The sequence below is a fragment of the Aggregatibacter segnis ATCC 33393 genome, from assembly GCF_000185305.1.
GTDB lineage: Bacteria > Pseudomonadota > Gammaproteobacteria > Enterobacterales > Pasteurellaceae > Aggregatibacter > Aggregatibacter segnis.
On the sequence record NZ_GL622200.1, the window covers coordinates 1,282,427 to 1,340,097 of the forward strand.

Genomic DNA, 57,671 nt, shown 5'->3' on the forward strand with positions numbered 1-57,671 from the left:
CCTTCGGGTAATCTTCCCGCTGAATAGTTTTATAGATAGCCGCTGCTTTTTTCTGTTCTCCTTTTTTTTTCCAAAGAAAACCTAAATTAAACAGAGCCTTAGCAAAAGTTTCCTTATCATCTTGCTGCTGAATGGCTTCATAAGCCGAAATCGCCTTTTCCTGCTCGCCTTTTTCATCCCAAATAACACCTAAATTAAATTGAGCTTTAGCAAAAGCTTCCTTATCATCTTCTCGCTGAATGGCTTTATAAGCAGAAACCACTTTTTTATGGTCGTCTTTTTCTGCCCAAATAAGCGCTAAATTATATTGAGCTTTAGCAAAAGCTTTTGGGTTATCTTCTCGCTGAATGGTTTCATAGATAGCAATCGCCTTTTCTTGCTCGCCTTTTTTTCTCCAAATAAGTGCCAAATTTAATTGGGCCCTCGCAAAAGTTTCTGGTGAATCCTCTCTTTTTATTGATTGAAAAATATCAATCGCTTCATCTAATTTCTCATCTTGATATAACTTTTTAGCCTGTGAAAATAATTGTCTCGCTTCATCCTGTGACATGAGTGATTCCTTTAGTTTAATGAAAGAAAAAATATTTTATTTATGTAATAAGAATACCAAATCTATCCTTATCTCCCCAGCCTCTATATTTAATTCCTTGACACCTATCACACTTCTCCTCTCTCAAAATACCCCATTTCATGCTAAAGTTGACGCACCATTTTTCATAAGGATTCATCATGTCTTTTGTTGCGCCATTCACCGATAAACTCCATTCCCTTGCTGAAGTGCTGATCCAATCTTTTCCGGAACAATTTGATGCGACGTTGTTTGAACAAATCGAACAACAAATAGAAGATCCCGCAACGAATATCGGGCAAATGGCTGTGGCGGTGGCGATGTCGGATTTTGTGGCGGAGGCGTGGCAGAAACAGCCTGCGTTTTTAGCAAAATGTTGGGAAAAACTACCGCACTTTGAGGACTGTGACCAGTACGCCGAGCGGTTGAATGAGGTGTTGCAGGATGTGCAGACGGAAGAACAGCTTTATCGGGAATTACGTCTGTTTCGTGCCCGTGAAATGGTGAAATTGAGTGTTTGTCAAAGTCTTAATTTCGCCACGGTAGAACAGGTTTTTATTCGCTTGTCGCAACTGGCGGAAAGCCTGATTATTGGTGCGCGCGATTGGCTTTATGCACGGGCTTGTGAAGAAATGGGTACGCCAATGGATGCGCAGTGCAACGCGCAGCAGTTATATATTCTCGGCATGGGGAAATTGGGTGGCTTTGAACTGAATTTTTCTTCCGACATTGATTTGATTTTTACTTATCCAAGCCAAGGGGAAACCGTGGGTGCGCGCCGCAGCGTGGATAATGCGAAGTTTTTCACCCGTTTGGGGCAACGCTTGATTAACGCGTTAGATCAATACACAGCCGATGGTTTTGTGTACCGCACGGATATGCGTTTACGTCCCTTTGGCGACAGTGGCGCGCTGGCACTCAGTTTTAACGCCATGGAACAGTATTATCAGGATCAAGGGCGCGATTGGGAACGTTACGCCATGATCAAAGGTCGCATTTTAGGTGCGCAAGCAACGGATCCCAATGTTGCCGTTTTACAGAATTTATTGCGCCCGTTTGTATATCGTCGCTACATTGATTTCAGCGTGATTCAGGCGTTGCGTGAGATGAAACAAAAAATCGAACGGGAAGTACGCCGCCGCAACCTCACCGATAACATCAAATTGGGCGCGGGCGGCATTCGTGAAATTGAGTTTATCGTGCAGGTTTTCCAGTTAATTCGCGGTGGGCGGGAAATTGCCTTGCAGCAGCACGAATTGCTGAATTTATTGCCGGAACTGAGCAGGCTGAATTTGATTTCCATCGAACAGGAATCCGATTTGCGCCACGCCTATTTATTTCTACGTCGCGCGGAAAATGTGCTGCAAGCCATCAAAGATCAACAAACCCAACAACTGCCCGAGAATGAATGGGATCGTCAACGTTTAATCTTCGCCTGCGCGGAATTTACCCAATGGAGTGCGCAACAAGAAAGTGTTTCCGTCACTTACCCGATTCACGATTGGGCGAGTTTTCTCGCCGTGTTACACGAACATCAGCGCAAAGTGCGGTCGGTATTTCAGTCATTAATTGGCGATGAACAAGAAGAAAATACATCGGAAAATGCGTGGGAAGATTTCCTCGAAACGGATTTTGACGAACAAGAATTGCTCGGCATTTTGCAACAAAACGGTGTGCCGGAGGCGGAACAAGATGCGGTGTTGGATCGCCTGTTACAATTTCGCAACGAACTGCCCCGTTATGCTATTGGTGTGCGCGGGCGGGCGGTACTGAATCGCTTAATGCCAAACCTGCTGGAACAAGTTTTACATACGCCCAACAGCCCTGTTTTACTGCCACGCATTTTGACGATTATTGAAAAAATCCTCACGCGTACCACTTATCTCGAGCTATTAGCAGAAAATCCGCAAGCCTTGACACAGCTTATTGAACTGTGTGCCCAATCAAAATTTATTGCGGAACAAGTGGCGCGCCACCCGATTTTGCTCGATGAATTGCTCGATCAAAAATCCCTGCGAAATCCACCGCACTTTACCGAGTACGCCTCCGAATTACAGCAATATTTATTGCGCCTGCCGCAAGATGACGAAGAACAATTTATCGATGGCTTGCGCCAGTTTAAGCACGCTGCCCTGCTCCGCATTGCCGCCGCCGATATTCTCGGTGTGTTGCCGGTAATGAAAGTGAGCGACCATCTCACCTATTTGGCTGAGGCCATTATCGGCGCGGTGGTCAATTTGGCGTGGCAACAAATCGCCGTCCGTTTTGGGGTGCCCGAACATTTGGCAGAAGGAGAGAAAAACTTCCTCGTGGTGGGCTACGGCAAATTGGGCGGCATTGAATTAGGCTATAAATCTGACTTAGATCTCGTCTTCTTATACGATCCCGCTAGCAATAGCCAAACCGTTGGTGGCAAAAAAGTCATCGACAGCAACCAATTCTATTTACGTTTGGCGCAAAAAATCGTCAGTATTTTCAGCATGAATACCAGCGCCGGGATTTTATATGACGTGGATATGCGCCTACGCCCGTCAGGCGATGCGGGATTGCTTGGTTGCTCTTTCGCCGCCTTTGAAAACTATCAACTAAACGAAGCCTGGACCTGGGAAAAACAAGCCTTGGTGCGTAGCCGTGCAGTGTTCGGCGAACAGAAACTCCGAGATGAATTTGAAACCATTCGCCACAAGGTACTTTCTGCCCCGCGGGACTTAGTTCAACTGAAACAGGATGTCTGCGAAATGCGGGAAAAAATGTATGAACATTTGGCAAAACATGATGACGCCCAATTCAACATTAAAACCGACCAAGGCGGCATTACGGACATTGAATTTATCGCCCAATATTTGGTGTTAGCGCATTCGCCGCAGCAGCCCGCACTCACACGTTGGTCAGATAACGTGCGGATTTTCGAAATCATGGCAGAATACGGCATGATTTCTGACACCGATAGCGAACGTTTAAAACAATGTTATGTGGATCTGCGCAACCGTATTCACCATTTGAATTTACTCGGTTTACCCTCTGTGGTGGACGGAGCGGAATTTTGTGCAGAACGGGCGTTTGTACGAGAGATGTGGGCGCGACTATTCCATTAAAGTGTGGTTATTTTTAATAACGTTTTTTCATCACTCAAAAACGTGAATTGATTATGAAAATAAAAAAATTCATGTTTTCTCCTTTTTTGCCCCGAAAATATTTTTTCATTTCCCCTATTTTCTGCTATGTTGACTACCTTTTTTCACTACTCGTACTTTTAATTTTTAAGGATTTTTTATGCACGCATTGCTTAAATTTACCCAATTTGTTAGTAAAACCTTTGCCCTTTGGGTGTTACTTTTCGCTCTCCTTGCGTTTCTCTCACCGGAAACCTTCTTATGGCTCCGCCAATATATTCCTTACTTGCTCGGTATTGTCATGTTCGGCATGGGGATTACGCTTACTTTCAATGATTTCAGTGAAGTCGCCAAACACCCGAAAGCCGTCATTGTGGGCGTAGTCGGGCAATTTGTAATCATGCCATCCATCGCTTTTGTCCTCGCAAAAGCATTGAATTTGCCGGATGATTTGGCCGCTGGTGTGATTCTTGTCGGCTCCTGCCCGGGTGGTACGTCTTCTAACGTGATGACCTATTTAGCCCGTGGTAACACCGCACTTTCTGTAGCCTGTACCACCATTTCCACCTTGTTAGCCCCGTTATTAACGCCGGTGATTTTCTATGTGTTGGCCAGCCAATGGATCGAAATTAACGCCAGTGCGATGTTTATTTCCGTGTTGGAAATGGTGCTTTTCCCAATTTTCTTGGGCCTAGTAATTCGCGCGCTATTCAAAAAACAAATGTCGCAAATCAGCCAAACCATGCCTTTGGTTTCTGTCATCGCGATTGTCTTAATTCTTGCTGCAGTCGTTGCCGGTAGCAAAGACAAAATCATCGACTCCGGTTTATTGATTTTCGGTGTGGTTGTGTTGCACAACTGCTTGGGTTACCTCATCGGCTTTATTGCAGCCAAATTACTCAAATTAAATAACTATGACAGCAAAGCCATCGCCATTGAAGTGGGTATGCAAAACTCCGGTTTAGGCGCAGCACTTGCCACTGCGCATTTGAACCCAATCGCTGCCGTACCAAGCGCCGTGTTCAGTTTCTGGCACAACGTTTCCGGCCCGATTTTAGCAAACTACTTCTCCACCTTGAAAAACGGTAATGAAGAAGAAAACAAGTAAATAAAAACACCTAGAAAAAGACCGCACTTTAATCCCTTAAAGTGCGGTCTTCTTTTTTAATGTTTTTGAACAAATTAATGTTCGCGGGTTTTGAAGAATGTCACATCCGGATAACGCTCTTGCGCAAGATTGAGATTCACCATCGTTGGGGCGATGTAAGTGAGGTTATCGCCACCGTCTAACGCCAAGTTTTGCTCATTTTTACGTTTAAACTCTTCAAATTTTTTCGCGTCGCCACATTCCACCCAACGGGCCGTTGACACGTTGACGGTTTCATAAATGGCTTCGACGTTATATTCGGATTTCAAACGCGAAACGACCACATCAAACTGCAACACACCCACTGCACCAACAATCAAATCGTTATTCAGCAACGGACGGAAAACCTGTACGGCGCCTTCCTCGGAAAGCTGTACCAAGCCTTTTAATAATTGTTTTTGCTTGAGAGGATCTTTCAAACGAATACGGCGGAATAACTCCGGTGCAAAGTTTGGAATGCCCGTGAATTTTAACTCTTCCCCTTGGGTAAAGGTATCACCAATTTGAATCGTACCGTGATTGTGCAAACCGATAATATCGCCGGCATAGGCTTCTTCTGCATGCGAACGGTCGCCCGCCATAAAGGTTAACGCATCAGAAATCACCACCTCTTTGCCGATACGTACATGTTTGAGTTTCATGCCTTTTTCATATTTGCCGGACACGACACGTAAGAATGCAACACGGTCGCGGTGTTTCGGATCCATATTGGCTTGAATCTTGAACACGAAACCACTGAATTTTTCTTCATCGGCAGACACTTTACGCACATCGGTTTGACGGGCTTGTGGCGCAGGCGCCCATTCGGTTAAGCCGTCAAGGAAATGATCCACGCCGAAATTCCCTAACGCCGTACCGAAAAAGACCGGCGTCAATTCACCGTTTAAGAACAAATCTAAATCAAATTCGTTGCTAGCGCCTTTGACCAATTCCAATTCATCACGTAATTGTTGTGCCAAATCGTCACCTACGGCATTATCCAATTCCGGATTATTTAAGCCTTTCACAATGCGCACTTCTTGAATCGTGTGTCCTTGCCCGGTTTGATAGAGATAGGTTTCGTCTTTGTATAAGTGATATACGCCTTTAAACAATTTGCCGCAACCGATAGGCCAAGTAATTGGCGCGCAGTGAATTTTCAATACGTTTTCTACTTCATCCAATAATTCCATCGGATCACGAATATCACGGTCAAGTTTGTTCATAAACGTGATAATCGGCGTGTCGCGCAAACGGGCGACTTCCATCAATTTAATGGTACGATCCTCAACCCCTTTGGCGGAGTCAATGACCATCAAGCAGCTGTCCACCGCCGTTAAAGTGCGGTAGGTATCTTCAGAGAAATCCTCATGCCCCGGAGTATCCAGCAGGTTGACCAAACAATCGTTGTATGGAAATTGCATCACGGAAGTGGTAATAGAAATCCCACGTTGTTTTTCCATTTCCATCCAGTCGGATTTCGCGTGCTGTGCGGAACCTTTGCCTTTCACCGAACCGGCTTTTTGAATGGCGTTACCATAAAGCAAAACCTTTTCGGTAATCGTGGTTTTACCTGCATCGGGGTGAGAAATAATCGCAAAAGTGCGGCGTTTATTAACTTGTTCTTGTGGGTATGTCATCTGTTCTGTCTGTGTTGTTTGATGAAGAAATAAAGAAACCGCCTTAAACGACGGTCCAAAAATAAGTGGCGCAACTATATGCTTTTTAGCCACTTTTTTCAAGTTTGAGAAGCATTAATGCCGACAGGTTGTAACAAAGTGCGGTATGTTTTCTGCCTATTTTTAATTTACGATATGAATATGTTAAGCACTGACAAAACGCTTACTATTTATTCAAGCCTTCACTTGTCAAATAAAAATGTATTTCAAATGGAGTGAAAGACTTTTCCCATCCCATTGTTTTTAAAGGCGAATTCTGTCAATTATTACGTGATCAGCATCACAAAAATAAGATGAAATCCAAAATAAATCACTTATCTATTTATTTTATTAAACACTCATTTTAGTAAATAAAAAAATTAAAATAAAAATCAATAAGTTAAATCAAATCCAGTAGAAAATAGCCGATCAAAAAAATATAAAAATTGTGATCCAGATAACACTTTTCGCCACTAAACAAAAATGGAAGAATCACATAACCCTTTGAAAAATAATGGTTTTAAAAACCACGTAAAATTTCTCGTTTATTGACAGCACTTAAAAGTTTTATTAGCGTTAAACCGAAATCGAGAAAAACACCATTTAATAAAAACAAAATGGAGTGAAATATCCAATTTTATACAATAAGAACGTCAATTTTGTTAAAACTAAAACTCAAGGTGATTAACATGAAAAAAACACTTATCGCACTAGTAGTAACAGCAATGGCTGCGGCTTCAGCAAATGCTGTTGTCGTTTATAAAAACGAAGGCACAAAAGTTGAATTAGACGGACGTGGCGCATTCGAAATCGTTAACATGAAAGATAAAAAAGTCGACACTAGTGGCAAACGCACTGATTTAGTTGACCGTGGTTCTCGTGTTCGCGTTCGCGCAAGCCAAGAGATTGGCAACGGTTTCAGCGCATTAGCGGCATTTGAAATTCGTTTCACACAAAACGGTACTGTCGGTGATGGCATCAACACCAAACGCTTATTCGGTGGATTCGCACATAAAGATATCGGTTCATTGACTTTCGGTAACCAATTGACTTTGGGTGACCACATTCCTAAAGCTAACTACTCTTACGAATTAAGTGGTAACGTATTACACGATAGCGCAGCAAAAGCGGTTCACTTTATGTCTAGCAAATTTGCCGGCTTCCGTGTTGCTGCAGACTATTACTTTGGCGAAGCAAATAAAGCTAAAGCAGATGAGGGTCAAGGTTTTGGCGTAGGTGCTTTCTATGATGGTCAATGGGGCGATGTGGGTGTAAGATTCGGTTCCGGCTATATCGAAGTGAAAAAAGCTGACGCGATGACTAAAGACTACAAACAAAAAATTGCCGGCGTTGGTTTTGACGTGAAATATAAAATCGTTAGCGTTGGTTTTGACTGGGCTCATGGTACATCAATGAAAGGTCACAGAGACTACAACTTCAAACACAGTATGGGTAATAAAGCTACTGGCGTTGGCAGATACGAAAAAATTGACCGTTTTGACTTAGGTTTGAAAGTCGATTTAACCGAGCAAAATGCCCTTTACGGTGCATACTTATGGGGTACCGGTAAAAATGAAGGCCAAGCTAACGGTAAATACAGAGGCTGGGTAATGGGTGTTGACCACAGATTTAACAAACACGTTGCTGTTTACCTTGAAGGCGGCAAAGCGAATGTTAAAGAAAACGGTGAAAAAGTTTCCGATGCAACCCGTATCGGCTTAGGTACCCGTATCATGTTCTAATTCTTATTATTCATAAAATACATACTACTGTCTTTTTGACCGATAGCGAAAGCTATCGGTCTTTTTATTTTGAATAATCCACTTAAAAACATTCTTTTTTCTGACCGCACTTTATTTCCTTACGCAGGCATCAATCCAGCACAAAATAAAATTCTCACTAAAAAATGCAAACGTTTGCGTAAAAAGTGCGGTACAATACGCACCATTATTTTTACGCAGATAAAAAGGAAATGAAATGACACAACTTAGTCTAAAAAAAATCTATTCCGGCAAAGTACGGGATTTGTATGAAATTGATGACAAACGAATGTTGATGGTCGCCAGTGACAGATTGTCGGCGTTCGATGTGATTTTAGATGATCCGATTCCGCGTAAAGGCGAAATCCTGACACAAATTTCTAACTTTTGGTTTAACAAACTGGCGCACATTATGCCGAATCATTTTACCGGTGACAGCGTTTACGATGTGTTACCCAAAGCGGAAGCCGATTTAGTGAAAGAGCGTGCGGTGGTGTGCAAACGCTTAACCCCAATTAAAATTGAATCTATCGTGCGCGGTTATTTAACCGGCAGCGGTCTGAAAGATTACAAACAAACCGGCACCATTTGCGGTTTAGTCTTGCCAAAAGGGTTAATAGAAGCCAGTAAATTGCCTGAGCCGATTTTCACGCCATCCAGCAAAGAAGAAATCGGCAATCACGATATTAATATTAGCTATGCCGAGTGCGAAAAATTGATCGGCAAAGATTTGGCGGCGCAAGTGAAAGAAAAAGCCATCGCCCTTTATACCGAAGCGGCCAAATATGCCTTAACCAAAGGTATCATCATTTGTGACACCAAATTTGAATTCGGCTTAGATGAAAACGGCACGTTAACTTTGATGGATGAGGTATTAACGCCGGATTCCAGCCGTTTCTGGTCAGTAGAGACTTATCAAGAAGGCACAAACCCACCGTCTTTTGATAAACAATTTATTCGTGACTGGTTGGAAAACAGCGGTTGGAATAAACAGCCACCAGCGCCGAAAGTGCCGTCGGATGTCATTCAGAAGACCGTAGATAAATACCAAGAAGCCTTGGATTTATTAACAAAATAACACTTAAAGGAATTCCCGCTATGCATTAGAATAGTGGGAATTTTTTGTAACCGGATAGGAGTAATATGAGGTCGGTCGCCATTGTCGGGTTAGGTTGGCTAGGTTTGCCACTGGCGCGACATTTAAAAAATCTAGGCTGGGAAGTTAAAGGCACAAAACGTACTCATGATGGTGTAGAACAAATGCGTTTAATGCGTTTGGAAGCCTATCATTTGGAACTTACCCCTGAAATTAATGCGGATCCTGATGATGTCAGTGCGTTGCTCGATGTTGATTCATTGATCATTAATATTCCACCAAGCCAATATTTTTTCGATCTCAATCAATATGTCGAAGGCGTACAAAATCTGGTGAACGAAGCCTTATTACAAGGCGTAAGCCACATTATTTTTATTAGCTCCACTTCCGTTTTTCCTGATATTTCCGCTCATTTTGATGAATCCGTCATCCCACAGCCGGACAGTGACATTGGTCGCGCCTTAGTTGAAATCGAAAATGGCTTGGCAAAAATGCAAGACATCGATTGCGATATTATTCGTTTTGCCGGTTTAGTCGGCAACGATCGTCACCCAGTTTATTCCCTTGCCAGCAAACAGGAGCTAAAGTGCGGTCATTCTCCCGTAAATTTAGTCCATCTAGACGATTGCGCACGCGCCATTCAATTATTGTTAGAAACCCCGGGCGGTTACCGTTTATATCATTTGGCCGCGCCAATGCACCCTACTCGGGAAGCCTATTATCAATATGCTGCGGAAAAATACGGGCTAGAACCACCGCACTTTATTAACTCAGAACAAGATCCGCAGCGCATTATCATGGCGGAAAAAATTTGTCATGAATTAGAATTTGTTTACCAATATCCGGATCCGAATTTAATGCTGACAACAAAAGAATAAAAGCGCGGTTATTTTTCGAAATGTTTTTACCACGTACTTTTATCAAACCCATTCACTCAAACAAACACAGATAAGGAAAGAAAATATGTCAAATACCATTTTGCAACACTTACCCAAAGGTGAAAAAGTCGGTATCGCCTTTTCCGGCGGCTTAGACACCAGCGCGGCACTGCTTTGGATGCGTCAACACGGCGCCATTCCTTGCGCTTACACCGCGAACCTTGGCCAACCGGATGAAGAGGATTACGAGGCTATTCCGCGCAAAGCCAAAGAATATGGCGCAGAAATGGCCCGCTTAATCGACTGCCGCACGCAATTAGCCCAAGAAGGCATTGCGGCGATCCAATGCGGCGCCTTTCACGTGACGACAGGTGGTTTGACTTATTTCAACACTACTCCATTAGGTCGTGCGGTGACCGGCACCATGTTGGTCTCTGCCATGAAAGAAGATGATGTCAATATTTGGGGCGATGGCAGCACTTACAAAGGCAACGACATCGAACGTTTCTATCGTTACGGCTTAATGACCAACCCAAATTTAAAAATTTATAAACCTTGGTTGGATCAAAAATTCATCGATGAATTGGGCGGCCGTTTTGAGATGTCTAACTTCTTAATTGAAAACGGCTTTGATTACAAAATGTCTGTCGAAAAAGCCTATTCCACCGACTCCAACATGCTTGGCGCGACTCACGAGGCAAAAGACTTGGAATTCTTAAATTCCGGTATTCGTATCGTTAACCCAATCATGGGCGTACCATTCTGGCGTGAAGATGTACAAATCAAAGCGGAAGAAGTGACGGTGCGTTTTGAAGAAGGCATTCCGGTGGCATTAAACGGCAAAACCTTCGACAACATCGTAGAATTGTTCCTTGAAGCAAACCGCATTGGTGGTCGTCACGGCTTAGGGATGTCCGACCAAATCGAAAACCGTATCATTGAGGCGAAATCTCGCGGCATCTACGAAGCCCCAGGAATGGCTCTCTTACACATCGCTTACGAACGTTTAGTGACCGGCATCCACAACGAAGACACCATTGAACAATACCGTATTAATGGTATCCGTTTAGGTCGTTTGTTATACCAAGGTCGTTGGTTCGATCCGCAAGCCTTAATGTTGCGCGAAACCGCTCAACGTTGGGTGGCTCGCGCGGTTACCGGTGAAGTGACGTTAGAGTTACGTCGTGGTAATGACTATTCCTTACTCAATACTGAATCGCCGAACTTAACCTACCATCCGGAACGTTTGAGTATGGAAAAAGTGGAAAATGCACCGTTTGATCCGGTCGATCGTATCGGTCAATTAACCATGCGTAACCTTGATATCACGGACACCCGCGACAAACTCGGTATCTATTCCCGCACCGGTTTACTGGCGACAAACAAAGATTCTGCGTTACCGCAATTATACAAAAAAGCGTAAAACGCTCTCTTTGGGAACCGCACTTTACAGCGAAAAAAAAGCAAGCCTTTTGGCTTGCTTTTTTATTTTCATAAAACCTATTCAACAGCATCAAATAAAAAAGTGCGGTGAAAATTCACCGCACTTTTAGCTCCGCCTTTTTATCGACTTTACAACAAAATCTCCGCACACAAACCGATGCGTTCACCGGCAGCATTTTTACGGTTAGAAAGGTTGAGTTGGTAATGATGTAATTCGGCAATGCGGCGAACAATAGACAAGCCCAAGCCGCTGCCTTTTTCGTTTTGGCCGGCCGGGCGATAGAAACGTTGTCCGAGTTTGACTAGATCGGCTTCATCGACACCGCCGCCGTTGTCTTCCACCAAAATCTTATTTTTTTCCAACCGTACTTTGACCTGACTGCCCGCCGGGCAATAACGAATGGCGTTATCTATTAGATTACGCAGCATAAGCGCCAACAACAACGGCTGCCCCATTTTTACCGGAGGCGCGGCGACGGGCTCAAATGCCAACGTGATTTGGTGTTTTTCCGCATGAAAATACAATTCCCCCATCAGCGACGGAATCAACTGTTCCCAATGAATTTCCTGTAAATTCTCCAGTTCTTTCAAATTATCCAAGCGAGAAAGGGTTAATAATTGCTCGATCAACTGGGTTGCGCGATCGATGCCTTTAGTCAGATTTTCCAATGCCTGCTCACGCAAGTGAGCGTCATCACCGGCAAGTTGCGCCACTTCCGTTTGAATACGCAAAGCGGCAAGCGGGCTACGCAATTCATGAGCCGCATCGGAAGTAAAACGACGTTCACGCAATAAGGTGGCAGAAGTGCGGTCAAAAAATTGATTTAAATTTTCAATTAACGGCAAAATTTCCGTCGGCAGATTGTCAGTTGGCAACAATGAGGTATCGTCCGGTGGGCGTTTCGCCACTTGCTCGCCCACTTGTTTTAGGCTGCGTAATTCTCGGCGAATAATCAACCCGAGTGCCGCCAATAAAAACGGCAAACCGGCAAACCAAATCCACATTTGCCCGAATACCATTTTATTGATCAGTTCATCGCGATATTCCTGTTCCTGTCCCACGGCAACGATTAAACGGCCACCGGCGACAGGCAACCAGAAAATACGCCAGTCATCGTCGTCCTCACGAATTTTACTGAGTGAAAAGCCTTTTTTAGGTTCATAAACAAAGTTTTCGCCATTTTCACCGTCACTGAGTACGATGTTGCCGTCTGTAGTAAAAATCGCAAAGGCCAACGCATCATCGTCAAAACGATGCTTTTTAAAAGGGCGGCGCGGTTGTGGGTTGTGACGATCGATTAAAAGATGGCGTAAGTCAGAGGAAGCTAGCCGTTCGGCAAATAAAATTTGTTGGGCGTCAAAAACTTGATTCACTTCTTTACGGACTTGAAACCACGCTACCGCCGTGGAGATCAACCACACTAAAACGGACACCAAAGACAAGGTGGCAATTAATCGAAAACGGAGGCTGCGCTTGTGCCAATTAAGTTTCTTCATCATTTTTTCCTAAGGCATAGCCCACGCCATGCACGGTGCGAATAAATTGTTTACCGAGTTTTTGGCGCAAATTATAAATATGCACTTCCAAGGCATTGCTGTTGACTTCGTCATCCCAGTTGTAAAGTTTTTCTTCAATAAAATCACGGGTGAGGACGCGTTCTTTATTCAGCATAAACAGCTCAAGCAGTTTATATTCACGCGTGGTTAATGCAATTTCCTGTTCATTTAACAACACTTTACGTTGATTCGGATCGAATTTGACGCAGCTATGCTGAATAATCGGGCTGGCATGCCCATAACGACGACGAATCAATGCTTGCAAGCGTGCCACTACTTCCACCAGCGCAAACGGCTTGCATAAATAATCGTCTGCACCGCGTTGTAAGCCGGTAATGCGTTCATCTAAGGTATCTCGCGCCGTTAAAATCAACACAGGCACATCCTGCCCGTTTTTACGCCATGCCTGCAGCACGTCTAAGCCGTCCATTTTCGGCAACGTTAAATCTAACACCACCGCATCATAAGGCGCAGCTTGCGCTGCCGCCAATCCGCTTTTGCCGTCGGTAAACCAATCCACCGCAAAACCTGATTTGGTCAAACCGATTTGAATGCCGTTGCCGATAAGCGCATCGTCTTCGATTAATAAAATTCGCATAAAAAAATCACCGCACTTTTACTTGAGAAATCGCCATAATAAAAACAAACAAAAAGTGGCTCATCACCACTTTCTGTTTTTGGTCGGATTATTTTACAATTTTTTCGACACGATCAATATCGACTTCCGTTTTATTCCAAGATTTATCCACTTCGCCGTAAAGTTTCACTTCATCGCTTGGGGAAATATCCTGACCACGCCATGCTTTGCGGTCGATTTCTACTTGTAGTTCACCGCTGGCATCTTTGAAAATATAGTCATCTTTACCCACTTGTTTAACGATATTGCCTTGTAAAATCACATATTGATCGTCAACCCACGAAGTGGCGTCTGCTGCTTTGCTTAGTGTTTGTTCGCCATTAACAAACCCACCACGTTTAAAATCCCCTTTTTGATGGTGTTGTACTTGTGACGCATTAGGATCTTGGAAACCGCCTTGGGCAAAGGCACCGCTTGCGGCAATGGTTGCTAATACGAAAATTGTTGCTAAACTGCGTTTCTTCATTTGAAATCTCCTTCGTAAAGTTTATTATCACAAAGCCCCTTGCTTTGTTGAGAGCTATTAAAGCAAGTAAAAATTAAGAAAAGATTAAGAAGCTTAAAATTTTTTAAAAAAAGAGAAAAAAGGAAATATTATGCGTTACGACAACATGTCCGCTTTTATTGTGATGGATATTGTACGAGAAGCGGCGAAATACCCTAACGCCATTCATTTTGAAATCGGTCAGCCGGATTTACCGCCTTCCGATAAGGTTAAAGCCGCACTGCAAAATGCCGTGCAGCACAATCAATTTAGTTACACAGAAAGCCTTGGACTTCTGGCGTTGCGAGAAAAAATCGCCGCGTATTATGACCGCACTTATCAGGTGAAAATCAATCCGAATCGGATTTTGCTTACGCCCGGTACCAGCGGTGCATTCCTAGTGGCTTATGCCCTCACCTTAAATAACGGTGATAAATTAGGTTTAACGGATCCGTCTTATCCTTGCTATAAAAATTTTGCTTACATGATGGATATTCAGCCGGAATTCATGCCGGTGGATAAACAAGATTGTTATCAATTAAGCGTGGAACAATTAAAACGCCATCAAATTAAAGCGTTACAAATTTCCTCGCCGGCAAACCCGACAGGCAATATTTACACCACCGAACGCTTGAAAGCGCTTAACGAATATTGTCGTGAGCATGACATTGCGTTTATTTCCGATGAGTTGTATCACGGTTTGGTGTATGACGAAACTGCTGCAACCGCATTGCAATTTAACGATAAAGCATATGTCATCAACGGTTTTTCTAAATATTTCTGTATGCCGGGCTTACGTTTAGGCTGGATTATCGTGCCGGAAGACAAAGTGCGTGAAGCTGAAATCATTGCGCAAAATATCTTTATTTCTGCACCAACATTAAGCCAATATGCGGCATTAGAAGCCTTTGATGAAGCCCATCTTGCACAGGTAAAACAGCAATTCCAAGCCCGTCGCGATTTTTTATATAACGCCTTAAAAGACATTTTTACCATTGAATTTAAACCCCAAGGCGCTTTTTATTTGTGGGCGGATGTATCCAAATACACTAATGACAGCTATGAATTTGCCAAACAAATGCTCCATGAAATCCAAGTCGCCACTACGCCGGGCATTGATTTTGGGAAAAACGGCACGAAGCATTATTTGCGTTTTGCTTACACACGCAACATCGAGCATTTGCAAGAAGGGGTAAACCGCATTAAACAATGGCTGGAAAATAAATAAAAATTACCCGTTTCGGTCATTGAACAGTAAATTTATGCGCCTATAATAGGCATGAATTTTCACTTTCTATTAACAATAAGCCCTAAAATTATGAGTATCCGAATTCTTCCTGAAAATGAAATTAAACAAGCGGCAGCCTCTTATACCGCGCCGCCGCTGTTGTTTTCCAACCCGAAAAACTTATATCAACGCCGTGCCGCACGTTTAAGAGAATTAGCGCAGGATCATCCGCTCGCTGATTATCTGTTGTTTGCCGCCGCGATTGCCGATGCACAGTTAGCCTTGCTTGAAAGCATGCCGATTCCACAAGATCCACGTCTGCAAGCACTTTCCGGTGAACAATTAGCAAATAAACCGCTAGATGTGAAAAACTGGCAGCGTGACCCAATTTGGCGCAAATTATTGACCGCACTTTTAGAGAAATTAAAACCTTCTGCCAACGACCAGATTCTCACCACGATTGAATGGTTAGAAAAAGCCGCTGACAGTGAATTGGAAGACCTTGCCGATAAAGTATTGGCACAAGAATTTGCCACCATTTCCAGCGATAAAGCGGTGTTTGTATGGGCGGCATTATCCTTATATTGGTTCCAATTAGTACAACAAATTCCGCACAACGCCAAACAAGAAAGTACCGAAGATTTACATCTTTGCCCGGTTTGCAGCGCCTCTCCAACGGCCAGCATGATTCATTTAGGCACCAATCAAGGCTTGCGCTACATGCACTGTTCTTTATGTGAAAGCGAATGGAATATGGTGCGCACACAATGCACTAACTGCGGAGAAAGTAGCGATTTAGATTATTGGTCCCTTGATGAGCATTTAGCCGCAGTTCGTAGCGAAAGTTGTGGAAGCTGCCACAGCTACCTTAAAGCCTTATACCAAGAAAAAGATCCGAAAATGGAAGTGATTGCTGATGATTTAGCGTCTATCTTTTTGGATATGGAAATGGAGAAAAAAGGTTTTATGAAAAGCGGTTTGAATCCGTTTGTGTTCCCGGCGGAATAAATCAAATGGTTAAAAAAACGTTTGAAAAAACTACCGCACTTTAACAATAAAAAAGGCATCCATAGGATGCCTTTTATTTTGGGGTGAATTATTTGCCTGATAAATCAATTTGATACACGGCAAAGCCCACTTCATCAGTACCTACTTGTTTCATTGGGTATTGAGCATTTTCTTTGATAAATTGCGCCGTTTGTTCGCTTGGTGACGTTTCAAAGCGCACATCTAATTTATCATTGCCTTTAATTGGTACGAAGCGCCAGTTCTTGTCTGCACGTGGATTCACTGCGCCGTCTTTTTCACTGGTAGCTTTGATGTAATCTGCCAATACTTGACGGTTTTCATCCGGTGACGCGTAAACAATGTGCTTATCGCCGGTACCTGGGAATTTATTACCATAAGCACGGTAGTTATTGGTGGCGATTAAAAATTCCGCTTTCGGATCCACCGGTTTGCCTTGGTAAGTCAGATTCAGCACGCGGTGGGCATTCGGGTTGATTAACTTGCACTCGCCGTCATAACGTGGCGGTTGGGTTAAATCGTATTCGTAATTGACACCGTCGATCACATCGAAGTTATAGGTGCGGAAACCTTCCCAATCCAATAACGATTGTGGTTTATCGCTTGCCTGGTCGATTTGCTTAAACATCCCTGCACTGCACTCCAACCATTCTTTCAGCTGTTCGCCGCTGACTTTCACCACGACCAAGGTATTCGGATACAAATACAAATCTGCCGCATTGCGGAACGTTAACTCGCCTTTGTTCACTTCGGTGTAGCCTGTCGGATCGTTTTTACGTCCGCCCGCTTTAAACGGTGCGCCCGCACTTAAAATTGGCAAGCCAGCCATGGCAGGTACGCTTGGGGCAACTTTTTCCACATAGGCTTTTTGCGCTTGGTTAACAATTTGAATGGTCGGGTCGTCTTGCACCAATGCCAAATAACTATACATATTGTCGGTAGCTTTACCAATCGGCTGTGCCACGAATTTACGGGTCGCTTCATGAGTTTCTTTTAAAAGTGCGGTCACTTCCGGGTCATTTTCTGCCAACGCCTTTTTGTTTTCCGCATCATAAATCGGACGCAATACCGCTTTGCCGTCGGTCACAATCCATTTGCCGTTATGCTCGCTCAATACTAAATCTACGACACTGATATTGTTCGCCCAATAGCCCGCCATGCTTTCCGGCACGCCTTTTACGGTACCTTTAGCAATATCTGCGTTCGGTGATTTGGCAAATTCTTTATTCGGGAACAAGCGGTGGGAGTGACCGAAAATCACCGCGTCAATGTGCGGCATATCCGCAAGATAGAACGCGGAATTTTCTGCGCCTTCATGGTACGGCTCATCGGATGGGCCGGTGTGCGCCAACGCCACGATAATATCCGCGCCTTTTTTCTTCATTTCCCGCACATATTTTTGCGCACTTTTTACGATGTCGCGGGTTTCCACTTTGCCCGTTAAATTGGCTTTATCCCACACCATAATTTGCGGCGGCACAAAACCGATATAACCGATTTTTAGCTTATGCGACTTGCCTTTATTGTCCACCACCGTTTTTTCCTGAATCACATAAGGCGTGTAATAAGGCTCCTCTGTTCCCACTTTCACCACGTTGGCGTTCACAATCGGGAAATTTGCCTGTTTAATAGCATCGGCTAAATAATCCAAACCATAATTAAACTCGTGATTGCCCAGGGTGCCCACTTCATAATGCATAGCATTTAAGCAATCTACAGCTGGGTTTGATTTGCCTTCTTTATAGCCCACTGCTGCTTGATAATCGGCAATCGGATTACCTTGAATTAAATCGCCGTTATCCACCAACACGCTGTTTTTTACTTCCGCACGAGCTTGACGAATTAAACTTGCCGCACGGGTAAAACCGAATTTCTCTGTCGGGGCGTCTTTGTAATAGTCAAAGTCCGTCAAAAAACTGTGAATATCAGTAGTACCGATAATGCGTAAATCGACTTGATTATCGCTTTTTGCGAACGCCATGCGATTACAACTAAGCGCTAACACACTGGTCGCACCGATTTGAATAAAACGTCTTCTATTCATCATAATAAACTCCTTCGTTAGGGAAAATGGGTTAAAAAATACGGCGTTATTGTAAGGAAATTGAGGGGCTTTGAAAGGAAAAGTGCGGTTGTTTTTGACCATAAATTTTGCCCCGGCAAGACAATAAATTTGCCGAAAAAAATGACCGTACTTTAGAACAACACGGAGGTTGACAAAAGTGCGGTCGAAATTTCAGCTGTTTTTAAAACTCATAACGAATACCGACGTTAAAATTGCGTCCCGGTGCGCTGTAACGATCAGCATTTCCGGAAGTAATCGCCAATGGAATACTGCTCGGATCGCGACCTTGATCCTGCGTAGCTTTACTTAACAGGGCAAGATAAGAAATGTCGTTCCAGTTCCAGTATTTTTTATTAAACAGATTGTTTACATTGGCGGTTAACGTCAGATTTTCCACCGGCTTCCAATAAACGCCTAAATCAAACAATGAATAACCACCTGTCGGGTTGTACAAGTACGCGGAAGATTGTTCAATATCTTTATCGGATTTACCACGGTTATAAGTCCATTGAATATTGGCGCCATAGGTGTCACCTTCATAGCCTAAACCGAATTTCACTTTTAACGGTTGAATACTATTAATTGGTGTTTTAATGCCATTATTGGTGGCTCTGCCGCGACTATAAGAAATGCCTTTCGTCAAATAGAAATCATCATAAAACGTCCATTTCACATCGGCAGTAAAACCATACACTTTGGCCTTATCCAAATTGTCGTATTGAATAAAGGTGGTATAACCTTGCGTTGGTTTGGATACCCAATCAATAAAGTTTTTATAGTGGTTGTAATAGCCGGTGACCAAATATTGCAGTTTTTCATTTTGACCTTTCACCCCGATTTCAAAGTTATCGGCGGTTTCGGAACGCAAATTCGGGTTACCGACCACCGCGACATTAGCGGTTTGAGGCCCTAATCCCGGAATGAAATAATTAACGCTTTCAAAGAAATAAGAGGTTAATTGTTGTGGTGACGGCGTTCTTACACCACGAGAATATTGCACATACGGAATAAATTCCGGTGCAGCACGATATTCTAAACTTAACTTCGGCGCAAATTTAGTTTCGGAACGTTTTGCCGGTTGGAATTGAGCCACGTCACTGTTACCACCGGAAGGTGTCATCCGATAATGCACAAAACTGACTTGTGGCGTAACGACCCATTTTCCAAAAGCAATTTCATCTTCAAAATAACCCGTAACTTTATGCTGTTTCGTGTCTGATGTCGGTTTTCCGTTGAAATAGGCGTGGCGGGAATTGCCGTAAGCAGGACGTTCATAGTGCAAATAATTTGTCGCTTTGGTGTGGTTATAACTTAAACCATAACGCAGAACTTGCGGAATATCTCCATCAATAAAACTCATTAAATTGCTGTTAATACCATAGGTTTTATAGTTAACGTTTGATTCTTCAAAGCGGTAATTATTCGTTCCTAAACGATGACGATAATTATCGGTACCGGCATTTTGATAATAAACCTGTGTTTTCGCATTTTGTAACCAACCGTGCTCATTATTATAATCGTGGCTTAATGAAAAACGGCTACGTTTCACACGATCAATGGAATTGCCTTTGGTTTGAATACCGGTGGCTCTGTCAATGTTGATATCATTTAATGTCAGTAAATCGGTCTTAATTTTTTTACGTTGATATTCAAAAGCGGCACCAACCTGATGTTGATCATTTAACTGATAGTAATGTTTGGTAAGAACATAATTATTTTGCGTGTCTGCCGGATTTGGTTCGGTACGGTTTACGCCGGTACCAGCATTAGTGCCTTTGTTTTTGGTTTGATCGCCGTTACGAATGGTGGTCATTACCATGCCTTGATAAGCACCGATTTTGCCTGCGCCGCCAACAGTGCCGTAAACGGAATTATCGGCGCTGTTATAACCGCTTCCGATAAAGCCCCCGAGGGTACGACCTTTCAACAAATCAACAGGTTCTAATGTAGCAAAATTCACGCTGCCCGATAAACTGTTGGCAGAACCGGCATATTGCACATCGGCGCTACGCAAACTACTCACATCCACATAATCGGCACGTCCGAATTCCACACCGTAAGAAATAAAATGTTTGCTTTCTTGTGCTTCCGGCAATGGGATACCATCTACCGTTGTGGTCATACGGTTCCCCTGCAAACCACGAATATTCACGCCTTCTCCGCCGGAACGTGCCGTTTGCAATTGACTGACGTTGACGTCTAATTTATTGGAAAATAAATCTTTAACATCTTTTGCTTGGCGTAAGAAAATACTGTTACGATCCACTTTGGTATTGACCAACGTATCGCTGGTTTCAATTTCAACCACAGAAATTTCTTCTAACTGACTGGTTTCTTCCGCCCATGCCATATTTTGATAGGTACAAACCGCTGCAACCAATACCGCCAACTTTGTTTTTTTAAGCATAGTAACTCCATATTTATAATTAAGAATTATTCTCGATTATATAGGTGAATAATGGGATAACCAACTAAAATTCTAGGAATATGAAAAATCGTTTTTAGCATACGAAAATTTAGGTTTACCTTCTAATAAATCTCGTTAAAATACATGAGAATTATTTTCAATTATATTTTAAGGAGATTTATGATGTTGAAAAAAACACTGCTAACATTAACCTGTATCGCGATGGCGACATCTGCGTTAGCGAAAGAAATCAGCATTCCAACGGCACGAGGAGAAGTGACATTAGCAGCACCGCCAGCCAAAATTGCAGTATTTGATACGGGAAGCCTTGATACCTTGCAAGCATTAGGTGTGAAAGTAGATGGTGCGGCGGATGTCGGCAAAATACTTCCTTATTTAAAACCAACACTAGAAAAAGCCAAAAATGTCGGTACTATTTTTGAGCCCAATTTAGAGGCTTTAAATGAATTAAAACCAGACTTAATTATTGTCGGCACCCGCACGGCAAAAAAATTTGATGATGTCAGCGCTATTGCAAAAACGATCGATTTAACCGATAACGGCGATAAATTAGTGGAAAGCGGCATTCAACGCATTGACAGTTTCGGTCGTTTATTTGATAAACAAGCGGCAGCAGACAAGTTAAAAGGTGAATTGGAAACCTTATTAAAAGACACTAAAGCCGCCGTGAAAGACAAAGGCAACGGTTTAATTATTTTAGTCAACGGTGGCAAAATTTCCGCATTCGGTAGCGGTTATCGTTTAAGTTTTATTCATGATGAACTTGGCGTACCAATGGCGGATCCGAGCATTAAAGGTACCGGTCATGGCCAACCGGCGAGCTTTGAGTTTATTGAAAAAACCAATCCTGACTGGTTGTTTGTGTTAGATCGCATTTCTGCTATTGGCGAAGAAGGTAAAACCGCCAAAGAAGTATTGGATAATGAATTGGTTCGTCGCACTAAAGCCTGGAAAAACGGTAATGTCGTTTATCTCAGTAGCGCTTCCTACTTAGCGCCGGGCGGTGCGGAACAATTAAAAACGGACTTAAACGCGATTAAAACCGCTTTCGAGAAAAAATAATCATGCTTATCGTTCTCTCCGTTGTATCGCCTTCATGCCAAGCGGAGAGAACGTTTTTATTACTTAAAAAACATCATGTCTGGAATTTTCACGTTAAATCGGATTAATTTTTTAATTCTTGTATTACTCGCCGCATTAAGTATTACCGTGGGCGTAGCCGATTTCCATTGGTCTCAATTTTTTTCTCAACCGGAACAAATGCAAGTACTGTTAGTCAGTCGATTGCCTCGTACCTTCGCCGTGATTTTAGTAGGGGCGACTCTTGGCGTGGCAGGCATGGTATTACAAATTGTCTTAAAAAATCGCTTTATTGAGCCGGGCATGATCGGCGCCAGTCAAAGCGCGGCATTGGGGATTTTATTAACCAGCCTATTATTTCCAAGCGCCGCCTTGCTTCTCAAAATGTCCGTCGCCACCGTCTCCGCACTCATTAGCATGGGCATTTTTACCTTATTGTTACAGCAATTGCCGCCACATCAACGTCTCATGGTGCCGTTGGTGGGGATTATGTTCGGCAATATTATTGAGGCGATGACGACCTTTCTTGCCTACGAAACAGACAGCTTACAAACCTTGTCCATTTGGTTTTCTGGCGATTTTTCCGGCATCTTGGCAGGACGTTATGAATTATTATGGCTTACCGCCGCCCTTGCTGTGGTGGTTTATATTATGGCCGATCGTCTGAGCATTACCGGACTGGGGAAAAATATCAGTACCGGCTTAGGGATTAATTATCGTCAAATGACGTGGTTTGCGTTAATTGTGGTGGCGATGATTACTGCGGTAGTCGTAGTCACCGTTGGGCAAATTCCCTTTATCGGCCTGGTTGTACCAAATATTATTTCCCGCTTAGCCGGTGACCGATTACGCCAAAATCTGCCTTCGGTTGTGTTGCTCGGCGCCAATTTGGTCTTGATTTGCGACATTATAGGCCGAGTCATTAACGCACCTTATGAAGTACCGATTTCGACCATTTTCGGCATTGTCGGCACATTGATTTTCCTCTATTTATTATTTAAGGGGAAAGCCAATGCAAAATAATCGCGTCATGTTATTACTCGGTGCCCTACTCACGTTTGCTTGCGTCTTTTTTATGACTTACCACGCGAATGGTAACTGGGATTTCATTTTGCCGTTTCGTGGAAAGAAACTGTTGTTATTGCTGATGATGGCCTACACCATTGGCATATCTACATTGCTATTTCAAACCTTAACCAATAACCCGATTCTAACACCCAGCATTTTAGGCTTTGACTCCTTATATTTATTGGTGCAAAGCATTTTAGTGTTTCTCTTCGGCGGGATTGGATTTACACAACTCAATGTGGCCGGCAAATTTGCCTTTGAAACCTTACTTATGTTGCTTGGCGCACTCCTGTTATTCCGTACACTCAGCAAAAACAACAGCGATCTCGCCCGTATGATTTTGGTAGGGATTATTTTCGGTGTGCTTTTCCGCAGTGTAAATAACCTGCTACAGCGCATGATCGATCCGAATGAATTCGCCGTTGCACAAGGATCTTCCTTTGCCAGTTTTAACACGGTGAACCCAACCTTATTATGGATTGGTACTGTCATTACATTGGTCAGCGCTCTGTGGATTTGGCAACAACGTTTTAAATTAGATGTACTACTACTGGGGCGTGAACGCGCTATCGGATTAGGCTTGGAATATCATCAGTTCAGCCGCCAATTACTCATTTGCTGCGCATTTTTAGTGTCAATTTCCACCGCACTTGTGGGACCGATTCTGTTTTTAGGCTTATTGGTATGTGCCATCGTCAATGCCATTAGCCCGACCATGCACCACAGCATTCGCATCCCAATGACGTTTATGGTGTCGGCCATCACATTAGTAAGCGGTCAAGCCGTGTTCGAACAGGTAATGAAGATGCAGGGTGTGCTTAGCGTAGTTATCGAATTTGTCGGTGGGTTAGTCTTTATCTACCTAATTTTAAGACGGGCAAAATAAGGGAATTTCTTGTGATAAAAATTGAAAATATAACCTATAAAATTAATCAGGCGACGATTTTAAATAACATTAATCTCACCATCCCAAACGGTGGTATTACCGCATTGATCGGCGCTAATGGTGCTGGTAAATCCACGCTACTCTCTTTGGTTGCGCGCTTAAATCCGATTCAACAAGGGCAAATTTGGCTAAATGATATGGATATTGGCGCCACGCCATCACGCACAATTGCGCAAAACCTGGCAATTCTGACCCAAGATAACGTGATTCATAGTCGCATTACGGTAAAAGATTTGTTGATTTTCGGCCGTTATCCTCACCATCAGGGGCGCCCGACGGAAGAAGACAATGCCATTATCCGCGATGCCTTACAACGTTTTGAATTAGCGCCATTGGCCAATCGTTTTCTTAGCGAACTTTCCGGCGGTCAACGTCAACGCGCCCTGATTGCCATGACCTTCTGTCAAAAAACCGATCATGTACTGCTTGATGAACCATTAAATAACCTCGATATGTTCCACGCCCGCGAGCTGATGCGCTTGCTACGCCAACTGACCGATGAACTTGCACTGACCACGGTCATGGTAGTGCATGACATCAATATGGCTGCCGCCTACGCCGACACCATTGTCGCCATGAAAAACGGTGAAATCGCAATGATTGGCACACCTACCGAAATTATCACAAAAGAAAACTTAAAATCTGTGTTTAATTTGGATGCAGACGTGTTGGATTATCAAGGGAAAAGATTAGTGATACATCATATTTGATAAATGGTGGTATGGCTTTTATAAAAAAGTGCGGTCGATTTTCACAATGTTTTTAAAACAGCGGGAAAAACCACCGCACTTTCAAAACTAACGTAACAAGCGTTCTACTTCATTGGCTTTGACAAGGAATTCTTTACGTTCAGCCGTTGCCATACCGCTGCTTCCTCCCGGAAGTTTGACCGTAAGCGGATTCACAGGGCGTCCGTTAATATGAAATTCATAGTGTAAGTGCGGTCCGGTTGAACGTCCGGTATTTCCCGACAATGCAATACGTTCCCCTTTCTTCACACTTTGCCCGGCTTTAACTAAAGGACGGCTCAAGTGCATATACACGGTTTGGTATTCTCGAGAATGACGAATGACCACGTAGCGACCGGCACCATTTGCCTGATACGCAATTTTTTCAACCGTACCATCTGCCGGCGCAATAACCGGCGTGCCTATCGGCATAGAAAAATCCACGCCTTTATGGGGGGCAATACGACCTGTAACAGGATGCAGACGACGTGGGTTAAACGGTGAAGATACACGCGCTTGACGCTGCAATGGATAACGTGAGAAGCCTTTACCTAAGGTTTCCCCTTGGCGGTTATAATAACGTCCGTTCGCTGCTTGAATCGCGTAATAACCTTTTCCTCCAGTCATAATATGAATGGCTTCTACGTTACCTTGACCGGTACGCTTCTCTTCTAAATATTCGCGAGAAACTAAAATCGATATTTTGGTGTCTTTTTTCAGTTGTTTTAAACTCACCTGCCACTGTAACGCAGAAGTCAGTTGATAAATTTGACGATTATCTAAACCTAATTTTTTCAAGCTATTAACAAAAGAACCATCCATTTCGCCACGTAATACTTCCCGTTTCCAAACGCTTTTCTTTTCCAGAATTTGACGGGTAAACTTACCTTCTGACTGTAATTCGTAGATGTATTCTTTTTTCTGTGAAACCAACCAATTCAAATATTCCAATTCACCGTCATTATTCAAAATCCAATAGAACTGTTGCCCTGCTTGTAAATGTTTGAGTTCCGGATAAGCCGCAATCAGTTGTTTACTAGTATCATCCTCTAAACCGGAAAGCTCCAATACATCCTTTAAACTATCGCCTTTCACCACCGTATGACTAAATTGATCTTTGATTCGAATCGCTTGATCCGCCACATCTAAAATATTTACGACAGCATCTTTCGCATCACTTGGCAAAGTATCTAGATCATCAAATTCGTCGTGGGTTTTAACTTCTTCCGATTCGTCATCTTTCCCCACATCATCATAAGAAGTTGCCTCTTCTACGGCATTGAGACTAAAAGTATCAGCTAAAATTTGTGTTTCTTGAACAGCTTCATTAGTAAAAGAAACAACATAGGCGGAAACAGGATAAAGCTCACCTAAAGAGAGAATCTCCTGTAGCAGATTATTCGTATCGAAAAGTGTATTTTTGGTCGAAAGATTGGTATAAGTAGGATTTTTGACGCTCTCGATTTTGTCTTCTGCCGTATCGTTTAAATGCAGAAAAAAACCGGTAAAAATCAACAAAAGTGCCAAAAAGAAAATAAGCGCTTTAATACGCGACTTTCTTTGACGACGCTCTCTTGCTAATTTTACGTGTTGTACCACTTTTGGGTTTCCTTACAACGAATAAGATTTAAGTTTACTTATGACTCAATAAAAATAAAAAAATTCAACGGATAAAGCGAAATTCCTGACAAACGGCGCAATTATACACATAAATTATCGGGGAACTTGTTAAATCATAAAAAATAAGCTATTTTTAGCGCAATTTTTCTCCAATGAAATCTCAAATAGAACCCATCATGCAAATCAATGCAATAAAAGTGCCCTTGGTCGAATTAAAGGACATCAATGTAAAATACGGGCAACAAATCGCACTCAACCACATTAACCTCACCATTTACCCAAACTCGATTATTACTATTGTAGGGCCCAACGGCGGTGGTAAATCTACACTATTAAAAGTCTTACTCAAACTACAACAACCAACGTCCGGTTCTGTGCGCTACAACAAAAATATTCGTATCGGTTACGTTCCGCAAAAGATTCATTTAGACCATAACTTACCTATTACCGTTGAAAAATTTTTATCCTTAAAAAAAGGAATTTCTCGGCAGGATATCCAAGATGCCATGGCGTTGTTGTCCATTAGCCATCTCATTCACAACAGTATGCAAAAACTTTCCGGTGGCGAAATGCAACGGGTTTTACTGGCACGAGCGATTTTAAATAAACCCAATTTATTGGTGTTGGATGAGCCCACTCAGGGCGTAGATATGACCGGTCAGGCAGAGCTTTATCAACTGATTCAGCAGACCCGTGAAAAATTAAATTGTGCAATTTTGATGGTGTCACATGATTTACATATTGTCATGGCTGACACTAACGAAGTGCTGTGTATTAACCAGCATATTTGTTGCGCCGGCACGCCTGAAACTGTTTCAAACGATCCAACGTTTATTCACTTTTTCGGCAATCAGTTTTCTAAAAATATTGCGGTTTATACCCATCACCACAATCATCGTCATGATATGCACGGCGACATTTGCGGCATGGAATCGCCCCATTCACACTAACGATTCATATTATGTTTGATATTCTTTTTCCCGCCTGGATTACAGGCATGGTACTTTCGCTGATTACGGCTCCGCTCGGAGCGTTTGTGGTCTGGCGCAAAATGGCCTATTTCGGTGATACGCTTTCCCACTCGGCGTTATTGGGTGTTGCGCTTGGTATTTTTTTGCAAATCAACCCTTACATCGCCATTTTAGTCCTCACGATCTTGCTTTCCATTGCCATGGTTTGGTTGGAAAATAATACGCAATTTTCTGTGGATACGTTACTTGGCATTATTGCACATAGCTGTCTTTCTATCGGCGTTGTCACGGTCGGTTTGCTCCAAAATGTGCGGGTCGATTTAATGTCCTATTTATTCGGCGATTTACTGGCTATCACTTATGACGATCTCATTTACATCAGTCTTGGCGCCATTGTCGTACTTACTGCATTAATCTATTTTTGGAAACCGCTAATTTCCACCACGATCAGCCCGGAATTGGCTCAAGTGGAAGGGATTAATGTGAAAAGAATGCGCTTTATTCTGATGATCTTAACGGCCTTAACCATTGCCTTGAGTATGAAATTTGTTGGCGCATTAATTATCACCTCCCTCCTCATTATTCCGGCTGCCGCCGCTAAGCGCTTTGCCCGCACCCCGGAAAGCATGGTCGGTATTGCCGTAATTGTTAGTATGCTTGCCGTTTCTATGGGGCTAACTTTATCCGCCTATTACGACACCGCTGCAGGCCCTTCTGTCGTCATTTGCGCCACGTTTCTCTTTTTGTGTTCATTACTGAAAAAAGAACCGAATTAAATTTGCATTCACCACAACCAATACATAAAAAAACGACCGCACTTTAAGAGGAAAACCTAAAGTGCGGTCGCTTTTTTTCATTTTTTTAAATTACAACGTTGGACGAATCCCTAACGTATGGCAAATCGCGTAAGTAAGTTCACTACGGTTTAAGGTGTAGAAGTGGAAGTCTTTTACGCCTTCACGAGATAATACGCGCACCATATCCATAGCGATACTTGCCGCCACTAAATTACGAGTTGTTTGGTCGTCATCTAACCCATCATACATTTTCGCCATCCAGGCAGGAATTTTCACATTAGTGATCGCGGCCATTTTTTGAAGCTGTTTGAAGTTAGTGACCGGTAAAATGCCCGGCACGATTTCTGCATCAATGCCAATAGAGGCACAGCGGTCACGGAAACGCAAATAGCTATCGATGTCAAAGAAGAATTGCGTAATCACGTGATTAGCGCCAGCATCAATTTTACGTTTTAAATTGATTAAGTCCGCTTGTGCTGATTTTGCTTCTGGGTGCACTTCCGGATAGGCTGCAACGGAGATATCAAAGTCGGCTACTTCACGGAGCAATGTCACTAAATCTGCGGCATAAAAAGGCTTTTTCTCATAACCTTTCGGCTCATCACCACGCAACGCCACAATACGGCGAATGCCGCTATCCCAATAATCTTTTGCAATGCGACGTAATTCATCCGGCGTTGCATCAATGCCAGTTAAATGCGGCGCTGCCTCCAAACCGGTTTCCTGCTTAATGTGTTTTACAACACCATGGGTACGTTCACGTTCTCCGGAGTTCGCCCCGTAAGTCACAGAAACAAATTTTGGCTTTAAGACTTTTAAACGATGAATGGATTCCCACAAAATATTTTCCATTTTTTCATTTTTAGGTGGGAAAAATTCAAAGGAAACGTTAATTTTGCCGTTCAAATCGGCTAAGTGTTGATTTAAATTATCAATTTCTTTTGCATAACTCATGCAAGTTACCTCATTTCAACTCTGTCAAAGATGTTATTTAAATTAAAGAGAAAGGGAATATGTGTCAATTTCAAATATTTCATTCATTGAATGAATGAAATTAATGTTTAGTATAAAAAGCCCGTGACAATCACGGGCTTTAAAAACATTGTTTTTTCTTACCGCACTTTTGTCTAATTTCGACGTCGCGCTAACAACCACCAAGTAATAAGCAGGAACAGCACACTTGGCATCAACGCGCCAATAAGCGGCGTGGTGTTATACACCAAGCTGAATTTACCAAACAACTCATTCACTACATAGAACAAGAAACCGAAAGAAATCCCGATAAGAATACGCGCCCCGGCAGTCACGCTACGCAACGGACCAAAAATAAAGGAAAGCGCCAACATCATCATCACGCCTACAGAAACCGGTTGGAGCAATTTACGCCAATAGGTCAACTCGAAATTTCTGGAATCCTGTCCGGTTTCTTTCAGGAAGGCGATGTAATTCGATAACCCCGAAATAGACAATGATGTTGGACGCAATGATGCCACACCTAGTTTATCCGGCGTTAAGTTGGTCTCCCAGTCTTCATTTAAACGATTGATAGTCACCACTTCATCGGGTTGAATACGGGATTCATTGACTTGTCGTAACGTCCATTTGCCATTGTTAAAAGACGCTTGATTCGCATGTTTCATTTTTTCTAATTGGCGTTGTTCATTGAAGGTATAAATATAAATATCGTTTAATTCCACATCATCAGAAATGCTACGCACATACACGAAATTATTGCCGTCTTTTGCCCAAATGCCATTTTTCACCGAAAGCATAGAACCGCCGGAAATAGCTTTGGATCGCATATCACGCGCAAATTGCTCGGTTTGTGGGATTCCCCATTCACCAATCACCATTGTCAACAAGACTAATGGAATAGTCGTTTTCATCACCGCAATGCCGATGCGTATGCGTGAAAATCCTGATGATTGCATCACCACTAATTCACTACGACTGGCAAGATTCCCCAAGGCAATTAATGCACCAAGCAATGCCGCCATAGGGAAAAAGGTTTCTACATCTTTCGGCATAGTCAACACCGTATAAGCAATAGCCTGTAAGATGTCGTAAGTGCCTTTCCCCACACTACGGAATTGCTCTACAAATTTAATAATGGCGGATAATCCCACTAACATGAACAAGGTGGCGAAAATCGTGCCTAAAATACTTTTACCGATATATCGTTCTAAGGTATTCATTCAGTTATCCCTGTTTTAGCGCTTTTTATTCAATGAATAACGAATACGATACATGAATGCGCTATCCCAACTGTTGAGCAAAATCGCCAATAAGAAAAAGCCCCCATTCACCAATGGCATAAATAACGAGGCATCCAATTTGCCTGCACCACCGGCTGATTTCAATGAGCTTTGTAATAAGAAGTAAATTAAATACAACAATAACGCCGGTAACACTTTGGCAAAACGACCTTGGCGTGGATTAACACGACTTAATGGCACGGCTAACAATGCCATGATAGGCACAGCAAGAATTAAGGTTAAACGCCAATGAAATTCGGTTTTCATCGCCGGCGTATCGGCATTTAACAGTTGCATAAGGCTCATTTCACCCGCTTCATTTGAATCATCTTCAACGGCTTTATGACCTAAATAGGCTTGGTATTCATCAAAATGGGTGATGCGGAAATCCGGCAAAATCGCGGTGCCTTCAAAACGATCACTATTTTGCAAACGAAGGATTTGATCACCGTTTGGTAAAGATTTTAACTCCCCTTGCTCCGCCACAATGACTGACGGCTTAGTTTGCCCTTTTGGCTGGGTTTGGAACACATAAACGTTATTAATTTGATTTTCTTGAATGTCATCAATAAACAACACAAAATCACTGTTATTTGCCGTCATAAATTGACCGGCAGACAAGGCGCCCATATTCGGATTTGCCTTTGCCTCCTCAATGATCGCCACTTGTTTATTAATTGCCCATGGACTCAACCATAATGCATTGTATGCTGCCAACGCCCCGGTAAATAACGATAAAATCAAAACGACTTTCACTAAAATTTTTGAGCCTACACCACAGGCGCGCATGACGGTGATTTCACTTTCTGCGTATAAACGACCTAAGGTCAACAAAATCGCAATGAACAAACAAAGTGGCAACATCAGTTGTGCCATGGTCGGCATGCCTAAACCTAGCAAAGAAAAGACTAAATCTGCCGGCACCTGGCCATTCGCGGCAGAGCCCAGTACGCGAACGAGCTGCTGACAAAAAAAGATCAGCAACAGAATAAACAAAATCGCAATCTGGCTTTTAAAAACTTCTTTGGTTAAATATCGGGTTAAAATCACTTTTTTTGCCTATTTTTCTCTTGCTATTTCAGCAAAAGAGATTAAATTCGTTTCACTTTGAAAAAACCAAATTGGGTTTGGCTTACCTAAAGAATAGGTGGCGTATGATACCTTAATTTGACATTTAAAACAGCAAAATAAGCGAGGAAAAAATGAAGTTTAGCGCACAACATTATGCCGTAAATCAAGCGGCAGATTGCCTGATTGTGGGCATTTTTGAAGAAAAAAACCTATCCCAAAGTGCGGTGGAAATTAACAAGATTTCCGATAATTATCTCCTCCATTTGGTGGAAAGCGGTGAACTTAGCGGCAAACTTGGGCAAACCACATTATTGCGCAATGTGCCAAACCTTGCTGCCGAACGACTTCTCGTCGTGGGGTGTGGTAAACGCGGTGAACTCAACGAGCGTCAATTTAAGCAACTTATGCAAAAAACAGCGCAAACATTAAAGGAAACCCAAGCCAAAAGTGCGGTCAGTTTTTTAACTGAAATTCCGCTTAATCAAAGGACGCTTTACTGGAACATCCGCTTTGCTATTGAAACTATCGAACAGGATTTATATCAATTCACTCAATTCAAAAGTCAAAAAACAGCAGAAAAATCTACCGCACTTTCAGAGGTGATTTTTAACGTTGGCGCAGATGAGCTGGCATCCGCCGAACAAGCGATTCAGCATGCCTCTGCAATCGCCCTCGGCGTACGCCTTGCCAAAGATGTGGCAAACTGTCCTCCAAATGTGTGTAACCCGGCATATTTGGCAGACAAAGCGCTAAACTTAGCCGAAACCTCACCGCTGATTAAAACCACCATTGTCAACGAAGCAGAAATGGAAAAATTAGGCATGGGTGCCTATCTTGCCGTATCACGCGGAGCGCACAATGAGGCAAAATTAGCGATTATGGAATACCGTAATGCCCCGAATCCGAACGCAAAACCGATCGTGTTAGTGGGCAAAGGGTTAACCTTTGATGCCGGCGGTATTTCCCTAAAACCGGCTGCGGACATGGACGAAATGAAATACGACATGTGCGGCGCAGCCTCCGTTTATGGCGTGATGAATGCCTTAGCACAACTACAACTGCCGTTAAACGTAATCGGCGTCATGGCAGGCTGTGAAAATCTCCCAGACGGCAACGCTTATCGCCCGGGCGATATTCTCACCACCATGAACGGCTTAACCGTGGAAGTATTAAACACCGATGCAGAAGGTCGCTTGGTGCTATGTGATACGCTCACTTACGTAGAACGTTTCGATCCTGAACTGGTCATTGACATTGCCACCTTAACAGGCGCTTGCGTAGTCGCATTAGGGCAACACAACAGTGGTTTGGTTTCCACCCATGACGACATCGCAGCTGCGCTTGAACAAGCCGCACAACAAAGTGCCGACAAAGCATGGCGTTTACCGTTAAGTGAAGAATACCAAGAACAGTTAAAATCCAACTTTGCCGATTTAGCCAATATTGGTGGACGTTGGGGCGGTGCAATCACGGCAGGTGCGTTCCTCGCCAATTTCACCAAGAAATACCCATGGGCGCACCTCGACATTGCCGGTACCGCATGGCTACAAGGGGCAAACAAAGGTGCTACCGGCAGACCGGTTTCCTTGCTCGTACAATTCCTGTTAAATCAAGTGAAATAAAACACGAAGAACGGCACAGGTTTTGAACATTGGCAGCGCCAATTATCTTCAAAAAAATGAGAAAAAAATGACCGCACTTTGAGAACAGTCCCAAAGTGCGGTCATGCTTATGGTTGTTCATTCTTCAAAAAAATTATTCCTTGATAAAGATCATCATTTTTAATGGTTTTCGCAAAACCACCTCATCGCTAAGCCCTAAATCCAGTAAAATAATTCGATAAAAATAAATAACTTGTTCATACTGTTAAATATTTTTCATAGTTAAAAGCAATAAAAAACGCAACAGGAAGCATATGCAGGGCATTGAATTACGCATAAAAGGCAAAGTGCAAGGCGTGGGGTTTCGTCCTTTCGTCTGGTTATTGGCGAATCAATACGAATTACGCGGCGATGTCAACAACGACGGGCAAGGCGTACTCATCCGCCTGCTTGAACCAACAGCGCAGCAACTGCAACAATTCTTGCATGATCTGCAAACCCAACTTCCCCCGCTTGCGCTGATTACCGATATTCAGCAGCAGGAAAAACCGTGGGAAAATCCACCGTACTTTGACGGCTTTGAAATCCGTGAAAGCGAAAACAACGCCATGGATACCCAAATCGTGCCTGATGCCGCCACTTGCCCCGCCTGTTTGAAGGAGTTATTTGACCCGACCAATCGACGCTATCATTATCCTTTTATCAACTGCACCCACTGCGGTCCGCGTTTTACGATTATTAAAGCCATTCCATACGATCGCAAAAACACCTCGATGGCCGATTTTCCCCTCTGTCCTGATTGCGCAGAAGAATATAAAAATCCTGCCGACCGTCGTTTTCATGCGCAACCGAACGCCTGTGCCGTGTGCGGCCCTCATGTTTGGTTAAGCAATCAAGAAGGCGCGCTTATCGATGAAAAAACACCGATAAAAACCACCGCACTTTTCTTACAACAAGGCAAGATCGTTGCAGTAAAAGGCATCGGCGGTTTTCATCTTGCCTGTGATGCAACTCAGGCTGATGCGGTGCAATTACTGCGCGACCGCAAACACCGCCCAAGTAAACCTTTGGCGGTGATGGTGCCGGATGTGTCTTTTTTAAAGGATCTCACCGAAAAGGAAATCAAATTACTCACCAGCACGGCAGCACCCATTGTGCTATTGGCAAAACACAAAGTCCCCTCATTAGCGGAACAGATTGCACCACAACTCAATGAAATCGGCGTGATGTTGCCAAGCAACCCGTTACAGCATTTATTATTGAGAGAAGTGAATCGCCCATTAGTGATGACCTCTGCCAACCCAAGCGGACAACCGCCGGTATTGGATAATCAAAGTGCGGTGGAATATTTAAGTGACTTGGCGGATTATTTCCTCTGCCACAATCGCGACATTTTGCAACGCGCTGACGATTCCTTAGTGCGTGCGGTGTTTGATGGTGTGGAAATTCTACGTCGCGCAAGAGGCTATGTGCCTGACGAAACCCTGTTGGATCACCACAGCGCACACAATGTGCTGGCATTAGGGTCTGATTTAAAAAACACCTTCTGTTTATTGCGCCAAAATAAAGCCATCGTCAGCCAACACATTGGCGACACCTCGAACGAAAAAGTGCGGTCACAATTAGAAGCGAATATCGCCCTCTTCTGCCAAATCTACCAATTCAAACCGGAACTTATCGCCATTGATTCACACGCCGGTTATTTTACCCATGAAATGGGTAAGCGCTTGGCTGCACAATACCAAATCCCTTATGTAGAAGTGCTCCATCATCACGCCCATATTGTCAGCGTCATGGCGGAACACCATTGCCATGAACAGGTTATCGGGCTTGCGTTGGACGGTATCGGCATGGGTGAAAACGGACAACTTTGGGGCGGAGAATGTCTGTTGGTCGATGAAAAACACTGCCGCTATTTAGGGGGGCTACCTGCGGTAGCGTTGCCGGGGGGCGATCTTGCCGCCAAACAACCTTGGCGCAACTGGTTAGCGCATTTGCATCAATTCGTGCCAAATTGGCAAGAAATCGCCGCCCAAACCTGCGCCAACTATGACTGGCAACTGCTCTCTAAAGCGATTGAACGCAACCTTAACAGCCCACGGATTTCCTCCGCCGGACGCTTATTTGACGCAGTGGCATTTGGCTTGGGCATCACGCCGCCACAACTGAGCTGGGAAGGCGAAGCCGCCTGCCAATTGGAAGTGCTCGCCTCGCAATCGGCGCTCGCCAGTTTGCCATTCGATAAAAGAGAGCTTCCAACCTTAATGCCGCTTAACGCTGAAAATAAATTGGATCTTGCCCATTTCTGGCAAGCATGGATTGCGCTCGATTCGTCCAACGCTGACAAAGCCTTTATTTTTCATTATGCGTTAGCAGAAGGTTTCGCTCAATTGGCTCGCCAACAGGCGCAACGCCATCATTGCGAAACGCTCGTGCTTTCCGGTGGCGTATGGCATAACCAATTATTACGGCGATTGATAAAAGAACAGTTAGCTGAATTTAAGGTATTGAGTGCGCATCAATTTCCGATGGGAGATGGCGGCTTGAGTTTGGGGCAGGCCGTCATCGCAAGTCAATTCAATCTTATTTGTGCATAATTCATGAAAGTGCGGTCGGTTTTCTAAACGTTTTATGGATTATCATTTGCTATACTGAGCGCATCCTTTTTTATCTATACCAATGTGAGGCTTCTTATGCTTAACAAAGATACCCAACTCTGTATGTCTCTGTCCGGTCGTCCCGGCAACTTTGGCACCACATTTCATAATTATCTTTATCAAAAACTTGGTTTGAATTTCATTTACAAAGCCTTCACTACCGATGATATCGAACACGCCGTCAAAGGCATTCGCGCGTTGGGTATTCGAGGCAGTGCAGTGTCTATGCCGTTCAAAGAAAGTTGCATGCCGTTTTTAGACGAAATCTCGCCTTCCGCACAAGCCATTGAATCGGTCAATACCATCGTCAACGATAACGGCATTTTACGCGCCTACAACACCGACTACATTGCCATTGTTAAACTTATCGAAAAATACCAATTGAATAAGAACGATCGCGTGATCGTACATGGCAGCGGCGGCATGGCAAAAGCAGTCGTGGCGGCATTTAAGCATTCAGGCTTTGAAAAGCTCAACGTCTTCGCCCGTAACGAAAAAACAGGTAACTATTTAGCCACACTTTATGGCTACGATTACATATCTTCCCTCGACAATCAAACCGCCGACATACTCGTTAACATCACGCCAATCGGCATGAAAGGTGGAAAAGAAGCTTTCGATCTTGCATTCCCCGAAGCCATGATCCGTCAAGCCAAAACCGCGTTTGATGTGGTCGCTCAACCTGCCGACACACCATTAATCAAAACCGCCCAAGCCTTAGGTAAACAAACCATCTCCGGCGCAGAAGTGATTGTGTTACAAGCTGTCGAACAATTTGAACTCTACACCGGTAAAAGACCAAGCGAAGCTCTCATCGCCGAAGCGGCAGATTATGCGAGGAAAAATGTCTAAAGTGTGGTGGGGTTTGAGCGTGTTTTATCATTTAGACTTTATCGATAGCGTGTGTCGCCGTTGATAGCACCAGCGTCCACGCTGGTGCTTCTTTGGTCCAAGCGTGGACGCTTGAACCATCATAAAGTTACAGCACAGGCTGGGAAGCGTGCGCTATTGGAACCATAGGAGAAAAAACATTTATGAAAATATTAAAAAATTTTACCTTATTTTTTATGACTATCATCATTTCATTTGAAACGATAGGTGTTGAATTAGTCAATTCAACAAAAAAGCAAAATAAAATTAAAGAAGATAACCAAGTAACCAAAACTTATTCCCCTAGACCGGACTTAACCGGGAAACAGATAGGGAGTTTAGAGTTATTTTATCAATTTGACATTAAAGCAACGGGAGAATACGAACCCGAACTTGGGTTACCCCTATATGATATTTATAAACGTACTAATACTGCAGATGGAAAGACTCTATTTTATGAGAAGGAATACTCTGGCGACATAAAACCCAGACCGCCTAAAAACCACCACAAAAAGGAGATAATTAAATTTATAAAAAACGGAGAGGAGCGCTGGATTACAATAGATCATTACTACGAAACCACAGGTACGCCAAGTTACATTAAACAATATCGCTTATGGGATGATATAAATAATGAAATTAAGGTGGCTTTTGACAAAGGAAAAGTAGAGAGGCTTTATATAGACACCGATAAGTTTAACGAAGTATTGGGGATATTTTCGGACGTTAATTATATTTCCTACACCAACGGAAAACCAACTCAAAAACACTATATAACGGTGCAAAATGGAGTAAAGGAAGATCTTTATGAAAATTATGATGAACAAGGGACACTAGAAAGAGTAAATTATCTTAAAAACACTGATTTTATTTATACAAAATATTTTTATCCAAATGGCAAAATAAAATCATACGTAAACCATCATAAAAATATTGAACAAGACTTTAATGAAAATGGGATATTAATCAAAAAATTGTCAAAATAAATTTCCTCTTGTCGTCTCCAATAGCCTCGGCGTCCACGCTGGTGCTTCTTTGGGCCCAAGCGTGGACGCTTGAACCATCATAAAGTTACAGCACACGCTGGGAAGCGTGCGCTATCATGGGGGTTATGTAAACCTATTGTAGATACGTTTCTGAAAACGTGGCAATTATCTGTTTAATTTCAGCAAGTACGTTTTACGTTGTGCGCTAAATTTTTTGATAGCCTCTTTGATAGCGCCAGCGTCCACGCTGGTGCTTCTTTGGTCCAAGCGTGGACGCTTGAACCATCATGAAGTTACAGCACACTCGAGGAAGCGTGCGCTATCATGGGATTTTCGTAGGGACAGGCTCTATGCCTGTCCGATAATCTGATGATATAAATAAGGACAGACATAAAGTCTGTCCCTACCAAACAAAAATCTAGAAGTGCGGTTGAAATCCCAAACGTTTTTCACCGCAAAAAACAATCCAAAATCCCACCGCACTTTTATCCAATAGCGCTCAAATAAAATCCCCGTATAAATTGCCCGAACGACTTGGCATTTTTAGGAAAATTTCGCTTTGTTTGAGCCACGCAGTGGCGAGTTCGAAATTTTCCGTGAAGAAAATGACAATAAAGAGAGGAGCAGCAATTTATCCGGGGTGTGTTCTTTGCTACTTTCTTGCACAAGCAAGAAAGTAGAACAACCTAACAAATCCTCGGCAACGGCTCATTCATCGGTAAATCCAGCAACCGTGACTGCCCAAAACTGCCTAATAATCTGACTTTTTTATCCGCGGTCACTTCGCCAATCACGGTGGCATTTTTGCCTAATTCATGGGAATGAAGTGCAGTCAGAATTTCAGGTGTTTTTTCAGGAGAGGCGATGATCACCAGTTTACCCTCGTTAGCGAAGTTTAAGGCCTCTAACCCAAGTAATTCGCAAATGCCACGCACTTCAGAACGGATAGGTAAATCGTCTTCGTTGATTTGTATGCCTAATTGTTGGGCGGCGGCAAATTCGTGCAATACTGCATTCACCCCGCCACGGGTGGCATCACGTACGGCTTTTACGCCCTCAATCGGGCGCAATAAATCGATGAGGGGCGCAAGAACTACACAGTCGCTTTTGAGATCTGTTTGAATCCCCAGGTTTTCGCGCAAATTAAGAATGGTTGCGCCGTGTTCACCAATGGTGCCGCTGACGATAATCTTGTCGCCCGCTTCAATACGATGCATCCCCCAATCGATGCCTTGCGGAATGACACCGATGCCGCTGGTGTTAATAAAGATTTTATCCACCGCACCTTTTTGCACCACTTTGGTGTCACCCGTCACCACTTTCACACCGGCGGCCTGGCAGGTTTCTGCCATAGCTTGAATGATGTCTTTGAGTTCAGGTAAGGGCAGGCCCTCTTCTAAAATAAAACCGCAAGAGAGATATTTCGGCACGGCGCCACACACTGCCACATCATTTAACGTGCCGCACACAGCAAGTTTGCCGATATTACCGCCGGGAAAGAAAATCGGGTCGATAACGAAACTGTCGGTACTAAAAGAAAGCTGTTCCCCTTGTGCCATAAGTTCTGCTAAGGGTAAACGGGCTTGGTCTTCCCCTTGTGCAAGAATGGGATTATCAAAGGCTTCGACGAAATAGTCCTGAATGAGTTTTTGCATGGCACCGCCGCCGTTGCCGTGTGCCATGGTAATGAAATCTGTCATTATTCTCTCCGATATTGATAGTAGGCGGCGCACGCCCCTTCTGAGGAGACCATCAACGCGCCATAGGCATTGTCCGGGTTACATTGCGTGCCAAATAACGGGCAATCTGAAGGTTTACATTTGCCGGTGAGCACGTCGCCGCAACGAGAATTCGGGTCATCTGCCACTTGTTGCGGTTGGCTGTGGAAATACACTTCCGCATCAAAGCGTTTATAAGCGTCGGTCAGCTCTACACCCGACTCTTCAATTTCACCCAAGCCACGCCATTCGCTGGATTTTTTCAGTTGGAACACTTCACGCATGGCTTGTTGCGCCAGCAAGTTACCTTCGGAATGCACGATACGTTTATATTGATTTTCAATTTCGCAACGTCCGTCCACAAATTGCTGCACCAACATCACGATGGCTTGCAAAATATCTAACGGCTCAAAACCCGTGATAACAAAAGGTTTGTGATATTTATCCACGATGGATTGATAAGGCGATGTGCCGATCACCATGCTCACATGCCCCGGCGCAAGGAAGCCGTCAATTTTCACATAATCTTGTGAAAGCAAACTATGTAGCGTCGGAATGATGGTAATGTTTTGGCACACCACCCAGAAATTCTGAATATTTAGCTTATTCGCCTGTTGCAAAGTCACCGCAGCGCTCGGCATGGTGGTTTCAAAACCAAGAGAGAAGAACACCACTTTTTTGTCAGGATTGTTCACTGCGATATTCATCGCATCCAGCGGTGAATACACGATTCGCACGTCAGCACCTTTCGCTTTGGCTTCCAACAAGGAGCCTCGACGCCCTTTCACCCGCATAGCATCGCCAAAAGTACAGAAAATGACATCCGATTTCTGCGCAATTTCAATGCACACGTCAATGCGTCCCATCGGCAAGACACATACCGGGCAACCGGGGCCATGGATAAATTCAATGCTCTTCGGCAACAAACGATCCAAACCAAATTTAAAAATGGTATGCGTATGCCCGCCGCAAACTTCCATTAAATAGAGCGGATTCTCCGCTGTATATTGCGGCAATTTCGCCATGAATTCATTCAGGCGATTGACTAAACTTTTAGCTAATTTCGGATCACGAAACTCATCAATAAACTGCATTTTGTTCCACAATCCTTATTGAGCCTGTAACCAATCCAACCAAGCCTTTAAGCCTTCGCCGGTGGTCGCAGAAAGTTGAATCACGTCAATTTGCGGGTTCACTTGTTTGGCATAAGCGATACATTTTTCCACATCAAAATGAAGGTATGGCAATAAATCAACTTTATTTAAAATCATTAACTTAGATGCTGCAAACATGTGCGGGTATTTCAGCGGTTTGTCTTCACCTTCAGTGACGGACAAAATCACTACTTTGGCTTTTTCACCTAAATCAAATTCGGACGGGCAAACCAGATTGCCCACGTTTTCGATAAACAGCAGACTGTTTTGTTTCGGCTCAAGTTTGAACAAGGCGTCATTGATCATTTGAGCATCTAAATGGCACCCTTTGCCCGTGTTGACTTGAATCGCCGCGACACCGGTGGCACGAATACGATCCGCATCATTTTCCGTTTGTTGATCCCCTTCGATCACATAACAAGTGCGGTCATTTTTCAGTGCATTTAACGTGGTGGTGAGCAAGGTGGTTTTACCGGAACCCGGGCTGGACACCAAATTCAGTACAAGAATATGTTGTTGCTGGAAAAGAAAGCGGTTGTGCGCCGCGATTTGATTATTTTTACCTAACACATCCTGTTCCACTTTCAACAGGCGTTTTTGTGTTTCATTGGCTTCCGAAGCTGATTCTACCGAGTGAAATTTGAAGTGAGAAAAGTTCGGATTTTTGACCGCACTTTGTGTGCCGTCATGGTCATGATGAGAATGTGCTACCTCACCGATTCTGACTTGTTCCGGATGTCCACAACCACAAGTTGTACACATAATATTGCCCCTTTACTATCTGGTTACAAAAAACCTCGCTAGGGTAGCACAACCTTTGATTTTTCGGGTTGATTGAGATCATAAAGTCAGAACATCATCAGCCAATTCAGCCGTAAATCCTTGATGATGAGACGCCACCAACATAGGCAACGACAGCTCACGCAAAAGTGCGGTCAATTTTTCCGTATTTTTACGATCCAATCCATTCGTCGGCTCGTCTAACAGTAACATTTTCGGTTGCATCGCCAACACGCCTGCCAACGCCGTAAAATTTTTCTCTCCACCGGACAGGGTATGTACTGTGCGATCCTGCAAATGAGCAATACCTAAACGTTCCAGTTGCTGCAAAGCAACAGCATACGCTTGCTGGCGTGACAAACCTTGATTTAACGGCCCGAAGGCAACATCGTCTAATACGGTTGGTCCGAACAGTTGGTCATCGGCGTGCTGAAAACAAAGCCCCACGGTGCCACGAAAAGGCGCAAAATCTTTTTCTTCCCGACACAACTGCCCGAATAGACGAATCTCGCCGCGCGCAACAGGCACAAAACCTAACAAAGCAAGTAATAAGGTGGTTTTGCCTGTGCCGATTTCGCCCTGCACAAAAAAGCGTTGTCCCGCTTCAATTTGAAAAGACAGATTGTCGATAATCTGCCGTTCTCCTCGTTTAATTTGCAATCCATTGACTTGTAAAACTGTCATTTTTCCCCACTTAAATTTGTCTTTTCACCAAAGCGAAAGCCGCGGCATTTGAGTGCAATTTGTGCCGTTTCAGCTTTGAGTAAAGCATGCACCAGTAAAAGCGCGACCCGTTGTGCGGTGACATATAACGTTCGACGATTCAATCCGGCATGATACCCTCGCGCACGCATCGCCAAATCCATTTTTTGTTGCAACTCACCTAACAGGGCAATATAACGCACCGTGAGGACAAAAAGCCAAATTAATTTGGGTGGCAAGGGTAATTTACCAATGGCTTGTACCAACACCGTGTCATTCATTTTCCACAACAATAACCATACGGAAAACAACAACAGGTTCATACGTAAGCTAATTAACAAGGCTGTTTCCATGCCCTCGGGATTAAGTTCAATGCCTTCCGTGCCGATACGCCAACTTAAGGTCGCCCAAAGTAATAAAGTAAAACTATTGAAAACCAGCCAGCGTTTTAGATAAGGAAAATAAGGATCACGACAACGATAAATCAGGATCACCAATAAAATTAAGGCGATTCCGTTTAACCATAGCAACAAAGAAGGTTGAGATAAGGCACTGATCACCAAGCCCCAAAGGAATAGGTAAATCAGGCGCAAGTGAGTTGCACAAAAGTGCGGTGGAAAAAAACGCTGAAAAACGGGGCTCATTGTGTGCACCGTTTGGTATCGTCAACGTTCAGTGAAGTGTCAATAGATTGTAATGCACTCGGGTACATTTTGCTGAGGAGAGAAATCACGCCGTAGCTGATAATGCCGTCTAATACGAATACCGGTAAATGTAACAACAGCAATAAGGCGATTAAATCCTGATAATGTTTGCCGCCATCTAACGCTAAGACGAGAGAGGCTAATGCACCAGCGCCACCAACACCAATAATGCCTGCGCTCAAGCCGGTCAACAGTTTTGCTATAGCTCCCATATCCGGCCTTAAATAACTACGCAATAAATAATGCGCCGCGACCGCCGGCAATGCCATGACACATAAATTCACGCCCAATACGGCAAAGCCGCCAAAAGAGAAGAACAGCACTTGCAACAACAATGCAATAAGAAAAGCCGGGAAGACTGCCCAGCCAAGAAATAAACCCGCCATGCCATTTAAAATCAAGTGAACGCTGCCGATGCCCACGGGAACATGAATGGTGCCTGCAACAAAAAATGCCGCCGCAAACAACGCCGTTAAAGGCAAACGTTCACTCTCTAAACGACGTAATCCGACAGCAACACCAACTACCGCCAAAGCAACGCCCGCTAATAACACCCGCGTATGCAATACGCCTTCCGACAAATGCATGATTAACGCCCTTTTCTTAATTTACGGGCGCTTAACCAAGCGGCGATGCCCGCAATGCCAACGATGTAACCAATACCACCTAAAATATCGTGCAGGTAAATCTTGTCGCGTAACTGCGCAATATCCTCCCGCAACAGTAACAGGCTTTCATCGCTCGCTTGCGTTGGCGCATTTGACGTTGCGGTGATGCGATCCGCCACCACAGTCGCCCGATGTCCTTCTTCCCCTTCAACCACCACTTTTAAGGCGACTTTCGGTTCGACCACTAATGGAAAGTGAAAATAACCACGGTTATCGGTTTTCCCCGCCATTAATGGCTGATTTTCCCCATGGCGTAAAACTTCCACATAGGTTTCCGCAGCAGGGGTCATATCGGAATAATAGGATTTTCCCGTCACAGTTTGCCCATCATACTGGGCGAACACATAAAGTGCGTGCGCCAACGCATGAGGGGCAACCAACAAAGGAAAAAGTGCGGTCAGAATACGCAACGTTTTTTTCATTCGATTACTCGGCATCAAAGGTCAGCATATATTCCACTGAGCGGCTATCGTAATCCGGATTGTCTTTGACGTTTTCCTCAAATTCAGCCCAAACTTTGTTGTAACCTGCTTGTGGTGTAAATTCAGCGATACCTTTGTCGTTGGTTAAGTTGAATGGCGCATCTTCGCCCAATCCCACTTTAATGTCTTTCACCGGTTTACCTTTATGCAACACTAAAATTTGCAATGGTTTTCCGGCTTTTGGTTGCGCTTGTGGCACCAATTCATATTCCATACCATGCGCTTTCATCGCTTGTTCGTCCCAGTGTAATACGGCTTTACCGAATTTCACCGGATTCACAGAAAGTTCGGCTGTCGGTTCTTGTTGTTTGGTTTTTTCTACATATTTACCGCTTGGCAATTTAGACCAAACACCGTTATCAAAACGGATGAATACTTGGGAGGCTTTCTCAGCATTAAGATAAGCTTCGCCTTCTTTAAATTGATAGGTTGCGTTAGTGACATTGCCTTTATTATCTAGCAACTTAACCGCTTTCAATTTTTGTTCAGGGTAAGTTTCTGTCTGTTCGTGACCAAATTTCACCACATATTGTCCGGTGGCATTGGCATCTTTAACAGGTTCCAACCAAACGTTATGGGCGTTAGCAAAGGATGCGGCGAAAAGTGCGGTGCAAATTACACTTGTTTTTAGAAATCTCATTTGATGTCTCCTTTTATCGTTGAGTTTCGCTCATGATAAAATATGAAGTAACTCTAGAATCAAGTGTTTTTTAGGAAAATAGACGAAAAATGAGAGAGATAGGTAAGAAAATATTGTCCGCGTACGATAGAAACCGCACGCGGAAAGAAAGGATTAATTCAATTCCGCCAACATGGCAACAACCATGTCAGAGGATTGTTTCGCCGCCAACGGAAGGAATTCTTCAAAGGACATATTCGCTTTGCCATCCCCCGCATCAGAAATCGCACGAACGACCACAAAAGGCACATTAAACGCATGGCACACTTGCGCAATCGCGGTGGCTTCCATTTCCACGGCAATGACATTCGGAAAATCCTGTTTAATTTTTGCCAAGCGTTCACCGCCTTGAATAAAGCTGTCGCCGGAACAAATTAACCCACGTTTCACGTGTTGTCCTAATTGGGTTGCAACGCGCTCTACCAATTCAACAAGTTTCGTATCAGACACAAACGTGACCGGACACGCCGGTAATTGCCCTTTGGCATAACCGAAAGCCGTCACATCCGCATCATGATATTGCGTTTCAGTGGAAACGATCACATCGCCAACCTTCAAGCCTTCCGCCACACCACCGGCAGAACCGGTATTAATCACAAGATCCGGCTGAGTTAATTGCAATAACGCCGTCGTTCCCATGGCTGCCGCAACTTTGCCGATACCGGATTGCAACAAAACAATCTGTTTTCCTTGAATGTTGCCTTCATAAATCGTGCCGGAGGCCAATTTTGTCACGATCTTATCTGTCATTAAATTGACTAAAATTTCTACTTCTTGCGCCATTGCGCCAACAATACCGATTTTCATAACGATCCTTTGTACTGGTTTGCTATTGTTTTTTGTTAATTAAAAAATCTAATACCGCGAGGGCATAATCGTCATTATATAAGGTGCTCGCGGTCAACACATATTTGCCGTCAATAATGACATAAGGAAACGTAAATACACCGTAATCTTCTGTTAAACGCACAGCCTCATCTACCTGTTGTTTAATCTGCTCTGAAGTATAGGTTTGTAAAAAACGGTTTCGCTCAATGCCTTGCTGCTCAAGCCAAGTCAATAGATTTTCCTGCTGAGCAAGTTTGATATATTGGCTTTTTTCAGCCGTTTCAAACATTAATGCAGAGGATACATTGTCGGCATTTAACGCCTGCAGACTGTAAAAAACCGTCGCAGAAAAACGCGCTTTGGCTGTTGCCACCGGATATTCGCTGAATACCACGCGATCGCGGTTAATTTGACTATAAAGTTCAAGAATGTCTTGTGCAGAAGAGCAAACGCGACAATCGTAATCAAAAAAGAATTGAATCGGGATACGATTATCTTCCCGAGGCGGAAGCGTTAGTGGTTCTTGATAAGAAAAATAGTCTTTGCCATCTTCAAACGGGTGATTGGCTTCATCTGCTGCAGGCAGATGAGACACGCTTTCTTGCGCAACGGCAAATCCGCTGATAAAGAATAAGACGATGAGCAATCCGACCCGTGACATCATGTGCCTAACTTTCCAATGGTTCAATATAATCCACTAACAACTGAAGATCGCGATTACCACGAAATTCATTGATATCTAATTTATACGCAAATCTTGCTGTTTTTATAGATAAATCAGGATAATAGCGCGTATCTATGTTAAAGGCGATAGCATCTAACAAAGGTCCGCCCAGTTTGGGTTCCACCATCATTTTCAAGTGTTTTTCGCCCACTAAGCGTTGTTGCAAAATTTTAAATTCGCCGTCGAACAAGGGTTCAGGGAATGCCTGTCCCCAAGGACCACCTTGACGCAAAGTTTCAGCTGTCGCCAAGTTTAACAAGTTCGCATTTAATTCGCCGTCAGTCCAAATCGTGCCTTGTAATTGGTCTTCCGCCAATAATTCGCTGACCGTCTGATTAAAAATCTGACGAAAATCGTCAAAGCGGCTTTCCTGAATACTCAATCCTGCCGCCATGGCATGCCCACCAAATTTCAGGATTAAATCAGGGTGCTGTGAATAAACCCGCTCCAACACATCGCGAATATGCAAACCGGGAATGGAACGTGCAGACCCTTTCAACATGCCTGCTTGATCTTGAGCAAACGCAATCACCGGACGGTGAAACTGTTCTTTAATGCGTGAGGCGAGAATGCCAAGCACACCTTGGTGCCAATCCGATTGATACAACACAATAGAATGCGGAATGTCTGTTTCAAGTGCGGTGGTATTTGCAAATAAATTTTGGCAGATGGTTAAGGCTTCTAACTTCATCCCCTGCTCGATTTCTTTGCGCGCTTGATTTAAACCATCCAGCTCCAATGCCAACGCGCGAGCCGTTTCCATATTTTCGGCTAACAAAAGCTCCACGCCCACGGACATATTATCCAGCCGTCCCGCCGCATTTAAACGTGGGCCAATGGAAAAGCCTAAATCCGCTGCCACGAAACGGGTCACGTCCCGCTTCGCCACTTCCGCCAATGCACGAATGCCGCAACGACAACGTTCGGCGCGAATACGGGCAATGCCTTGATAAACTAAAATACGATTATTTTGATCCAATGGCACCACATCGGAGACTGTGCCTAACGCCACCAAATCTAACAATTCCGTGAAATTCGGCTGATTTTTGGTATCAAATAGACCAAGTTCGCGGAATTTTGCCCGCAAGGCAAGCATAAGATAAAAAGTAACGCCCACACCGGCCAGATGTTTGGAGGGAAAACCGCAATGCACCAAATTCGGATTCACAATCGCATCGGCATTGGGCAGCGTTTCCGGTGGCAAATGGTGATCGGTCACAATCACCTTCCCGCCCTGTGCCTTTAAAAATGCCACGCCCTCATGGGAAGAAACGCCATTATCCACGGTCATTAACAACTCAACGCCTAAAGCCAAAGCCTCTTGGGCAACGGCAACACTGAGCCCATAACCTTGCTCGAAACGGTTCGGCACTAAATAGGTGACATTGGCAAAGCCCAGTTGACGTAGCGCGAGTACAGCCAATGCGGTACTGGTTGCACCATCGGCATCAAAATCGCCCACAATGACGATTTTCTGTTGTTTTTGATAAGCTTCAAGTAGAAATGTTACTGCGGTATCCATGCCCGACATAAGGTTCGGATGATGCATGGCACTTAAAGTGCGGTCTAATTGGTTGGCGTTTTTAATGTGGCGCGAACGATAAAGACGATCCAACAAGGGATCGTCACAGAGTTTATCGCCTGCCGGCACATCGCGGCGTAAGATACGTTTTTGCACGGATGACCTGCATTAACCTTCTAAGGCAGCAAGTAAATCAGCCGGTTTCAAATAACCACCGATAACATCGCCTTCAGATGTAATAATTGTCGGTGTACCGGTGACGCCCAGTTGCACGCCAAGCATATAATGTTTTTTCACCATATTCGGCGTTTTCAATTCTTTCGGCAAATTGCCTTTTTCTGCGTCATTCAACGCAAACATCGGATCTTTTGCCGTCCAAATCGCTTCCATTTGACGTGCTGTTTGATTATCCAAACCACCACGCGGGAACGCCAAATAGCGTACGGTAATGCCTAAGTCGTTATATTCTTTAAGTTGTTGATGCAATAAATGGCAGTAATGACAGGTAATATCCATGAAAACCGTCACAACATGTTTTTCATTTTTTGCTGGATACACAATCATTTCGTCTTTCAACGCATTGACTTTTTCCATCAGCAATTGATTAGAAACGTTGCTAATGCCTTTGTCGGTAAGTTTATAAATTTTACCTTGAACTAAATAATCGCCATCTTCGCTGGCGTAGAAAATACCTTGATCGCTTACAACAGTTTTCAATCCCTTAATTGGTGAGGTTTGAATTTCAATGTCTTTTGCGCCTAATTTTTCTAATTTACTTTTCAGCACCGCATCGTTCGCTGATGCTTGAAATGCCAAGGTGATAAGGGAAAGTGCGGTTAAAATTTTTTTCATTTTTTGTTCCTAAATTGTGAAAATGACGGCAAATTATAAAAGTAATTGGCGGCTTATGCAAAATTGGGCGCATTATACTAACCCAACAAAATACTTGACTATAATACTCAACTTTTATATTCTCAAAAGCGTATAAGCTTTCTTGTACAACAACTTTACATTTTAAATTTACTCATAAGAGGTAATCCTAATGAAAAAACTTTTCAAAGTCGCTGCAGTATCTGCGCTCACATTAGTTTCCGTTAGCGCATTCGCTGCGTCTCAACAAGCTGAAGAAGTGAAAAAATTTAAAGCTTGGGAAGAAACAGCCGGCCAAAAACTTGAAGCAAGTTTTGATGCAATTGCTACTGCCTCTGCAAGTAGCAATGTGGCCGCAACTGAAACTGCTGTTGCAGAATTTGATAAAAAAGCAGCAGAACATGTAGCTGAATTAGAAGCATTAGGTATTAAAAGTGAAGAAGTTTCACCACTTGTTGCTATGTATAAAGAATATGTAGACGCTGAAAAAGAAGTAGCTCAGCTAATTTTATCTCAAGTCAAATCACCATCTGCTGACAATGCTGGTAAAGTTCCTGAAGCTGTCGCAAAAGCAAACGCAAAAGACGATGCTATTGACAAATTAGCAGATCAATTAGAAGAAAAATTCCCTGCTGACGAATAATTCATTTCTAATAGAGTAAATTTAAAACCTTATTCATGACTAATGAATAAGGTTTTTTATTATTCCATCACCTACCAAATCCCCGCAAAATCCCTTATAATTTCGCACTTAATTTAGTCTTTAAACACAGTTAATCATCATGTTTGAAATCAATCCTATCAAAAATAAAATCACCGATTTAACCGACCGCACTTCCGTGCTTCGGGGGTATCTTTGACTTCGACGCCAAAACCGAGCGTTTAGAAGAAGTCAACGCAGAATTGGAACAGCCTGATGTATGGAACGACGCAGATAAAGCGCAAGCACTTGGCAAAGAGCGCGTTTCTTTAGAACAGGTGGTCAACACCATTAAAAATTTAGAGCAAGGCTTGGAAGATGTGGACGGCTTGTTGGAACTCGCCGTAGAAGCGGGAGACGAAGACACTTTCAACGAAGCTGTTGCCGAATTAGACGAACTGGAACAACAACTCGCCAAACTGGAATTTCGCCGTATGTTCAGCGGCGAACACGATGCTTGTGATTGCTACGTGGATTTGCAAGCAGGATCCGGCGGTACCGAAGCGCAAGACTGGACGGAAATGTTACTTCGTATGTATTTGCGTTGGGCAGAAAGCAAAGGATTCAAAACCGAATTGATGGAAGTATCTGACGGCGATGTGGCAGGTGTTAAATCTGCTACCATTCGTGTTAGCGGCGAATATGCCTTCGGTTGGCTACGCACAGAAACCGGTATTCACCGTTTGGTGCGTAAAAGCCCATTTGATTCCAATAACCGTCGTCATACCTCATTCAGCGCAGCTTTCGTCTATCCTGAAATTGATGATGATATTGATATCGAAATCAATCCAGCTGATTTGCGTATCGATGTGTATCGTGCCTCCGGTGCGGGCGGTCAGCACGTGAACAAAACCGAAAGTGCGGTACGAATCACCCACATGCCAAGCGGCATTGTGGTGCAATGTCAGAACGATCGTTCCCAACACAAGAACAAAGATCAGGCAATGAAACAACTTAAAGCGAAGTTGTACGAGCTGGAATTACAAAAGAAAAATGCCGACAAACAAGCCATGGAAGACAACAAATCCGACATCGGCTGGGGCAGCCAAATTCGTTCTTATGTGTTAGATGATTCTCGTATTAAAGATTTACGTACCGGTGTAGAGAACCGCAATACACAAGCCGTATTAGACGGTGATTTAGATCGGTTTATTGAAGCCAGTCTCAAGGCCGGACTCTAAAAGTGCGGTCGTTTTTAAACTCGTTTTTTAAAATTAAAGGTAAACAAAAATGTCAGAACAAGAAGTGAAAGAATTAGATTTAAACGGCGAAATGTTAGTCCGTCGTGAAAAATTAGCTGCCCTGCGCGCAAAAGGTAATGCGTTCCCAAACCAATTCCGTCGTGACTCACTTGCCCAAGATTTGCATGATAAATATGATGCGGAAGAAGGCGAAGCATTAAAAGAACAACATATTGAAGTGGCGGTTGCCGGTCGTATCATGACGCGTCGTGCTATGGGTAAAGCCACGTTTATCACCATCCAAGATATGAGCGGTAAAATCCAGCTTTATGTTGCACGCGACAATCTACCTGAAGGCGTGTATGGTGATGATGTCGGTCACTGGGATTTAGGCGATATCGTAGGCGTAAAAGGCTCATTATTCAAAACCAAAACCAACGAACTCACCGTTAAAGCCACCGACGTACAATTGCTGACCAAAGCATTGCGTCCGTTACCGGATAAATTCCATGGCTTAACTGACCAAGAAGTGCGCTACCGTCAACGTTACTTGGATTTAATTTCTAACGAAGAATCCCGCCGCACTTTTATCATTCGGTCAAAAGTGGTTGCAGGCATTCGTGACTACTTTATTTCCAAAGGCTTTATGGAAGTAGAAACTCCGATGTTACAAGTCATCCCAGGCGGCGCTTCAGCACGTCCTTTCGTAACACACCATAATGCATTAGACGTAGATATGTACTTGCGTATTGCACCTGAGCTTTACTTAAAACGCTTAGTGGTCGGTGGCTTTGAGCGTGTATTTGAATTGAACCGCAACTTCCGTAACGAAGGCGTATCCGTTCGTCACAACCCGGAATTCACCATGCTTGAATACTACCAAGCCTATGCCGACTACCACGATTTAATGGATAACACCGAAGAATTGTTACGCAAACTTGCCATCGACATTTTAGGCACAACCATCGTGAAATACGGCGAATACGAATTCGACTTCGGCAAACCATTCGAGCGTATTACCTTACACGACGCCACCATTAAATATGGTGCAGACAAAGGTATAGTAAAAGAAGATTTATACGATATTGATCGCGCGAAAGCAGTTGCCGCTCGCTTAGGTATCGAAGTACAAAAATCTTGGGGCTTAGGCAGCATTGTCAACGCGATTTTTGAAGAAGTGGCAGAGCATCATTTAATTCAACCAACTTTCTTAATGGCACATCCGGCGGAAATTTCTCCGTTAGCTCGTCGTAACGATGAAAACCCGGAAGTCACCGATCGCTTTGAACTCTTCATCGGTGGACGCGAAATCGGTAACGGTTTCTCCGAGCTTAACGATGCGGAAGACCAAAATGAACGCTTTGACGCCCAAGTGGCCGCCAAAGAAGCCGGTGATGATGAAGCGATGTTCAAAGACGAAGATTTCGTTGTCGCCCTTGAACACGGTTTACCACCAACAGCCGGCGAAGGATTGGGTATCGACCGTCTCGCCATGCTTTACGCCAACGCCCCATCCATCCGCGATGTGATTTTATTCCCGGCAATGCGTCAGAAATAATTAAAATCAAATCATCCAAAAAAGGAAGTCATTCGACTTCCTTTTTTATTTACCTTTTATTTTCAACATGTTAATTACATACACACCAAACTCATCAACATGAAATAAACTTTTTTAGCCACATCGTTAAATTTCACTTGATCGCTATATAATAATTTGTATAATGAATCCGTTTTCATTTAAGATAGTCGTCATTCTTAAACACAGTGGCCGGTGCAAACACTCCCCCACGTCTTTATCAAAGATATTCGCACCGGCCATTTTTTTCTTCTTATTCCTCGCTAAAGTCATTATCATTACGCCATTCTTTTCTTCATTCAGAGAACGTTTATGCATAATTTAGCCCTAGAAAACCTACTTAATCAAAAGCTCAATAGCGATACCATCAACGACTACGCACCCAATGGCTTACAAGTGGAAGGCAAGGTCGAAGTCAAAAAAATCATCACCGGCGTCACCGCCAGCCAAGCGTTAATTGATTATGCTGTTGAACAAAAAGCCGATGCATTGCTCGTTCATCATGGTTATTTTTGGAAAAGCGAAAATCCTTGTATTCGCGGCATGAAGGGCAAACGAATCAAAACATTATTAGTCAATGACATCAATTTATACGGCTATCATTTGCCTTTAGATGTTCACCCAGAGCTAGGCAACAACGCTCAGCTCGCCCAATTGCTCGGTATCGAAAATCTTCAACCGCTAGAACAAAACGCAATCAGCATTCCTGTTTGGGGAACCTTAAAAGAACCGTTAACTGCCGAACAATTTGCTAAACGCATCGAACAGATGTTAAAGCGCAGACCATTAATTTGCACAGAAAACGGACCGCACGTTATCCGCAAAATCGGTATCTGCACCGGTGGTGGTCAAGGTTATATTGATCTTGCAGCAGCCCAAGGTTGTGACGCCTTTATCACCGGAGAAGTATCTGAACAAACGATCCATTCTGCGAGGGAGCAAGGAATTCATTTCTTTGCTGCAGGTCACCACGCCACTGAACGTTATGGCGTAAAAGCGTTAGGTGAATGGCTGGCAAACGAACAGGGATTTGAGGTGGAATTTAAGGATATAGATAACCCGGCATAACTGATTTACCCTTGACTTATCTATAAAATATATGCATAGAATAGTAACCATGTAGGAATAGAGGTATTATTTCTGCTGGTATTTTAATTATTACATTTTAACAAGAGGAGAAACACTATGAGTAAAGAATTTGATGCAAAACGCAAAGAACTATTAGAAGAACTAAATGACATTTTAAATAATGCTGAAGAGCTTTTTAATGAAAAAAGTGAAGCAGGCGCAGAAGAACTGAAAAAATTGAAAAAAAATTTAAGTTCTCAAATTAAAACAATTAAAGGACAATTTAGTTCTCTTCAAGAAGAAGCCGTTGAAAAAACCAAAGAGGTGATTAAGAACACTGATACTCTAGTACAAGAAAACCCCTACAAAGCCATCGGCACTGCCGCTGTTATCGGGTTATTGCTAGGCGTGCTCATCAGTAAAAAATAGTTGTTACCTACCAAAAGCGTTCTAATGAATAATGGCTGCGTATACTCATTTTCTGCGCAGCCACTTTTAGTTTCAGAGAGCCTTAAGGAGACGGAATGCAAATCATACAAAAAATTAAAAATACATTGATTACAACCCTTGATTTAACACAAATCCGTTTGCAAATGCTTCGGATTGACTTTATCCAGCTAAAAAATTCTTTGTTATCAACTCTTATTATTATACTGTTCTCATTCTTACTTTTATTAATTTCTTTCATCAGTTTATTATTTGGTCTAAATTCCTACCTTTCTCCAGAAAATAAAATCATCGTATTTTTCTCTATCAGTGTTATTGCCCTATTCATTGTTTTTCTTTTAGCCTTTGGTTTATCGCGTTTTTTGAAAAAACAAAAAACATTTATGATGGATACCGTAATAGAAATACAACAAGATATTAGTGCATTAAAAAATATTATAGGTAAATCCAAACAAGAGTAGGAGAAGTGATAATGCGTTTAGAAGAAGAAAAAGAACTTTTAGTACTCAAGGGCAATATATTGCGACTTAAATTACGTTCACAGGGTAATACGACAAAACGGGAAATCTCATCTCCTCTCCAGAATATAAATTTCTTAGGTTCAGTGTTAAATCAACCCCTAATACGTTCTTTACTATTTACGGCAGTAAGTAAAAAAATGTTTACCGCCCGCAGTATTATTGTTACTGGATTTGGCTTAGTTACGCTCTATGCACTTGGCAAACATAGTCAGCATAATCAATCTGAATAAATTAGCTTTTAATAAATCACCCTAACATATCGGAACACTTACTCTGATAATTGCTCCTATAAGGCAAAACAAGTATAATTTCGCCAATTTTTTCACTAAAACAAACAGGAATAATTATGGGTTTCTTAACAGGTAAACGTATTTTAGTCACAGGTCTCGCCAGCAATCGTTCTATCGCCTACGGCATCGCAAAAGCGATGAAAGAGCAAGGCGCAGAATTAGCGTTCACTTATTTAAATGAAAAATTACAACCGCGTGTTGAAGAATTTGCCAAAGAATTCGGCGCAAACATCGTTCTTCCATTAGACGTTGCTACTGATGAAAGCATTCAAAACTGTTTCGCAGAATTAAGCAAACATTGGAATAAATTCGATGGTTTCGTACACGCTATCGCATTCGCACCGGGCGATCAATTAGACGGCGACTATGTGAATGCGGCAACCCGCGAAGGTTATCGCATTGCCCACGACATCAGCGCATACAGCTTCGTGGCAATGGCGCAAGCGGCACGTCCATATTTGAATCCTAACGCAGCATTATTAACCCTTTCTTACTTAGGTGCAGAACGTGCCATTCCAAACTACAACGTGATGTGTTTAGCCAAAGCCTCTCTTGAAGCGGCAACCCGTGTGATGGCAGCTGATTTAGGCAAAGACGGCATTCGTGTGAACGCCATTTCTGCAGGCCCGATTCGTACCTTAGCGGCTTCCGGCATTAAAAACTTCAAGAAAATGTTGGCAACCTTCGAGAAAACCGCTGCATTACGCCGTACCGTGACTATCGAAGATGTAGGCAACTCCGCAGCGTTCTTATGCTCTGATTTAGCCTCCGGGATCACCGGTGAAATCGTCCATGTTGATGCAGGCTTCAGCATCACCGCCATGGGCGAACTAGGCGAAGAATAATTTTTTCTTCCTTTATTTATCGGCAGGTTTTTTAACCTGCCTTTTCTATTTGTAAAGCGGAGTTCACTCCGCCATTTTATGATGATTTCGGCAGGCTCCAGTCTGCCCTACGATAAAAATAATTATGTTCCAAGACAACCCATTACTCGCACAACTCAAACAACAAATTCATGACAGCAAAGAACGTGTAGAAGGCACAGTAAAAGGCTCCGATAAAGCCTATGGTTTTTTAGAATGTGATAAAAAAAGCTACTTTATCACGCCACCTGCCATGAAAAAAGTCATGCACGGCGATAAGATCAGTGCCACGATCGAAAAACAAGGCGATAAAGAACAAGCCGAACCGGAGGCCTTAATCGAGCCGATGCTTACCCGTTTTATCGCGAAAGTGCGATTCAATAAAAACAAGAAATTGCAGGTGCTTGTTGATCACCCTAACATCAATCAGCCCATTGGCGCCGCGCAAAGCAAAGCTGTCAAAGAAGAATTACAGGAAGGCGATTGGGTTGTGGCAACCTTAAAAACACACCCTTTGCGTGACGATCGTTTTTTCTATGCGCAAATCACTCAATTTATTTGCCACGCCGAAGATGAACTGGCACCTTGGTGGGTGACACTTGCGCGTCACGAACAACCGCGTGAACCGGTGCAAGGACAAGATCAGTATGAAATACAAGATCAAGAAACGCGCGAAAATCTGACCGCACTTCACTTCGTCACCATCGACTCTGAAACAACACAGGACATGGACGATGCCTTGTATATTGAGCCTATCACCTCAAACAGTGAACAAACCGGCTGGCAATTAGTGGTGGCCATTGCCGACCCAACGGCTTACATCAGTTTAAATTCACAAATCGAAAAAGACGCCAAACAACGTTGTTTTACCAATTATCTGCCCGGCTTCAATATTCCGATGTTGCCGCGCGAACTTTCCGATGAGCTTTGTTCCTTAAAACCCCACGAAACCCGTCTGGCATTGGTTTGCTACATTCAAACGGACTTACAGGGCAACATCAGCGCGCCAGCAAAATTTGTGTTAGCCGATGTGCAATCAAAAGATAAATTGACGTATAACCAAGTTTCCGATTACTTAGAAGGCAAAGACAATGCTTGGCAGCCGGAAAATCCGGAAACGGCACAGCAAATTCACTGGTTGCACCAATTTACCCTGACCAGAACGCAATGGCGCAAAACTCACGCCCTGCTTTTTAAAGAAAAACCGGATTATTCTTTCGTGCTGGCAGAAAACGGCAAAGTGCAAGAAATTAAAGCGGAATACCGTCGTATTGCCAACCAAATCGTGGAAGAATCCATGATTATCGCGAATATCTGCGCTGCCCAATTTTTACATGAAAACCTGCAATGCGGCATTTTCAACACACACAGCGGATTCGATAAAAAATTCTTGGAAAACGCCCACAATTTCTTGTTAGCTAATTTAGCCAATGATGAAAACAAAGCGGAATTACAAAGTCGTTATGCACCAGAAAATTTGGCAACCTTAAAAGGTTACTGCCAAATGCGCCATGATATTGAACCGATTGAAGGGGATTATTTGGAATTCCGTTTGCGTCGTTTCCTCACTTTTGCAGAATTTAAAGCGGAATTGGCACCGCACTTTGGCCTGGGCTTAAACGGCTACGCCACGTGGACGTCGCCAATTCGAAAATATTCAGATATGGTGAACCATCGCTTAATCAAAGCCCATTTAGCGGGCCGAGATTTTGCGAAACCGGAAGAAAGCGTACTCGCGCGTTTACAAGAAGCCCGTCGCCAAAATCGTTTGGTGGAACGTGATATTGCAGACTGGTTATATTGCCGTTATTTGGCGGATAAAGTCGCTGAAAAACCGGAATTTGAAGCGGAAGTGCAAGATGTGAGCCGCGGTGGTTTACGCGTGTTACTTCTGGAAAATGGTGCATCCATGTTTATTCCGGCATCAACCTTACACGACAATAAAGACGAGGTCGCCATTAATACCGATGAAATTGCTTTTTATGTGAAAGATCAGCGTCAATACAAAATCGGCGATATCTTGCGTGTACAGTTAACCGAAGTCCGTGAAGACACACGCAGCATTGTCGGCGTAGTGATTAAATAAAAAAGTGCGGTAGGTTTTACAGATGTTTTATAAAACACCATAAAAAATCACCGCACTTGCTATAAAAAATCCTGCTTAAACATCAAGCTTAAGCAGGATTTTCTTTTATGCAGGCTATGTTTTAGTTTGCACAAGTTTGGCAAGCGGCTTGGAACATCCAAACTAATTTTTCTTGCTCTTTAATGTAATCACTCATTTGTGAAGCGGTGCCTTCGTCATCGGCATCCCCAGCCAACGCGAGAATTTCACGTTGTTGTGTCAGCAACACTTTGAAACCTTCTAAAGTGCCTCTTAAACAAGCTGCCGCACTGCTCACTGCAATTTCTTCTTTAATACGGGAATGGCTCAAATATTGGCTAAATGCGTTGTTCGGCGTATAACCTAAGGTCAA

51 protein-coding genes (1 of these 51 cut by a window edge) are annotated in these 57,671 nt (G+C 43.4%); 27 read left to right on the forward strand and 24 right to left on the reverse strand.

Annotated elements, in window-relative coordinates; genetic code table 11:
* The coding region (locus HMPREF9064_RS09990; protein WP_006718759.1) for a tetratricopeptide repeat protein at window positions 1-550 on the reverse strand (550 nt) is incomplete at its 3' end.
* Window positions 551-729: 179 nt separating this feature from the next.
* Here HMPREF9064_RS09990 and glnE point away from each other — a divergent pair.
* Entirely contained in the window at window positions 730-3,663 is a 2,934-nt protein-coding gene (glnE, locus tag HMPREF9064_RS03470) for a bifunctional [glutamate--ammonia ligase]-adenylyl-L-tyrosine phosphorylase/[glutamate--ammonia-ligase] adenylyltransferase (protein ID WP_006718761.1), read from the forward strand.
* A gap of 178 nt (window positions 3,664-3,841) precedes the next feature.
* A complete protein-coding gene (locus tag HMPREF9064_RS03465) occupies window positions 3,842-4,789 on the forward strand; it encodes a bile acid:sodium symporter family protein (protein WP_006718763.1) in 948 nt (315 codons plus the stop codon).
* 74 nt (window positions 4,790-4,863) lie between these two features.
* On the opposite strand, the gene prfC is transcribed toward HMPREF9064_RS03465, so the two are convergent.
* A complete protein-coding gene (gene prfC, locus HMPREF9064_RS03460) occupies window positions 4,864-6,447 on the reverse strand; it encodes a peptide chain release factor 3 (protein WP_032997929.1) in 1,584 nt (527 codons plus the stop codon).
* Between the two features lie 707 nt (window positions 6,448-7,154).
* Here prfC and HMPREF9064_RS03455 point away from each other — a divergent pair.
* From HMPREF9064_RS03455 to argG, 4 genes are all read left to right on the forward strand, one after another.
* Entirely contained in the window at window positions 7,155-8,207 is a 1,053-nt protein-coding gene (locus tag HMPREF9064_RS03455) for a porin (protein ID WP_006718769.1), read from the forward strand.
* Between the two features lie 235 nt (window positions 8,208-8,442).
* The gene (locus HMPREF9064_RS03450; RefSeq protein ID WP_006718773.1) at window positions 8,443-9,303 is read left to right on the forward strand and encodes a phosphoribosylaminoimidazolesuccinocarboxamide synthase; all 861 of its coding nucleotides are present in this window, start codon (window positions 8,443-8,445) and stop codon (window positions 9,301-9,303) included.
* Window positions 9,304-9,368: 65 nt separating this feature from the next.
* Window positions 9,369-10,199 (forward strand): SDR family oxidoreductase, encoded by an 831-nt coding sequence (locus tag HMPREF9064_RS03445; protein WP_006718775.1) that lies wholly within the window; start codon window positions 9,369-9,371, stop codon window positions 10,197-10,199.
* A gap of 85 nt (window positions 10,200-10,284) precedes the next feature.
* The gene (gene argG, locus HMPREF9064_RS03440; RefSeq protein WP_006718777.1) at window positions 10,285-11,622 is read left to right on the forward strand and encodes an argininosuccinate synthase; all 1,338 of its coding nucleotides are present in this window, start codon (window positions 10,285-10,287) and stop codon (window positions 11,620-11,622) included.
* Window positions 11,623-11,771: 149 nt separating this feature from the next.
* Here the strand turns inward: argG and qseC are convergent, their stop codons facing one another.
* The 3 genes from qseC to HMPREF9064_RS03425 all read right to left on the reverse strand — a co-directional run bounded on the left by qseC (window position 11,772) and on the right by HMPREF9064_RS03425 (window position 14,302).
* Complete coding sequence (qseC, locus tag HMPREF9064_RS03435) at window positions 11,772-13,142, reverse strand: quorum sensing histidine kinase QseC (RefSeq protein WP_006718780.1); 1,371 nt, start codon at window positions 13,140-13,142, stop codon at window positions 11,772-11,774.
* Complete coding sequence (locus HMPREF9064_RS03430; RefSeq protein ID WP_006718783.1) at window positions 13,126-13,797, reverse strand: response regulator; 672 nt, start codon at window positions 13,795-13,797, stop codon at window positions 13,126-13,128. The genes qseC and HMPREF9064_RS03430 overlap by 17 nt, the downstream gene beginning before the upstream one ends.
* An 88-nt stretch (window positions 13,798-13,885) precedes the next feature.
* Window positions 13,886-14,302 carry a YgiW/YdeI family stress tolerance OB fold protein gene (locus tag HMPREF9064_RS03425; RefSeq protein ID WP_006718784.1) on the reverse strand — a complete coding sequence of 139 codons (417 nt, stop codon included), beginning with the start codon at window positions 14,300-14,302 and terminating at the stop codon, window positions 13,886-13,888.
* A 130-nt stretch (window positions 14,303-14,432) separates the two neighbouring features.
* Between HMPREF9064_RS03425 and HMPREF9064_RS03420 the strand changes: the two genes are divergently transcribed.
* Both HMPREF9064_RS03420 and fdhE read left to right on the forward strand, forming a co-directional pair.
* Entirely contained in the window at window positions 14,433-15,548 is a 1,116-nt protein-coding gene (locus tag HMPREF9064_RS03420; RefSeq protein WP_006718786.1) for a pyridoxal phosphate-dependent aminotransferase, read from the forward strand.
* Window positions 15,549-15,638: 90 nt separating this feature from the next.
* Complete coding sequence (gene fdhE, locus HMPREF9064_RS03415) at window positions 15,639-16,556, forward strand: formate dehydrogenase accessory protein FdhE (protein WP_032997931.1); 918 nt, start codon at window positions 15,639-15,641, stop codon at window positions 16,554-16,556.
* An 88-nt stretch (window positions 16,557-16,644) separates the two neighbouring features.
* Here fdhE and cpdB read toward each other — a convergent pair whose 3' ends face one another.
* Window positions 16,645-18,621, reverse strand: a complete 1,977-nt coding sequence (gene cpdB, locus HMPREF9064_RS03410; protein WP_032997932.1) for a 2',3'-cyclic-nucleotide 2'-phosphodiesterase — start codon at window positions 18,619-18,621, stop codon at window positions 16,645-16,647.
* Window positions 18,622-18,820: 199 nt separating this feature from the next.
* The gene (locus HMPREF9064_RS03405) at window positions 18,821-21,046 is read right to left on the reverse strand and encodes a TonB-dependent hemoglobin/transferrin/lactoferrin family receptor (protein ID WP_006718793.1); all 2,226 of its coding nucleotides are present in this window, start codon (window positions 21,044-21,046) and stop codon (window positions 18,821-18,823) included.
* A 183-nt stretch (window positions 21,047-21,229) separates the two neighbouring features.
* Between HMPREF9064_RS03405 and HMPREF9064_RS03400 the strand changes: the two genes are divergently transcribed.
* The 4 genes from HMPREF9064_RS03400 to HMPREF9064_RS03385 all read left to right on the forward strand — a co-directional run bounded on the left by HMPREF9064_RS03400 (window position 21,230) and on the right by HMPREF9064_RS03385 (window position 24,871).
* Window positions 21,230-22,129 (forward strand): siderophore ABC transporter substrate-binding protein, encoded by a 900-nt coding sequence (locus tag HMPREF9064_RS03400; protein WP_032997933.1) that lies wholly within the window; start codon window positions 21,230-21,232, stop codon window positions 22,127-22,129.
* Between the two features lie 75 nt (window positions 22,130-22,204).
* Window positions 22,205-23,170, forward strand: a complete 966-nt coding sequence (locus HMPREF9064_RS03395; protein ID WP_006718797.1) for an ABC transporter permease — start codon at window positions 22,205-22,207, stop codon at window positions 23,168-23,170.
* Window positions 23,160-24,101 carry an iron chelate uptake ABC transporter family permease subunit gene (locus HMPREF9064_RS03390; RefSeq protein ID WP_006718799.1) on the forward strand — a complete coding sequence of 314 codons (942 nt, stop codon included), beginning with the start codon at window positions 23,160-23,162 and terminating at the stop codon, window positions 24,099-24,101. Before HMPREF9064_RS03395 ends, HMPREF9064_RS03390 begins: the two co-directional genes overlap by 11 nt.
* Window positions 24,102-24,112: 11 nt before the next feature.
* Entirely contained in the window at window positions 24,113-24,871 is a 759-nt protein-coding gene (locus HMPREF9064_RS03385) for an iron ABC transporter ATP-binding protein (protein ID WP_006718800.1), read from the forward strand.
* 87 nt (window positions 24,872-24,958) lie between these two features.
* Here HMPREF9064_RS03385 and mepM read toward each other — a convergent pair whose 3' ends face one another.
* A complete protein-coding gene (mepM, locus tag HMPREF9064_RS03380; protein ID WP_006718802.1) occupies window positions 24,959-26,488 on the reverse strand; it encodes a murein DD-endopeptidase MepM in 1,530 nt (509 codons plus the stop codon).
* 197 nt (window positions 26,489-26,685) lie between these two features.
* On the opposite strand from mepM, the gene znuC reads away from it, so the two are divergent.
* Both znuC and znuB read left to right on the forward strand, forming a co-directional pair.
* Window positions 26,686-27,459, forward strand: a complete 774-nt coding sequence (gene znuC / locus HMPREF9064_RS03375; protein WP_032997934.1) for a zinc ABC transporter ATP-binding protein ZnuC — start codon at window positions 26,686-26,688, stop codon at window positions 27,457-27,459.
* An 11-nt stretch (window positions 27,460-27,470) separates the two neighbouring features.
* Complete coding sequence (znuB, locus tag HMPREF9064_RS03370) at window positions 27,471-28,256, forward strand: zinc ABC transporter permease subunit ZnuB (RefSeq protein WP_006718806.1); 786 nt, start codon at window positions 27,471-27,473, stop codon at window positions 28,254-28,256.
* Between the two features lie 90 nt (window positions 28,257-28,346).
* On the opposite strand, the gene metF is transcribed toward znuB, so the two are convergent.
* The 3 genes from metF to lptF all read right to left on the reverse strand — a co-directional run bounded on the left by metF (window position 28,347) and on the right by lptF (window position 31,582).
* Entirely contained in the window at window positions 28,347-29,231 is an 885-nt protein-coding gene (metF, locus tag HMPREF9064_RS03365; protein ID WP_006718808.1) for a methylenetetrahydrofolate reductase, read from the reverse strand.
* A gap of 173 nt (window positions 29,232-29,404) precedes the next feature.
* Window positions 29,405-30,472, reverse strand: coding sequence for an LPS export ABC transporter permease LptG (lptG, locus tag HMPREF9064_RS03360; protein ID WP_006718812.1), 1,068 nt, complete (start codon window positions 30,470-30,472; stop codon window positions 29,405-29,407).
* A 15-nt stretch (window positions 30,473-30,487) separates the two neighbouring features.
* Entirely contained in the window at window positions 30,488-31,582 is a 1,095-nt protein-coding gene (lptF, locus tag HMPREF9064_RS03355) for an LPS export ABC transporter permease LptF (RefSeq protein WP_006718814.1), read from the reverse strand.
* A 152-nt stretch (window positions 31,583-31,734) separates the two neighbouring features.
* On the opposite strand from lptF, the gene HMPREF9064_RS03350 reads away from it, so the two are divergent.
* The 4 genes from HMPREF9064_RS03350 to HMPREF9064_RS0109530 all read left to right on the forward strand — a co-directional run bounded on the left by HMPREF9064_RS03350 (window position 31,735) and on the right by HMPREF9064_RS0109530 (window position 37,717).
* Window positions 31,735-33,225 (forward strand): leucyl aminopeptidase, encoded by a 1,491-nt coding sequence (locus tag HMPREF9064_RS03350; RefSeq protein WP_006718817.1) that lies wholly within the window; start codon window positions 31,735-31,737, stop codon window positions 33,223-33,225.
* A gap of 293 nt (window positions 33,226-33,518) precedes the next feature.
* Complete coding sequence (hypF, locus tag HMPREF9064_RS03345) at window positions 33,519-35,801, forward strand: carbamoyltransferase HypF (RefSeq protein WP_006718818.1); 2,283 nt, start codon at window positions 33,519-33,521, stop codon at window positions 35,799-35,801.
* A gap of 96 nt (window positions 35,802-35,897) precedes the next feature.
* Window positions 35,898-36,713, forward strand: coding sequence for a shikimate 5-dehydrogenase (locus HMPREF9064_RS03340; protein WP_006718820.1), 816 nt, complete (start codon window positions 35,898-35,900; stop codon window positions 36,711-36,713).
* A gap of 215 nt (window positions 36,714-36,928) precedes the next feature.
* Window positions 36,929-37,717, forward strand: coding sequence for a hypothetical protein (locus HMPREF9064_RS0109530; RefSeq protein WP_197712332.1), 789 nt, complete (start codon window positions 36,929-36,931; stop codon window positions 37,715-37,717).
* A 686-nt stretch (window positions 37,718-38,403) separates the two neighbouring features.
* On the opposite strand, the gene hypE is transcribed toward HMPREF9064_RS0109530, so the two are convergent.
* From hypE to dsbC, 12 genes are all read right to left on the reverse strand, one after another.
* The gene (gene hypE, locus HMPREF9064_RS03335) at window positions 38,404-39,417 is read right to left on the reverse strand and encodes a hydrogenase expression/formation protein HypE (protein WP_006718823.1); all 1,014 of its coding nucleotides are present in this window, start codon (window positions 39,415-39,417) and stop codon (window positions 38,404-38,406) included.
* Window positions 39,417-40,529, reverse strand: coding sequence for a hydrogenase formation protein HypD (gene hypD / locus HMPREF9064_RS03330; protein ID WP_006718825.1), 1,113 nt, complete (start codon window positions 40,527-40,529; stop codon window positions 39,417-39,419). The genes hypE and hypD overlap by 1 nt, the downstream gene beginning before the upstream one ends.
* Before the next feature lie 15 nt (window positions 40,530-40,544).
* Window positions 40,545-41,351: a hydrogenase nickel incorporation protein HypB gene (hypB, locus tag HMPREF9064_RS03325; protein WP_006718828.1), complete on the reverse strand. Its 807-nt coding sequence runs from the start codon at window positions 41,349-41,351 to the stop codon at window positions 40,545-40,547.
* 78 nt (window positions 41,352-41,429) lie between these two features.
* Entirely contained in the window at window positions 41,430-42,053 is a 624-nt protein-coding gene (locus tag HMPREF9064_RS03320; protein ID WP_006718829.1) for an energy-coupling factor ABC transporter ATP-binding protein, read from the reverse strand.
* Entirely contained in the window at window positions 42,050-42,715 is a 666-nt protein-coding gene (locus tag HMPREF9064_RS03315) for an energy-coupling factor transporter transmembrane component T family protein (protein WP_006718831.1), read from the reverse strand. Before HMPREF9064_RS03315 ends, HMPREF9064_RS03320 begins: the two co-directional genes overlap by 4 nt.
* A complete protein-coding gene (cbiM, locus tag HMPREF9064_RS03310) occupies window positions 42,712-43,362 on the reverse strand; it encodes a cobalt transporter CbiM (protein ID WP_006718833.1) in 651 nt (216 codons plus the stop codon). The genes HMPREF9064_RS03315 and cbiM overlap by 4 nt, the downstream gene beginning before the upstream one ends.
* Before the next feature lie 2 nt (window positions 43,363-43,364).
* A complete protein-coding gene (locus HMPREF9064_RS03305; protein WP_032997938.1) occupies window positions 43,365-43,865 on the reverse strand; it encodes a hypothetical protein in 501 nt (166 codons plus the stop codon).
* Between the two features lie 4 nt (window positions 43,866-43,869).
* The gene (locus tag HMPREF9064_RS03300; RefSeq protein WP_006718837.1) at window positions 43,870-44,565 is read right to left on the reverse strand and encodes a DUF4198 domain-containing protein; all 696 of its coding nucleotides are present in this window, start codon (window positions 44,563-44,565) and stop codon (window positions 43,870-43,872) included.
* A 153-nt stretch (window positions 44,566-44,718) separates the two neighbouring features.
* Entirely contained in the window at window positions 44,719-45,411 is a 693-nt protein-coding gene (locus tag HMPREF9064_RS03295; RefSeq protein ID WP_006718839.1) for a 5'-methylthioadenosine/adenosylhomocysteine nucleosidase, read from the reverse strand.
* A gap of 22 nt (window positions 45,412-45,433) precedes the next feature.
* Window positions 45,434-46,093, reverse strand: a complete 660-nt coding sequence (locus tag HMPREF9064_RS03290) for a thiol:disulfide interchange protein DsbA/DsbL (protein WP_032997939.1) — start codon at window positions 46,091-46,093, stop codon at window positions 45,434-45,436.
* A gap of 7 nt (window positions 46,094-46,100) precedes the next feature.
* Complete coding sequence (gene recJ / locus HMPREF9064_RS03285) at window positions 46,101-47,834, reverse strand: single-stranded-DNA-specific exonuclease RecJ (protein WP_006718844.1); 1,734 nt, start codon at window positions 47,832-47,834, stop codon at window positions 46,101-46,103.
* A gap of 12 nt (window positions 47,835-47,846) precedes the next feature.
* Window positions 47,847-48,530 (reverse strand): bifunctional protein-disulfide isomerase/oxidoreductase DsbC, encoded by a 684-nt coding sequence (dsbC, locus tag HMPREF9064_RS03280; RefSeq protein WP_006718846.1) that lies wholly within the window; start codon window positions 48,528-48,530, stop codon window positions 47,847-47,849.
* A 190-nt stretch (window positions 48,531-48,720) separates the two neighbouring features.
* Here dsbC and HMPREF9064_RS03275 point away from each other — a divergent pair, with 190 nt between their 5' ends.
* The 9 genes from HMPREF9064_RS03275 to rnb all read left to right on the forward strand — a co-directional run bounded on the left by HMPREF9064_RS03275 (window position 48,721) and on the right by rnb (window position 57,280).
* Window positions 48,721-49,191 (forward strand): hypothetical protein, encoded by a 471-nt coding sequence (locus HMPREF9064_RS03275; RefSeq protein ID WP_006718847.1) that lies wholly within the window; start codon window positions 48,721-48,723, stop codon window positions 49,189-49,191.
* A 139-nt stretch (window positions 49,192-49,330) separates the two neighbouring features.
* A protein-coding gene (gene prfB / locus HMPREF9064_RS03270) for a peptide chain release factor 2 (RefSeq protein ID WP_111704463.1) occupies window positions 49,331-50,429 on the forward strand; the annotation gives its coding sequence in 2 pieces (ribosomal slippage) (window positions 49,331-49,405 and window positions 49,407-50,429; 1,098 coding nt in all).
* Between the two features lie 49 nt (window positions 50,430-50,478).
* Window positions 50,479-51,987, forward strand: coding sequence for a lysine--tRNA ligase (gene lysS, locus HMPREF9064_RS03265; protein ID WP_006718849.1), 1,509 nt, complete (start codon window positions 50,479-50,481; stop codon window positions 51,985-51,987).
* 330 nt (window positions 51,988-52,317) lie between these two features.
* On the forward strand, window positions 52,318-53,073 hold the full coding sequence (locus HMPREF9064_RS03255) for a Nif3-like dinuclear metal center hexameric protein (protein WP_006718851.1): 756 nt from the start codon (window positions 52,318-52,320) through the stop codon (window positions 53,071-53,073).
* 117 nt (window positions 53,074-53,190) lie between these two features.
* A complete protein-coding gene (locus tag HMPREF9064_RS03250) occupies window positions 53,191-53,502 on the forward strand; it encodes a DUF883 family protein (RefSeq protein WP_006718852.1) in 312 nt (103 codons plus the stop codon).
* 95 nt (window positions 53,503-53,597) lie between these two features.
* A complete protein-coding gene (locus HMPREF9064_RS03245) occupies window positions 53,598-53,981 on the forward strand; it encodes a phage holin family protein (protein ID WP_006718853.1) in 384 nt (127 codons plus the stop codon).
* An 11-nt stretch (window positions 53,982-53,992) separates the two neighbouring features.
* The gene (locus tag HMPREF9064_RS03240) at window positions 53,993-54,271 is read left to right on the forward strand and encodes a hypothetical protein (protein ID WP_006718854.1); all 279 of its coding nucleotides are present in this window, start codon (window positions 53,993-53,995) and stop codon (window positions 54,269-54,271) included.
* Window positions 54,272-54,387: 116 nt separating this feature from the next.
* Window positions 54,388-55,176, forward strand: a complete 789-nt coding sequence (locus tag HMPREF9064_RS03235) for an enoyl-ACP reductase FabI (protein WP_006718855.1) — start codon at window positions 54,388-54,390, stop codon at window positions 55,174-55,176.
* 124 nt (window positions 55,177-55,300) lie between these two features.
* Window positions 55,301-57,280 (forward strand): exoribonuclease II, encoded by a 1,980-nt coding sequence (gene rnb / locus HMPREF9064_RS03230; protein WP_006718856.1) that lies wholly within the window; start codon window positions 55,301-55,303, stop codon window positions 57,278-57,280.
* A gap of 121 nt (window positions 57,281-57,401) precedes the next feature.
* Here rnb and HMPREF9064_RS03225 read toward each other — a convergent pair whose 3' ends face one another.
* Window positions 57,402-57,671, reverse strand: the 3' portion of a protein-coding gene (locus HMPREF9064_RS03225) for a Dps family protein (RefSeq protein WP_006718857.1). Its footprint extends 213 nt past the window's final position; only the last 270 of its 483 coding nucleotides appear in the window; its start codon lies beyond the right edge, outside the window — the gene reads right to left on this strand; the stop codon is at window positions 57,402-57,404.

Excerpts from the sequence above, each read along its gene's own strand:
- HMPREF9064_RS03350 (WP_006718817.1), top strand. The coding sequence starts at position 31,735 with ATGAAGTTTAGCGCACAACATTATGCCGTAAATCAAGCGGCAGATTGC.
- cpdB (WP_032997932.1), bottom strand. The coding sequence starts at position 18,621 with ATGATGAATAGAAGACGTTTTATTCAAATCGGTGCGACCAGTGTGTTA.
- rnb (WP_006718856.1), top strand. The coding sequence starts at position 55,301 with ATGTTCCAAGACAACCCATTACTCGCACAACTCAAACAACAAATTCAT.
- HMPREF9064_RS03300 (WP_006718837.1), bottom strand. The coding sequence starts at position 44,565 with ATGAGATTTCTAAAAACAAGTGTAATTTGCACCGCACTTTTCGCCGCA.
- HMPREF9064_RS03315 (WP_006718831.1), bottom strand. The coding sequence starts at position 42,715 with ATGAGCCCCGTTTTTCAGCGTTTTTTTCCACCGCACTTTTGTGCAACT.
- HMPREF9064_RS03455 (WP_006718769.1), top strand. The coding sequence starts at position 7,155 with ATGAAAAAAACACTTATCGCACTAGTAGTAACAGCAATGGCTGCGGCT.
- HMPREF9064_RS03400 (WP_032997933.1), top strand. The coding sequence starts at position 21,230 with ATGTTGAAAAAAACACTGCTAACATTAACCTGTATCGCGATGGCGACA.
- hypD (WP_006718825.1), bottom strand. The coding sequence starts at position 40,529 with ATGCAGTTTATTGATGAGTTTCGTGATCCGAAATTAGCTAAAAGTTTA.
- cbiM (WP_006718833.1), bottom strand. The coding sequence starts at position 43,362 with ATGCATTTGTCGGAAGGCGTATTGCATACGCGGGTGTTATTAGCGGGC.
- fdhE (WP_032997931.1), top strand. The coding sequence starts at position 15,639 with ATGAGTATCCGAATTCTTCCTGAAAATGAAATTAAACAAGCGGCAGCC.
- HMPREF9064_RS03430 (WP_006718783.1), bottom strand. The coding sequence starts at position 13,797 with ATGCGAATTTTATTAATCGAAGACGATGCGCTTATCGGCAACGGCATT.
- HMPREF9064_RS03340 (WP_006718820.1), top strand. The coding sequence starts at position 35,898 with ATGCTTAACAAAGATACCCAACTCTGTATGTCTCTGTCCGGTCGTCCC.
- glnE (WP_006718761.1), top strand. The coding sequence starts at position 730 with ATGTCTTTTGTTGCGCCATTCACCGATAAACTCCATTCCCTTGCTGAA.
- HMPREF9064_RS03240 (WP_006718854.1), top strand. The coding sequence starts at position 53,993 with ATGCGTTTAGAAGAAGAAAAAGAACTTTTAGTACTCAAGGGCAATATA.
- HMPREF9064_RS03250 (WP_006718852.1), top strand. The coding sequence starts at position 53,191 with ATGAGTAAAGAATTTGATGCAAAACGCAAAGAACTATTAGAAGAACTA.
- hypB (WP_006718828.1), bottom strand. The coding sequence starts at position 41,351 with ATGTGTACAACTTGTGGTTGTGGACATCCGGAACAAGTCAGAATCGGT.
- HMPREF9064_RS0109530 (WP_197712332.1), top strand. The coding sequence starts at position 36,929 with ATGACTATCATCATTTCATTTGAAACGATAGGTGTTGAATTAGTCAAT.
- znuB (WP_006718806.1), top strand. The coding sequence starts at position 27,471 with ATGTTTGATATTCTTTTTCCCGCCTGGATTACAGGCATGGTACTTTCG.
- HMPREF9064_RS03290 (WP_032997939.1), bottom strand. The coding sequence starts at position 46,093 with ATGTCACGGGTCGGATTGCTCATCGTCTTATTCTTTATCAGCGGATTT.
- HMPREF9064_RS03235 (WP_006718855.1), top strand. The coding sequence starts at position 54,388 with ATGGGTTTCTTAACAGGTAAACGTATTTTAGTCACAGGTCTCGCCAGC.
- HMPREF9064_RS03320 (WP_006718829.1), bottom strand. The coding sequence starts at position 42,053 with ATGACAGTTTTACAAGTCAATGGATTGCAAATTAAACGAGGAGAACGG.
- HMPREF9064_RS03405 (WP_006718793.1), bottom strand. The coding sequence starts at position 21,046 with ATGCTTAAAAAAACAAAGTTGGCGGTATTGGTTGCAGCGGTTTGTACC.
- HMPREF9064_RS03275 (WP_006718847.1), top strand. The coding sequence starts at position 48,721 with ATGAAAAAACTTTTCAAAGTCGCTGCAGTATCTGCGCTCACATTAGTT.
- dsbC (WP_006718846.1), bottom strand. The coding sequence starts at position 48,530 with ATGAAAAAAATTTTAACCGCACTTTCCCTTATCACCTTGGCATTTCAA.
- lptG (WP_006718812.1), bottom strand. The coding sequence starts at position 30,472 with ATGAATACCTTAGAACGATATATCGGTAAAAGTATTTTAGGCACGATT.
- HMPREF9064_RS03420 (WP_006718786.1), top strand. The coding sequence starts at position 14,433 with ATGCGTTACGACAACATGTCCGCTTTTATTGTGATGGATATTGTACGA.
- argG (WP_006718777.1), top strand. The coding sequence starts at position 10,285 with ATGTCAAATACCATTTTGCAACACTTACCCAAAGGTGAAAAAGTCGGT.
- metF (WP_006718808.1), bottom strand. The coding sequence starts at position 29,231 with ATGAGTTATGCAAAAGAAATTGATAATTTAAATCAACACTTAGCCGAT.
- prfC (WP_032997929.1), bottom strand. The coding sequence starts at position 6,447 with ATGACATACCCACAAGAACAAGTTAATAAACGCCGCACTTTTGCGATT.
- HMPREF9064_RS03390 (WP_006718799.1), top strand. The coding sequence starts at position 23,160 with ATGCAAAATAATCGCGTCATGTTATTACTCGGTGCCCTACTCACGTTT.
- lysS (WP_006718849.1), top strand. The coding sequence starts at position 50,479 with ATGTCAGAACAAGAAGTGAAAGAATTAGATTTAAACGGCGAAATGTTA.
- znuC (WP_032997934.1), top strand. The coding sequence starts at position 26,686 with ATGCAAATCAATGCAATAAAAGTGCCCTTGGTCGAATTAAAGGACATC.
- hypE (WP_006718823.1), bottom strand. The coding sequence starts at position 39,417 with ATGACAGATTTCATTACCATGGCACACGGCAACGGCGGCGGTGCCATG.
- HMPREF9064_RS03445 (WP_006718775.1), top strand. The coding sequence starts at position 9,369 with ATGAGGTCGGTCGCCATTGTCGGGTTAGGTTGGCTAGGTTTGCCACTG.
- HMPREF9064_RS03450 (WP_006718773.1), top strand. The coding sequence starts at position 8,443 with ATGACACAACTTAGTCTAAAAAAAATCTATTCCGGCAAAGTACGGGAT.
- HMPREF9064_RS03305 (WP_032997938.1), bottom strand. The coding sequence starts at position 43,865 with ATGAAAAAAACGTTGCGTATTCTGACCGCACTTTTTCCTTTGTTGGTT.
- HMPREF9064_RS03245 (WP_006718853.1), top strand. The coding sequence starts at position 53,598 with ATGCAAATCATACAAAAAATTAAAAATACATTGATTACAACCCTTGAT.
- HMPREF9064_RS03255 (WP_006718851.1), top strand. The coding sequence starts at position 52,318 with ATGCATAATTTAGCCCTAGAAAACCTACTTAATCAAAAGCTCAATAGC.
- hypF (WP_006718818.1), top strand. The coding sequence starts at position 33,519 with ATGCAGGGCATTGAATTACGCATAAAAGGCAAAGTGCAAGGCGTGGGG.
- qseC (WP_006718780.1), bottom strand. The coding sequence starts at position 13,142 with ATGATGAAGAAACTTAATTGGCACAAGCGCAGCCTCCGTTTTCGATTA.
- HMPREF9064_RS03295 (WP_006718839.1), bottom strand. The coding sequence starts at position 45,411 with ATGAAAATCGGTATTGTTGGCGCAATGGCGCAAGAAGTAGAAATTTTA.
- HMPREF9064_RS03395 (WP_006718797.1), top strand. The coding sequence starts at position 22,205 with ATGTCTGGAATTTTCACGTTAAATCGGATTAATTTTTTAATTCTTGTA.
- HMPREF9064_RS03425 (WP_006718784.1), bottom strand. The coding sequence starts at position 14,302 with ATGAAGAAACGCAGTTTAGCAACAATTTTCGTATTAGCAACCATTGCC.
- HMPREF9064_RS03465 (WP_006718763.1), top strand. The coding sequence starts at position 3,842 with ATGCACGCATTGCTTAAATTTACCCAATTTGTTAGTAAAACCTTTGCC.